This is a genomic window from Paenibacillus sp. LT-B23 (assembly GCF_059417685.1).
The window spans coordinates 519045-576715 of sequence record NZ_JBSQBM010000001.1; the positions used below are offsets into that span (position 1 = coordinate 519045).

A 57671-nucleotide genomic window follows, 5' to 3' on the forward strand; every position below is an offset into this window, starting at 1 on the left:
CGTCTTGTGTGCCTACATTGTACTGCATACAGAAGAAACACCAAGCTTAACCGTAATTCATGAGCATGCCGCCAAGTTGCTTCCGTATTACTCGGTACCGTCTCACTTTGTGTTTCTGGATCGTATACCGTTGACTCCGAATGGAAAAACCGACCGAAAAGCGTTGCCGGAGCCTGACGAGCTATTCCGACCGGATATTGCCTATGTAGCGCCACGAAATGATGTGGAAGAAGCTTTGGCCGCCGTATGGCAAGAAGTTTTGGGGCGCGATCTGGTGGGCATTCAGGATAACTTTTTCCTGCTCGGAGGCGACTCCATCAAAGCAGTTCAGGTCATCGCACGCTTACGTCTTTACGGGTATTCACTGGATATCCGACACGTACTGGAGCATCCGTCCATTGAAATCCTGAGCGGCTATGCGGAAACACTGTCCCGTCCGATTGAGCAAGGCCCGGTAGATGGAGAGGCACCACTGACCCCGATACAACGTCATCTAATCAATTGGATCGAACGGCATCCATCCGAGGCACTTCCTGCCGCAACATCGGTACTGTTGTTAGCAAAGTCGGGCTTTGATGAGCAGCCATTGCGAGCTACATTGAAGAAAATCGTGGAGCACCACGATGCTCTACGCCTTGGCTTATTACAACAGGATGACGGGTCGGTTACGCAAGCTCACAAAGGACTGAATGAGGAGCTAATCACTTTGGAGGTGCTGTCGCTTACGGGAACAGCAAGCGAAGCACGCAGCCAATTGGAAGCTGAGTGCCAACGTATTCAAAGCAGCCTGCGGCTGTTTGAAGGACCACGAGTTCGGGCAGGGCTTTTCCGTCTGGATAGCGGGGATCATCTTTTCCTTGCTATAGACCCGCTGGTGGTTGACTCCATTTCATGGAGTATTTTGCTCGAAGATCTGGCAACAGGCTACGGGCAAGCTCTGAACGGGGAAATGATTGTCTTACCGGACAAAACGAACGCTTACCAAACATGGGCCGAACATCTTGAGAATTATGCGAATAGCAAAGAGTTGCTCAAGGAGCAGGACTATTGGAAAAAGATAGAGTTGTCCGAATGGGGACTGCTTCCCAAAGATCATGAAGTCATTACGGACTCTGGAACGGAACGGCAAACGAATCAGCTCCATCTGCAATTATCAGCAGACAAAACCCAGGACCTGATGACACAGGTCAATCATGTCTACAACACAGTGCCGGATGAAGTGCTGCTGTCCGTGTTGGGTCAGACAGTATCCGAATGGTCAGGACAAGAACAGATTGCACTCTACTTGGAGAACTCTGGCCGAGAGCCAGGTGATACAAATTCGCTGGATATCTCCAGAACGGTAGGGCAGTTTACGTCCGTGTATCCGGTTGTGCTGGACATCAAATCTGCGGATGAACTATCGCTGTTGCTCAAGCGTGTGAAGGAAACGGTTCGACAGGTTCCAAATCAGGGATTGGGCTACGGTGTATTGAGATACCTGACCGAAGCCAGCAATCCAACGGATTCTAAACATTCTCGTCATCCAGAAATCGGTTTCCGTTATATAGACTCACTGGACCCAGAATCAATTTATTTTTCAACATCGCCGCTGGAAGCTGAGATTGCACCAGGTACCAAGGATGCGAATAGCGATTCACCTTATGCTCTCTATATGAATAGCCGCGTGGAAGGCGGGAAATTAAACATCCGTCTAATTTATGACCAGAATGCATATGAAGAACACACGATCAAACACCTTCTCTCTCGCTTCGAAACTCACCTGTTGAATGCCATCCGTCATTGTCTGGATCAGTCCGGTCAGGAACTGACACCAACAGACGTAGGAGCAGATGATCTGGACCTGGAAGAGTTCGAAGACATGAAGCAATTTTATGAAAGCTTATAATTATTCGCCCGAGGGGGAAATTCCATGAGTAAAAGTCTTGAAATCGAAAAGGTGGCTAATTTAACGCCTTTGCAGGAAGGAATGCTCTTTCATACGGTGATGGAGCCGGAATCACAGGCGTACTATGAGCAAGTGCGAATGACCCTCCGGGGGGAACTGAATTTGGAGGCTCTGCAAAAGAGCTTCCAAACCCTGGTACAGCGTCACGAAACACTCCGTTCGAATATTTATCATAAAAGTGCCTCCCGCTCGCGGCTCATTGTGTTTAAGGAACGAAATGTAACGCTTCATTATGAGAATTTGACGGATATTCCCGAGGCAAAGCAAGCTGAAGCGATTCGCAGCTACATAGATGCAGACCGGAACCATCGGTACGATCTGAGCAAGGACTTGCTCGTCCGTCTGGCTGTGCTTCAAACCCAAACGAACGCATATACGCTACTTTTAAGCTTTCATCATATCATTATAGATGGCTGGTGCCTTGGCATCGTCATGGACGAGCTGTTCGCGGCTTATGAAGCGCTGAAAGCGGGGAAGCCCGTAGAACTGCCAACACCGCAGCCCTATACTGGCTATGCCCGCTGGCTGGACAAGCAGGATAGGGAGGCGGCGAAGGAATACTGGCGGTCCATCCTGGAAGGCTATGATCAGCCCGCCGTGCTGCCAACCCTGCCTGTAACCCATCCGCTTCAGGCAGCTACCGGGTACTTGCTGCATGAGCATAAAATAACACTCACGGATGAAACCACCCGTCAATTGCGGATGGTGGCTGAACGCAACGGAACGACCCTGAGCAGTTTGTTTCTGGCTGCATGGGGAGTCGTGCTTGGAGGATACAACCAAAGTGAAGACGTCGTCTTCGGCACCGTTGTTTCCGGTCGACCGCCGGAGCTTGAAGGTGTGGAACAGATGTTGGGACTTTTCATTAACACCATACCGATACGAATCAAATTGGATGCAGATCAGCCATTCTCAGGTCTGCTTCGTGAAGTGCAGCGCAGCGCGGTTCAATCCCGGGCATATGACTATTTTTCACTCGCTGAAATCCAGTCCCAGTCAGCGCTCAAGCAGCAACTCATGGATCATTTTGTTGTATTTGAAAATTACCCGCTGGAGGATATGGTTGGCCGGCCTGATCTGAAGGAACGGCTTGGATTCGTCGTGGAGGACGCCCAGTTGTCCGAAGAAACACCTTACCCCTTCAATATCGAAGTGGAGGACGGAAAAGCGCTGAGCTTTATGCTGTCCTACAACAACTATGTCTACAGCGATGAAGCGATAACACGGTTAGCCGGACATGTGGAGCATACACTCGTTCAGATTGCACGTACACCAGAAATCCTGTTGCGGGACATTCGTCTGCTGACCGCTACAGAAGAGGCGGAGCTCACCCATGTATGGAGCGGACCGGTTGCCAACTATCCTGCCGGAACGTTTCATGGAATATTCGAAGCGCAGGCAGAACGTATCCCGGAACAGACGGCTGTCATCTACGAGGATACCGCACTGACCTATCATGAGTTGAATAAGCAGGCCAATCTGCTGGCTCAGGCTCTGCAAAGCCGTGGGGTTAAGCGTGAACATCTCGTCGCCGTAATGCTGGAGCGTTCAGCAGACATGATTATCGCTGTGTTAGGGATTATGAAGGCGGGAGCGGCCTATGTACCTGTCGATCCGACCTACCCGAAGGAAAGAATTGCTTACATGCTTCAAGACAGCGGGGCTACTATTCTGCTCACGCAGTCTTCCCTGACTGAACTACTGGCGGATGTGGATTTTGCAGGTGAAGTGCTGGACTTGCCTATACTGCTGACAGAAATTCCGATCCACTCTGGCGAACCAGAGCCCCTTTTCAAATCTACACATGACCCTGCGGCTTTGGCCTACGTTATTTATACATCAGGAACGACGGGCAATGCCAAGGGAGTCATGATTGAGCATCGTCACTATGTCAATACAACGCTGGGGTATAGAGATGCCTATCGGATGGATGAATTTAAGGTCAAACTGTTACAAATCGCCAGCCTGTCGTTTGATGTATTTGCTGGAGATCTGGCCCGGACATTTATCAACGGAGGTACTATGGTTATTTGTCCTCAGCATATACGCAGCGATCCAGCAGCTCTGGCGAAGACTCTCGAAGAACATCAAATCACCATATTTGATGCCCCACCAGCGCTAATGATGCTACTCATGGAGTATGTGTATGAACAAGGCATAGATATCAGTGCGATGAAGCTGGTTACGACGGGCTCAGACAGTTGTAGTGTGGACAACTACCGCACACTGCTTACACGCTTCGGTGACCGTATTCGCATTATGAATTGCTACGGTGTGACCGAAGCGACTATTGATTCCAGCTTTTATGAAGAAACGGCGGAACGCCTGCCTCCATCCGGTATCGTCCCGATTGGAAAGGCGTTGCCGAACCATAGAGTATATATCGTAGATGAGGCTTTGCGTCCGCTCCCCATCGGCGTAGCCGGGGAATTGTGTATTGGCGGCGCTTCTGTAGCTCGAGGTTATCTGAACCGTCCTGACCTGACTGCGGAAAAATTTGTACCGAATCCGTTTGTGAGTGGAGAGCGTCTATACCGCACCGGAGATCTGGCACGCTGGCTGCCGGATGGCAACATTGATTTCATTGGCCGGGTTGACTTTCAGGTGAAAATTCGTGGTTACCGGATCGAGCCGGGTGAAATCGAGTCGTCCCTACTCCAATTGGATGAGGTACGCCAAGCAGTGGTCACGGATAGAACGGACAAGACCGGACAAAAGTATTTGTGCGCCTACGTAGCAGGTACAACCGACAAATCCTTCCTGCGGACAGAGCTTGCCAAACAGTTGCCTAGCTATATGGTACCTGCGCATATTATCGTGCTGGATCAATTGCCTTTGACCCATAACGGTAAAATTGATCGACGTGCGCTTCCAGAACCCGAAGATTTTGTGTTGACGGACGTCGAGTATGAAGCTCCGCAGAGCGAGCTGGAGCAAACACTCGCTTCCATCTGGGAGGAAGTCATTGGCGTTAAGCCGATTGGCCTGCGCAACAACTTTTTTGAGCTTGGCGGGGATTCGATCAAAGCACTACAAATTGCGGCCCGGTTGAATGCGAAGGGCCTCAAAATGGACATGAAGGATTTATTCCGTTATCCGCAGATTGATCTGATCGCTCCTTATATTAAAGAAGTAACCCGGACCATCCCGCAGGGGCCAGTACAAGGTGCAGTGGAGCTGACACCGATCCAATGGGAGTTTTTTGAGCATCATCGAACAGAATGTCAACATTACAATCAGGCGGTCATGCTCCAGAACGCCGAAAGATGGAACGAAACCTGGCTGCGAAGCGCCGTGGATAAGCTGACCACGCACCATGATGCCTTGCGCATCATCTTTGATGAGCGTGAAAAAGAACCTGTCGCCTATAACAGAGGCACAGCCGAAGGTGAACGCTTCACATTGGAAAGCTACGATTTATCACATGCTGACCAGCCTGAGGAAGAAATCGCGCAGCTCGCTGACGCGTTGCAAAGCCGCTTTGATTTGCTCAACGGCCCGCTTGTGCGTTTGGCTTTATTCCGGCTACGGGAAGCCGATCATTTGTTAATCGTCATTCATCATCTTGTCGTAGATGGTGTGTCGTGGAGAATCCTGCTGGAGGACTTGGAAACAGCCTACCGGCAGGCAGCTAACGGTGAAAAGCTACAGCTACCCGCCAAAACCGATTCCTACAAGGAATGGGCAGCACGTCTGTCCAAGTATGCACAAAGCGCACTAGCGCGTCAGGAAATCAGCTATTGGAATGCGGTAGAAGCTCGTGAGATACACCCGCTGCCCAAAGATCATGAGGTTCCGGTTAGCCTGATCCGTGACGGACGCCAATTCGAAGTGACACTCAGCCGGGAAGAAACCGAAAACCTGCTGAAACACGCGCACTATGCTTACAATACCGAAATTAATGATATTTTACTGACGGCGCTAGGGATGGCTTTTCATGAATGGAGTGGACATGCTAAAATTGCGGTTCATTTGGAAGGACATGGTAGGGAGGAGTTCATCAAAGACATTGATGTTTCCCGCACAGTCGGCTGGTTTACGTCTGTGTATCCGTTTGTGGTAGACGTGAGCAAGCCGCAAGATTTGGCCCATCAGATCAAAATGGTTAAAGATAAGCTTCGGCGGGTGCCCAACAAGGGTGTAGGATACGGAATTTTACGCTATTTGTCTCCAAGATACCAACAGGATACTGCGGTACTTTTTTCAGCAAAGGTCCCTGAAATCAGCTTTAACTACTTGGGGCAATTTGATGGGAAGACCGGAGCAGATGCACCTTTGCGAACCTCGACGCTTTCTTCGTTTGCCGGTGCTGAAGTTAGCCCTCACGCCGAAAGAACACATACCGTTGATATCAACGGTATGGTGAGCGATGGAAAACTTTGCCTTGTATTCGACTATAACGGACGTGAATATGAGCCATCTACGGTGGAGCGGTTGACTGCGGGATATAAAAAGCATTTGCTGGAGCTCATTCGCCATTGTTGCGCAAAGGAAACAACCGAGCAAAGTCCGACCGATTTCACATACGGGCAATTATCCATTGGACAGTTTGAAAATATAGCAAGTCGTTTGAACGACAAACTGTTGAACAATCTCAAATAAAGATAAACAGACCAAGATACATCAAATTAAACATTTGCACCGTTAAGGAGAGGTGAATTTTTTGACTCAGGTGAAAATTAAAGACCTCTACCCACTTTCGCCAATGCAAGAGGGGATGTTGTTTCATTCCATATTGGATCAAAAGTCGGAAGCTTATTTTGAACAGACCATTATCACCAGTCAAGACATTTTGGACGCCAGCCTAATACAACAAAGCTTGCAAAAGCTGGTCGACCGATACGATATTTTCCGCACCGTCTTTATGTATAAGGAAACCGAACGGCCTCTTCAGGTCGTTCTGGAACAACGTGAGGCAGCTCCTATTAATGTTGAAAATTGGAGTAGACAGACGGATGAAGAAAAAAAAGCTCTTCTGGAGTCCTTTCTAAAAAACGATCGGCAAATGGGCTTTGATCTGGAAAAAGACGTTCCGATTCGGCTGGCTTTAATTCGGTGGACAGAGGAAGACTCCAAGCTCATTTGGAGCTTTCCTCATATCGTGATGGATGGCTGGTGCATGGGGACAGTGGCTCAGGATTTTTTCGACATCTACATCTCTCTTCGGGACAACACGCCTTTAAAACTAGGGCCAGTTTTTCCATTCAGCAGCTTTATCCAGTGGCTGGAGAGACAAGACAAGGAGGAAGCGGCCGCGTACTGGCAACGATATCTGCTTGAAGTTGAAAATGAAACCGTCGTTCCTGGCTATACCCGGTCGTTCGATTCATCCTATAGGGCAGAACAATTTACAAGCATATGGGAAGAACGTCTGACCCAAGGTTTAGAGCGTATTGCCAAGCAGTACCGTGTCACCGTTAGCACCGTATTTCAAACCCTTTGGGGCATTTTACTACAAACATACAATAACAGTAACGATGTTATTATGGGTTCGGTTGTATCTGGCAGACCGGATGAAGTGCCTGGTATAGAAAATATGGTCGGTTTGTTCATCAATACGATTCCGGTACGGATCATCAGCTCCCCAGAACAACGGTTTTCCGATTTACTGGCGTCTGTGCAGGTCTCCATGATGGAGTCCAATCGGTATTCTTATCTGTCACTAGCTGATATCCAGTCTCACACCTCATTAAAGCAAAATCTGATTCGTCATATCGTGGTATTTGAAAATTATCCGATTTCCGAGGATCTCATGAGCCTTGAGGAAGAATCAAAAGCGATTCGAATCACGGAAGTGGAAGAAATCGAGCAAACCAACTATGATTTGAACGTTGTCGTCGTGCCCGGGCGCAAGCTTGAAATCAGATTTAGCTATAACGAGCTAACCTATGACCAAAACATGATCCAACTCATCGCCAGCCATCTCAGCCAAGCCATGGAGCAGGTTCTTCTTAACCCGGATATACGCGTTAAGAACCTGGAATTTCTGACGACAGAGGAGAGACGGCGGCTCCTGTTCGATTTTAATGATACCCGGACATTGTACCCTGCTGAGCAAACGATCCATCACTGTTTTGAGGAACAAGCAGAAAAGACACCGGAAGCAGTAGCAGTTGTATTTGAAAATCGTGAGCTGACCTACAGAGAATTAAATATAAAGGCTAATCAGTTGGCCTCAAAGCTGCGGAAGCTGGGCGTTCAGCCGGATACCATTGTGGCTATCCTGACCGAACGGTCACCCGAAATGGTTATTGGTGTACTGGGTATTTTAAAAGCTGGAGCAGCTTATTTGCCGATAGATCCTTCCTATCCCCAAGACCGGATTACATTTATGCTTGAGGATAGCCGTAGCAATATTTTACTGACCTTATCAGGCAGAGGAAGCCAAACAACAGGACTCGAATTTTCTGGTACTGTGCTGGATTTGGGTGATATTGGATCTTATGATGCCGACGTCTTCACCAGTTTCAATCTATCGGCAACAACAGCAGATCATTTGGCGTATGTGATGTACACCTCTGGCTCCACGGGTCGTCCTAAGGGAGTCATGATTGAGCATCGAAATGTCATACGACTGGTCAAAAATACAAATTACGTACAATTCGCTGAGAACGACCGCATTTTAATGACCGGAGCTTTAGTATTTGATGCCTGTACCTTTGAAATTTGGGGAGCTTTGCTCAACGGTCTACGATTGTATATCGTACCGGAATCCATCATTTTAAACGCTGTGAAACTGGGTACTGCACTCGAACAGAACCACATTTCGACGATGTGGCTGACATCGCCTTTGTTCAATCAACTTGCTCTGCAAAAGCCCGAACTATTTTCCCCTCTCAAATACTTGCTAGTTGGGGGAGATGTGCTTTCACCTGCAATCATCGCCAACGTTAGAGAAAAATGTCCTGGCTTGACAATCATTAATGGCTATGGCCCGACAGAGAATACCACATTCTCGTGCTGTTTCCCGATCGAAAAAGAGTATAGCAACATTCCGATCGGACGGCCGATCGGAAATTCCACTGCCTATATATTAGATTCTTCAAACAGATTGCTGCCTATCGGGGCTCAAGGCGAAATTTGTGTGGGTGGCGATGGTCTTGCACGCGGATATCTGAACAGAGATGATCTGACTCAGGAAAAGTTTGTCCCTAATCCGTTCATTCCCGGGGAAAAGATGTACCGGACAGGTGATTTGGGCAGATGGCTGCCAGACGGGTATCTGGAGTATCTCGGACGAATCGACCAGCAGGTTAAAATCCGAGGCTACCGTATCGAACCTGGAGAAATAGAAACCAGGCTCATGGGGCATGAAGACATTCATGGAGTGTATGTTGCCCTAAGAACCACGAATGATGGTCAAAAAACGCTCTGTGCTTACATTGCGACCGATGCAGTTCTGACCATGAGCGACATGAAAGCCCATTTGGCCGGTCAACTGCCAGACTATATGATTCCTGCCCAGTATGTATTTCTGCCGGCGCTTCCTTTGAACACAAATGGAAAGATTGATCGGCAAGCGCTTCCTGAGCCGGAAACGATCAGTAGTCTGCAGGTAGAGTACACGGCCCCAAGAAATGAAGTGGAGCGGCAGCTGGCGAATCTGTGGCAAACGGTGCTTGGAGCCGAAAGAGTCGGTATTGACGACAGCTTTTTCGAGCTTGGAGGGCACTCTTTAAAAGCCATTCAACTGGTATCCAAAGCACAGGAATTGAACATCCCGTTGGAAATACATCAATTGCTTCAATATCAGACTATTCGTAGCTTGTACGATCTTTTGCAACGCGGGGAAGAAGGGGTAGAGAACACAAGCAAACTTATATCTGACTCTCAGGAGGCCGGACGGATTATTGGAGAAGCCTTTGGTGCTCATGCCTTGCTTCGAACCGTATCCAGTGCTCAACAAGACTATCTGTTCCTGCAACTAGAGCCTTTCCATGCGGAGCAGGTTCAAGACATTACAGAATTTATTCAATCCCATATACATCCCGAGCTGTACCCCCATTATATTATTCCATGGGGCACAGACGAGCCCTATCGGGTTTGCGGAATTCCCGTGACAGATGACTCCGAGCTAACAAGCCCTGAGCAAGAAGCCTGTACCCAACATCAGGCAGAAGAATGGGTAGCCAATATTGCTGACTTAAATACGGAGTGGAGTACCAACATACTGGCTCCGGATACGATCGGACAATACCCGCTTGCTCCTGTACAGCTCTATCATTTGCAACATCCTGTCGGGTCAGGCATGTCTATCCGGTTGGACAGCTATTTGAACATCCCACGATTGACCGCAGCTATTCTACGAATAATTCATCGTCATGAATTGCTGCGAAGTGTCATTGTGAAGTCAGATGAAACGTGGACCTGGGGGCTTAAACCAGCACCAGAACATATTAGCTTGCCTACTGTGGATCTTTCTGGATATCCGGTATATATACAGCAGAGGCTTCTTTCTTACATGGTGCCAAAGCTTTATGAGGAACTGTATGAGCAATATTCTTTACAATATCGTATTGTCCTGATTCGCTTAAACTTGCGGGAGCAACTGCTTCTGCTGCCATGCTCACATATCATTTTTGACGCTACAAGCGGTGGCATTTTGCGGAGACAGCTTCTTGATGAATACTATCATTCCCAGCCGGCACCACAGCCGGCAGAGGCAAATCAATATCGGGATTATGTGGAGCATATCTGTCAAGGCCCTCAAGGCATCAGTGATCAGCAAATTAACAAGCAATTCAGGCTTCAAATGTTTGGCGAAAATAATGATCGTATCCAGACTCTAACGCAAACTCGTAACCATGCAGTATCTACTAAATATCATTGGAGATTGGATTTAAGCGACACTCCAGAGCTGGGGCAATCTGCGAACATGTGGAGTCTTTCACTTCAGATGGCATTCCAATTTTTCAGCACCTATTTTCATATTTCGGAGGTTCCGCTATGGATGACGAATTACGGAAGACAGTATGGCGATCAGAACTATTTTGGAACGGTGGGCGAATGTATTGATCATATCCCTATTGTACTTCAGGAAGACGACATCGTAGCTCGTGAAAAGGGAATCCTTGCACAGTTGGATTCGGCTACACGCCATCATTTGAATTTTTTCAATCTAATGATCAGCGCAGATATGGAGGAGGCTTATCCCGATTCCAGCCGCATCTTGAAAAAGGGGCTTGAACAATTGCCTGTCGTTTTCAATTATTTGGGGGAAAGCAGAGAAGACTCAGCGCTTTTTGACCATATGGATGTAGATGGTCAAAAAGCGAGCGTCAATGAAGCCATTTTTTTCGAAACACAGCATGTCGGCCAAGTACTGGAGATTTCTCTGATCCTTCCGTATGAAGAGGACCGCCAGTATATCCATCAAATCTTCCAAGCTGCTAGTGACAGGCTCTTAAATGCTTTGACCATTTCGCAGTAAGGAGATGAAGATGTGAATCAATTGTTTAAGGATCATCGTTTTATCCGTTTCTTTGCTTCCCGTACTTCTGCCAACATCGCGGACAGCATTTATTCTATCGTCCTGCTGTATTTTGTACAGCAATCGACACAGTCGGTGGCGATGACCAGCTTCACGTATACGGCCGTATCTGCGGCGTCGATTTTCAGCTTTCTCGTGGGTCCTTTGGTGGATCGCTATTCACCGCCTTTGTTGGCCAGTATCGCCTTGTTTACGCAGGCTGTGCTCATTTTGGCTGTCCCGTTTCTCATTCAGGACGGGATGGTTAATCTGGTCGCTATCCTTGTTATTGTTTTTATTGCATCTTGCTTCTCTACACTGTTTTATCCGGCCAACAGTAAAATGCTGCCACAACTGGTAGGATCGCCGGATTTGATTGTCCGGGCGAATTCCATGATTTCGTCAACGGATCAGGTGATTAACATTGCCGGGTATCTGGCTGGAGCCTCGCTCATTATCGCCATGGGGATGAGAAACACGTTTTTTCTAGCCAGCGCAATGCTGTTTCTGGCAGGCTTTGTGTATATCAGGCTCAGCAAACAAATCGACGCTCCTGCGATAGAGGACACGAATGGTAAAGGTTCACTGAAGCTGGGATACTATCTGAGGGAGCTGAAAGAAGGATATCTTTTTGTAAAACGGCACACTTTCCTGAGAATTATGCTTCCATTCTTTGCCCTGACCAACTTTTCGATGGCGATCTTGGTGATTGCCATGCCTTCCATTGCGGTATCCTATGGTTCACCGATCTATTACAGCTTACTGTATGTGGCCTATTTTATCGGTATTTTTGTCGGTTCCTTTCTGGTCAGTGTATTGAAAAAGAACGGCATCACCATTGCGGTCTCCTGGGTAGCCATGGGGCTGGCGATCTACGTGTTTTCCCTTGTGCCGGAGATGTGGATGAAGCTGCTGGCCGCCCTGTTGCTAGGTATATTTACAGGCATCATCAATGTACTGCAAACGTCCTTGATTCAAATTATTACCCCGCTACCGTTAATGGGACGGGTTACATCCTTTCTAAACACCCTGTCGAGCGCAGCTCTGCCATTAGGAGCCTTGATTGGTGGTGCGTTAACTTTACGTTTTGCTCTGAGCGAGGTGCTGTTTTTCAGCGGACTGATTACCGCATTGTGCGGCTTGATTATGTTTCTGGTCAAGGATATTCGTCAGTTTGAGATTCCTTCAGAGGAAATTGGAAGAGTAAGCCCAACTCCCGTTACTGAGGACATAAGCTAGAGCTTGATCCAAATTCATAAGCCACGCATGCAAAATGTCAGGTCCTCATCACAGGGCCTGGCATTTTTAGTATTTCTAGCTCTGGAACGTAGGAGCTGATCGTTTTAGTGCTGGTGTTGGAGCGCTGTTTATGGTTATCATAGACGAAGGTATGAATCTATCGTTTACATTCGGATACAAAAGGAGATACAAGATGGCTGAACCTTTAAAAAATATATACACAGAGGATTTTCTTCGCCTTTTCGGTGAAAGAGTACAAACGGCGTATAGCTCGTTTGATACCCAGAGATTTATCCATCAAGTCATGGACGAATCGTGGAATGAGCTAGAGCTAAAAGCCCGGATGCGGCGGATTTCACTAACATTGGGGACGTTCTTGCCAAGTCGTTATGAAGAAGCCCTGGCTGTCCTTTTTGCTATAGACGAGCATTGCAGCGGTTTCCCGTACTTATTCTTTCCAGATTTTGTGGAGGTGTATGGGCAGGGGGAGGAGCATTGGACGCTTTCCATGGAAGCGCTGGAGCGTTTCACACAGAAGTCATCTGCGGAGTTTGCCGTCAGACCCTTCCTGCTGCGCGAACCGGAACGGATGATGCGCCAGATGACGATCTGGGCGGGGCATCCGAGCGAGCACGTCCGCCGTCTTGCCAGCGAAGGCTGTCGTCCACGACTGCCGTGGGGGCAGGCGTTGCCCATATTTAAGCGCGATCCCGCTCCGGTATTTGCCGTGCTGGAGCTGTTGAAAGCCGATCCCTCACTGTATGTACGTAAAAGTGTAGCCAACAACCTGAACGACATCGCCAAGGACCATCCCGAAGCAGTCATTGCAACAGCTCAACGATGGAAAGGTACGCATCCTGACACCGACTGGATCGTACGTCACGGCTGCAGAACCCTGATTCGCAAGTCCAGCCCCGAGGTGATGGCACTGTTCGGCTATGCCGAAGAAACGAATGGGTCCCCGTTAGTCACGGAAGCGTCCTTTAATGCCGATCCGGCTGTGTTAAAGCTCGGTGATAGCTGTGAGCTAAGCTATGCGCTTCAACTTCGGGAAGGTGACCCGGTGCGAGTTCGCATCGAATACGGCATCGACTTTGTGAAGGCAAGAGGACAAGTCTCGCGTAAATTATTTTTGCTTTCCGACAAAAACGTACCCGGAGGAACCCGTCTTACAGGTACGCGAACACACCGTTTCGCAGACCTGACGACCCGCCGCCATTATACAGGTGCACACCGTATTACACTGCTTGTGAACGGACAGGAAGCTGCATCTACGGAAGTGGAACTCCAGTTTTAAAAGCTTTATAGCAGCAGAGAGAAAGAGTCTGAAACCTGGCTCTTTCTTTTTGTCGTTCGCTTCTACGGACTTTATTTTTTTCAAAAAAATGAGTCTGGTATTAGAACCTGGTACTAAGACGTGTTATAATAAGATTAGATCGTGGCTCTCATCTTATGTATAAAGGGGAATGTACAATTTGACAAATCAACAGCAATGGCTTGCGCCTGAATATTACAATATGACTTCGGAAATGGAGCACCATGACGCTAGCAAAACAGCACTCAAGTGGTTAAGCAAAACAGGAGACTACGAGGAAATCACCTATGGGGAGCTGCTGAAAAAAGCTAATCGACTGGCTGGAGGACTCGCAGGACTGGGATTTAACAAAGGAGACAGGGTTCTGGTCGTAGTACCACGTCGCATTATTGCGTATGTGATTTACCTAGCATGCTTAAAGCTGGGACTTGCCGTTATTCCTTCTTCCGAAATGCTTCGGGCCAAGGATATTGCCTATCGACTTCGCCATTCGGAAGCGCGCGGAGTGATTGCCTGGACCGGAGTAACAGGTGAAGTGGACAAAGTAGACGGGGATTTGCCTTCTCTGGATTACCGTATCTCGGTTTCCAGCGACGACACCGTAGCTGAACCCGGCTGGCTGGAGCTGAATGAGCTGATGGTTGGACAGGAAGATACATTTGAAGCTGTGAAAACGCACCGGGATGACATGGCAATTCTGGCCTATACCTCCGGTACCACGGGAAATCCTAAAGGTGTCGTACATAGCCACGGCTGGGGATTTGCCCATCTTCGGATTACATCCCCTTGGCTGGATATCCAGGCCTCGGATACGGTATGGGCTACAGCTGCGCCAGGATGGCAAAAATGGATTTGGAGTCCGTTTCTATCCGTATTGGGAAATGGAGCCACCGGATTCGTATATAATGGTTCTTTTCGTCCGGGTCGCTATTTGCAGTTCTTACAGCAATACCGGATTCAAGTGTTATGCTGTACCCCAACGGAATACCGGATTATGGCGAAGACGGATGGTCTGGATCAATATGATCTGTCCCAATTGCGCAGCGCAGTTTCTGCGGGAGAGCCACTTAATCAGGAGGTCATTAACAAGTTTCAGGAGCAGTTCAACATTACGATTCGTGACGGTTACGGCCAGACAGAAAGCACTTTGATTATCGGTAATTTGAAGGACGCGCCATTGCGCACAGGTTCAATGGGGAAATCTATTGCGCCGGGACTGGTTGAGATCGTAGACGAGGACGGTGTTCCACTGGCTCCGGGCCAAGTGGGCGATATTGCAGTTCGTGCTGATCTGCCGGCATTATTCCATACGTATTACCTTGATCCAGAGCGCAAAGCAGTCAATGTTCATGGAGACTATTTTGTTACAGGAGACCGGGCGCGCAAGGACAAAGATGGATATTTCTGGTTTGAAGGACGCGGTGACGATATCATTATCAGCTCCGGTTATACCATCGGTCCCTTTGAAGTGGAAGAAGCGCTCATGAAGCATGACTCTGTACAGGAGTGTGCTGCCGTAGCCAGTCCTGACGAAATCCGGGGACATATCGTAAAAGCCTACGTTGTGCTTAAATCCGGAGTAGAAGGATCACCGGAGTTAGTGAAGGAACTGCAACATCATGTGAAAGCATCGACAGCGCCTTACAAATATCCACGAAAAATAGAGTTTATTCAAGAGCTTCCTAAAACCAGCTCGGGTAAAATACGAAGAGTGGAGCTGCGTGAATTGGAGAAGCAGTCTGTACTGTAATTGTAGATTGTAAATATCATGAAATTCGGAACAGGAGCGTGGAAAAATGAGTTCATTTGAAGCATTGCTGGAGCAATATGCAGAACTGGTCGTAAGAGTAGGTGTCAACATCCAGCCCGGACAGGTATTTTTGGTCACTGCACCACTGGAAACCGTCAAATTTACGCGCCTGATCGTTAACAAGGCCTATGAAGCAGGAGCCAAATATGTGCAGGTGGAGTTCGAGGACGATCAGATTACGCGTAGCCGTTTTGAACATGGTGACGAAGCGAGCTTTGATTACTACCCGGCCTGGAAAGCAGAAATGCTGGAAAAATTCGCCGAGGAGGGTGGAGCCACGCTAACCATTAAGGTGCCAAATCCGGACCTGTATCAAGGCATTGATCCGCAAAAGGTATCGTGTGCAATGAAGGCGGCAGTAACGGCGAGAGAGGGCTTTTCCCAATACACCCGAAATCATAAAATCAGCTGGTGTCTGATCAAAGCACCGACGAAGGCTTGGGCCGATAAAGTGTTTGCCGATGTGGCGGAAGAGGACCGAATTCGTGTCATGTGGGAAACTATTTTCCAGATGAATCGTGTAGATGGCTCCGATCCCGTCCTGAATTGGCAGAAACATCTGAAAAACCTCGAACAGCTGCAAAACAAGCTGAATCATAAAAAGTATAAAAGCCTGCACTACCGTGCACCCGGAACAGATTTGAAAATCGAACTGGCCGACGGACATATTTGGCGCAGCGGTGGTGGTGAAAACGAGCGTGGAGACTACTTTGTGGCAAATATGCCGACAGAAGAAGTGTTCACGATGCCTAAGCGTACAGGTGTGAATGGTCATGTCACAAGTACCATGCCACTCAATTTGAATGGGCAACTGGTGGATCGCATAACGTTTACCTTTAAGGACGGTAAAGTCACTGAATATACAGCAGAATCCGGCGAGCAGAATCTGACTCATTTGCTCGCTACGGATGAAGGGGCCAGCTATTTGGGTGAAGTCGCGCTGGTGCCGCACGATTCGCCGATTTCCAATCTCAATCGCATCTTTTACAATACAGGGATTGATGAAAATGCCTCCTGTCACTTGGCGCTCGGCAGTGCGTATCCGTTTAACCTCGAAAAAGGAACACAAATGAACCGGGAAGAGCTGCTCCAGAACGGTGCCAATGTCAGCCTGACCCATGTTGACTTTATGATCGGCTCCGCTGAGCTGGATATTGACGGCGAGCTGCAGGACGGAAGTTCAGAGGCTGTGTTCCGCAAAGGAAATTGGGCGATTTAATCCTTTTCTCAATCTCAAATTACAAAAACCCGCAAGCGATCTTATTCGTTTGCGGGTTTTTGTATATCCTAAATATCAATATCAAACTGCACTTGTATTACGAAATACAAAGTGCTAAACTGAGTTCAAACATAAATTTAAACAGTGTTTTAAATTTTGTTTAACTTATAGAATTCCGGTCTGTTCAATCCGCTCTGATTGGACCAGGTAAGAGGAGGAGAAGTATGAACCACGTAGATAAAAAACAGCAAACCAAAGAAAAAATATTACACGCTGCGCTTGAATTCATTAAAAAGGAAGGTTTCGAGGCGGTTACAATCAGGAAAATTGCCGACCTGTCGACCACTAATATTTCTCTAGTTAATTATTATTTTGGCTCTAAGGAAAATCTGCTCAGTGAAGCCATTGAAGTGATATTAAGTGGCTTTCAGCACACTTTTTCTATTTTGGACGATACAGCGATCCCACCCCAAGATCGACTGAAACAATTTTTGTTTGATTATTTACAAGTCATTCGGCAATACCCGGAGCTTCTCTCACGAGTCATTGTCATGGGCAGCACGCCCTTCACATCCCAACAGGAATATGGAAGGTTTTTAAACATGATGGGATTCCCCAAAGTGCAAAGTACGATCAAGGAGCTGACAGGTGAGCAACAGCCAGAACGATTGCTAGCGATGATGCTGCAAATATTTGGGGCTATTTTTCTTCCCGCATTGATGAGCCCGATTCTTGAATCCGGAGCGGCTGTGGAAATGCCTTCAATCGAGGAACAATTAAATCTGTTATTTGAAAGATATTTTGATAAATAAGGATTTTGCAAAATCCTGAAATAATAAATGACTGGAGTGAATACTATGAATTTTCTGAGAAAATACTGGCAGGACGCAGGGGCTATCATTGGTGTGATCGTATGTATTGGTTTACTTATGAACAGGGCCATCTTTTCGGATATAACGGGAATTTTATGGTTAAGCTTTGTAGCCATCCTTTTTCATCAATTTGAGGAGTATCGCTGGCCTGGATATTTTGCCGGTTTGTTTAACAACGTCATGTTTAAAAGTGAAACCCCGGATCGCTACCCCTTAAACACCCAATCAGCCATGATTATTAATGTGGTGATTGCCTATGTGTTTTATTTACTTCCGATATTATTTCCACGCGTGATATGGCTTGGACTCGCACCTGTTTTTATGGGCTTCTTCCAGGTAGTCTGGCATGGCATTGTTGTGAATATAAAAGCAAAAACCTTATATAATCCGGGCTTGTTTACAGCAGTCTTCCTCCATGTTCCGGTCGGAATCTGGTACATTCACGATATTGTCAAGTACAATGCACCGACCCTAACAGACTGGATCTGGGGGACAATCTACTTTGCTTTTGCTGTATATATCTTCATCATAAAAGGGAATATGTGGTTGAAAAATAGCAATTCTCCCTATCCTTTTTCTCAACAACAGTTAGGATCGTACTATCGTAAATAGTGTATGTTGGATGATCTTCAATGTCCTTGTTTACAAGTTGGAAACAAGTAGAGGTATTCTGGAAATGTGGTTCGGTTACATTTGGTTTGTACCTCATTGAAACAAGGAAAGAGTGATCTCATGATAAAACATTCACATCAACCACAAGAAGCAAAAAAGCTGCCCTATAAGCTAATAACGGCTACCGCTTTGATGGCTATAAGTTTCGCTGTCATCACCGGATGCGGCAATAGCGGAGATGCAAAATCAACTGCTCCAATTACGGAAGGCGCGGTTGCACCATCTACCGATTCTGCGGTTCAGCAAACGGACGATAATAGTAAGAGTGCAGATGCGAACAAGCAAGGTTCGGACACAGACCAGCAAAGTCCAAGTGCGGCAGATTCCAAAGATACCGAAAAGGTATCTGAGCAAGGCTCAACCTCGGCCCATCAGTCACCTGCCAGCAGTGCAGCGCCATCTAATCACACACACAGTTTCCCAGCAACCATACACAGCGCCGCCAAGCAGGGGACGCTTCCGAATTTGCCCAAAGGTCTTGGTTTGGGAACGGGCAGCGATCTTTTGTTCGAGCTGTGGGGAAAATCCGAGTCAGGCTCTACCGGTCATCTGCGGAGCTACGCCAAGCATCATACGGATATCGTACTGGATGGAAGCGATAAAGTTACAGAGATTTCATCATCCGATCCATCTTATAAAAAGCTGGTTATCAACCAAGTCATTAAGGAACTGGGTAAGCCGACCGAAAGGAACGACACCTCCAAAGACGTACCGGATACAGCAGAAGTCAGTTATACCATCAAAAATGCTTCCGGGCTTGACCAGTATTTAGTATTTTCCTATCAGACAAAAACACAAAAGGTCAACTATGTCAGATTGTATTTTAACTCCATGACTCCATAATCTGAGACACAATAAAAGAGTCGCTTCCGAAACCATCACGGAGGCGACTTATTTTTTTCTGAGCGATTACTATTGCATTTTCGTGCAGTGTCGTTTATATTGAATTTAGTAATTGATCAATCACTAATCTGAATCTGTGTTGAACAAAAGGATGGAGATTTCATGACCAAAGCTACGTCAACATCAATAAATCGTCAAAAGGAAATCATATCCGCCGCCATTGAAGTGTTTGCGGAGATGGGCTACTACCGTGCGACCACAGCCAAAGTGGCTGAACGGGCCAACATTTCTCAGCCATATGTTTTCCGTTTTTTCGCTACCAAGGAAGCCTTGCTGATTGAAGCGCTGAAGGTTTCATTTGCACGCATCATAGACTCTTTTCACCGAGTTATTCATTCGGTTTCGTCTGAACGGCTAGAGCAGGAGCTTATTGCAGCTTATTCGCAAATTATGATGGAATACCGCAATGAGATCCTTTTGCAAATGCAGGCGCAGACGATTCACGAGGACGTGGTTGTGAACGTGATGCAGCAGGGATTACGTGAAATTCATGCGACGGTATATGATGCTTTTCGCCAGGCAGGGATTGATCAGGCATTGGAAAGAACGATGCTTTTTCTGGCCAGAGGCATGCTTTGTAATATCTCAATGTCGCTGGATCTGCCGGAGCTGATGAAAATAAACGATTAACCTCGTTTATTTTCACGATATGTAATTGATCAATCACTAACTGTTATTTCATCACACTTTGTTATTGATTAGTCACTAAATAATTATTCTATTTAAGGAGTGTTCACAATGAAAAAAGCAATCGTATTAGGTGCAACCGGAGGAACTGGTTCGGCAATTCTACATGAACTTCTCAATAGAGGCATTGAAACCATCGCCTTTGGCCGTTCTTCAGATAAGCTCCAGCAATTACAAGCGTCATTGGGTCAGCCAAAGCATCTGTCAGTTTATAAAGGCGATGTATTCGATGCGAATCAGGTTAGTGACGCGGTTAAGGATGCAGATGTCATTTTCCAATGTGCGGCTGTTCCATATCACGAAATGGAGACACGCCAGCTTCCTTTGGGGGAATCCGTCATGGAGGCGGCCCATAGATTAGGCAAGAAAATAGTCATCATTGACGGAATTTATCCGTACGGCAAGGCATTGACCCCATTGGTGAATGAGGAACATCCCAAAAAACCACATACCCGCAAGGGAAAAGTCAAGCTGGAATTTGAAAAGCTTATATTCAGTTCCCGCTGGGATCATGCACGGCCTATGATTGCAAGATTGCCTGATTATTACGGACCTACCGCCAACAAATCCTCTTATTTAGGATTAACTATGGAGGCCGTGGCTGCTGGAAAACCGGCTATTTTCATAGGAGGCTTGAATGTCCCACGCGAATATGTGTATCTGCCCGATGCGGCAGTGATGATCGTGGAATTAGCCAGCCGGGAAGAAGCATACGGTCAAAATTGGAACATACCAGGAGCGGGTGTGATTTCCGGCAAAAAGCTTGTGCATATTGCACAAAAAGCAAGTGGTAAAACTAAACCTGTCTTTCCACTGCGAAAAACCGCACTCTGTCTAATCGGATTATTTGATCCGGTGATTCGTGAAATCGTAGAGATGCTATATCTGACTCAAACACCTGTTGTGCTGGATGGTAGCAAATACGAGCGTGTTGTAGGCCCTATACCCAAGACATCTTTTGAAACAGGTATAACGGATACAATACTGGCTTTGAAGAAACGTCAATAAAATCTATGATGGGGCTTCATCAGAAAATATACTTCCAAGCAATGAAAGTCGCGTTCTATGCGGCTTTTTTCTTTTTTTACTTTGACTATATCAGGTATACTCGTTCGTGCGCCTGTGAACACAAACAACCAAATAGGTTGACAAGGAGAGTATGCTTCGTTATTCTAATACCCATAGGGGTATATGTATAATGAAAATTTTAGATTACATTCCCCTCAAAAAAATAAGCGGAGGTATGTACAATGTCATCAACTAACATCCAAGCAGATCAAATTCTGAATTGCAAAGGACTTGCTTGCCCCATGCCCATTGTCAAAACGAAAAAAGCCATGAATGAGCTCAATGCCGGGCAGGTTATTGAAATTCAAGCCACGGACAAAGGCTCATTAGCCGATTTACAGAGCTGGGCCCAAAACACCGGACATCAATATTTAGGCACTCTTCAATCGGGAGATGTGATGCAGCATTATTTACGTAAATCTAATCCCGATGAAGTGAAGGAAGAACAAAGCTTTCCATGGACGATAAGCCATGAAGAATTACAGACGAAACTGTCCGCAAACGAGAAAATAATGTTGCTCGATGTCCGTGAGCCCGCAGAATTTGCTTTCAAACGCATCCCCGGCTCAAAATCTATTCCTCTCGGAGATCTGGAAAGCAGACTCGGTGAGCTAAATTTAGATGAAGAAATCGTAGTGATTTGCCGTACCGGAATCCGTAGTGACCTGGCCTGCCAGCAATTAGCAGCCAAAGGCGCCCAAAACGTCAAAAATGTGCTTTTAGGCATATCCGCCTGGACAGGTGCGACTGAAGGGAGCGAATCCATATGAATACCACAACAGAAATCAACACCATGACAGCGCAGGAATTGACCAAAATCATTTTGAATCAAGAACGTCTCTTTATTGTAGATGTCCGCAACGAGAGTGATTTTAACAATTGGAAGGTGGAAGGCGAACAGATTGAGATTATCAACCTTCCGTATTTTGATTTGCTGGATGGCGTTGACCATGTACTGGAGCAAATTCCGGAGAATAAACCAGTGCTAGTCATCTGCGCCAAGGAAGGGTCTTCTATATTTGTCGCGGAACAACTGGTTGAAGCCAGGCGCAGCCAACTATTTTACCTTCAAGGAGGAATGAAAAGCTGGAGTGAATATCTGGAGCCCGTCAAAGTCGCTGAACTACAGAATGGCGGTGAACTGTATCAATTCGTTCGAATCGGCAAAGGCTGTCTTTCCTACATGATCATTTCTGACGGAGAAGCGGCTGTCGTGGATACACTGCGGATGACGGATATTTACGAACAATTTGCCCGCGAAAAAGGAGCCCTAATCACACATACGATAGACACTCATCTACATGCAGATCATATTTCGGGAGGCAAAAAGCTGGCGGAGAGCGTAGGGGCAACCTATTGGCTGCCATCCAAAGACGCTGAAGAGCTGACCTTTGATTATGCCAAGCTGGAAGATGGTCATGCCATTACGGTTGGTAACACAACGATTAACATCCAGCCGATTTACTCTCCTGGTCACACCATCGGCAGCACATCCCTCATTGTGGATCAGCAATATCTGCTGACCGGAGACATTTTGTTCATTCAATCCATTGGCCGTCCAGATTTGGCGGGGAAAGCGGATGATTGGGTTGGCGACCTGCACACCACACTTTATACCCGTTACAAGGATTTGCCGGAAGATTTGATCGTACTTCCTGCGCATTTTGGCAGCATCACGGAGCTGGGTGAAGACGGTAACGTTCACGCACGATTAGCAGAGCTTTACCAGACGAATCCGGGTTTAAACCTGCAAAGTGAGACTGAATTCAGAAATAGAGTAACTGTTAACTTACCAGAACACCCTAACGCCTATCAAGAAATTCGGCAGATCAACATGGGAAAAATAACACCTACGGAAGAAGAACAGCGAGACATGGAAATGGGACCTAACCGCTGTGCCGTACATGACAACTAAAGTGGGTGCATGATGGATATTCTCCTGTATGGAGGCATGGTGCTTCTGGGTCTGATCGGATCATTCTTTTCGGGTTTGCTGGGTATCGGCGGAGCCATTATCAATTATCCGTTATTACTTTTTGTCCCGACTGGCTTGGGCATAGCACATTTTTCAGCACAAGAAGTGTCCACGATAAGCATGTTTCAGGTCTTCTTTGCTTCATTAGCGGGAGTATTAGCCTTTCGCAGTAAAAAAGGAGAACCTTCCCTTGTGCATAAGGACCTTGTCTTGTATATGGGCATAAGTATTCTGTTGGGAAGCCTGATCAGCGGATCAGTGTCTCATTTTCTGGACGAACAAGTGATCAATATCATTTATGGCGTGCTGGCGATGATCGCCGTTGTCCTGATGCTTTTACTAAATAAAGGGAAGCCTGAACAATCCACAAGCGAAATTACGTTTAACAAATGGATTGCGGTGAGTTTTGCCTTTTTGGTCGGTATCATATCAGGCGTTGTGGGCGCAGGAGGAGCATTCATTTTAATTCCTATTATGTTAACCGTGCTCAAGATTCCTACCCGTACGACCATCGCATCCTCCCTCGCTATTGTGTTCATTTCCGCCATTGGCGGTGTCATTGGCAAAATATCAACGGGGCATATTCCGGTTATCGTAACTGTTTTTACGGTATTGGGAAGTTTGATCGGCGCACCTCTAGGCTCCAAATGGAACTTGAAAATGAACCCGGTTATTTTGCGATACAGTTTAGTGGTGTTGATCCTTCTTACTGCCATTAAAATTTGGAGTTCCATATTAGGATTTTAAATAACAAAGTTGCAGTGAAAAAGGAGATTACAGGATGAATCTGGAACAGACTCAGCAAAAAACAACTATCGTTTTATTTAGCGGGGAGCTGGATAAGGCTATCGCCGCATTTATTATCGCGAATGGTGCGGCAGCTTACGACTATGAAGTGACCATCTTCTTTACGTTTTGGGGGCTAAACACGCTGCGTAAGGAAGAACTCGTACGCACGAATAAGGGGCTACTCGAAAAAGCCTTTGGCTGGATGATGCCGCGTGGACCCCAAAAGCTTGCATTGTCCAAAATGAATTTTGCAGGACTCGGCCCGCAGATGATCAAGCATGTCATGAAAAAGCATAATGCGCTTTCCCTTCCGCAGCTTATCGAGCTGGCGCAAGAACAGGGGATCAAGCTGGTGGCCTGTACCATGACCATGGATCTACTAGGACTACAACAGGAAGAGCTGATGGACGGTTTGGAATATGCCGGAGTAGCTGCCTATCTGGGGGATGCTTCGCAGGGTAAGGTAAATCTATTCATTTAGGATGTCCTTATTATTTTTTTGGTTTATAATATACCTATACATGTATATGATTAAATCAAAAAGGAGTGTATACCTGATGGATTACAATTATAGTGATGAACTGAAAACACGCCTGAGAAGAATTGAGGGTCAGGTGCGTGGGGTGCTTCGTTTAATGGATGAGGGACAATCCTGTAAGGACGTAGTAAGCCAGTTATCCGCCGTACGCAACGCATCCGATAAAGCGATTGCCCAGATCGTGGCAGAAAATCTGCAACGTTGTATATTGGAAGAACAAGAGGCTGGTGGAGATACAGATAAACTTGTTAAGGAAGCGATCCAGCTTCTCGTAAAAAGTCGTTAAGGAGCTGTAGTCCGACTTGAACCTCAGAATGGGTAGGGCAATATTATTTCCCGAAATTATTGCCCTCAATCCATAAGGGCTGCTGAACATAAGTCCCTAAAACTCGATTAAAATACACTCGATTATGAGAGGTTTCTTTCGTGACCTGAATACCAAAATCCCCATTTCCCTTGGATATGATTTCATTTAAATGAATACTAGATTGCTGAACATCACGTTAATATGGTTAGAAAGCTGATCCAGTTCAATGCCAAAAAAGCGGGTATCCCAAATCTTATTGTACATAATCTCTAATCCATGGTATCGACTGCCTAATGAAATTGGGTGCTCTAAATTACGTGAAACGCGAATCCCTGAATTGATTGAACGAAGGATGATGTTCCTTTCAATGCGGTTGTTGTAAGCGGGCAATGAATAAGAAATACCGGAGAGAGGAGAATCCTTAATGAGATTGCCCCATACTTCGGAATCACCCTGTATTTTTGTAGTATGGTTTTGGAACAATATAGTAGAAGAAACAATAGATGGGTCCAAAAGCAAACCTCCAAACGTTTTTTACATGATCAAAATATCTATTGATTTTTGTATGACGAACCCGTAACATTAGAAAAAAATATAACGGGAGCCTGTGGAAGCAAGCTGAGAGTACGACTAAGCCGTCGTAGACCGTGTGAACCTGTTGGATAATGCCAGCGTAGGGATATAAGTGTATACATATGTATAGGCCAACAGTCTTTCACAGGTTCCTGAAGAAAGAGGGTTGGTTTTTTTATGTTAGATCAAATGGCTTTGTTGCTACAAAATATGCGGGATACGAATCCGCTCGTTCACAATATAACCAATGTGGTCGTCACCAATTTTACGGCAAACGGACTGCTCGCGCTCGGCGCTTCACCAGTAATGGCATACGCCAAAGAGGAAGTCGCAGATATGGCCCGAATTGCGGGGGCGCTTGTACTTAACATTGGTACGTTAAATGAAGAACTTGTAGAGTCCATGATTATGGCTGGTTTATCGGCTAATGAACATGGGGTACCTGTGCTGTTAGATCCCGTGGGCGCGGGAGCGACCCCATTCCGCACAGCCTCCGCTCTCCGGATTCTGGATCGGGTCAAGGTGGATATTGTTCGCGGTAACGCTGCTGAAATTGCACAAATCATTGGCGAAGACATACAAATTAAAGGTGTCGATGCTGGAGAAACAGGCAATTTGAATATTTCACAACTTGCAGTCAAAGCAGCCCATCAACTGAATACGATTGTTGCAATCACCGGCAAAGAAGACGTCATTACCGACGGCCGTATAGGGTGGATCATTGAGAATGGCCATAGCATGCTTACCAAAGTTACGGGAGCTGGTTGCCTATTAACTTCGGTGCTGGGCGCTTTCGCTGCTGTCGAAAACGACAGACTTACTGCTGGCATGGCAGCACTTGCCGTATATGGCGTTGCTGCTGAAATGGCAGCAGAACGAAAAGGTGGGGAAGGACCAGGAAGCTTTCAGATCGAGCTACTTAATATGCTGTTCGCGGTAACGCCGGACGATGTGCTCCAGTACGGTAGGGTGCGCGCATTAGAGCGGATATTCTGAACACAAGAGTATAGAAGGTGAAATGAACCACTGTTTATATAGAAATGGACAGGTGTAATAACCCGTAAGGAGAAATAACTTCTTGCCGGGAGGTGTATGTATGGAGGTATTCGTCACGATTGGTGTCAAATTGATCATCAGCTTTTTTGGTTTGTGGATTATTGCTTTTATTACAGGGCGGAAAACCCTTAGTCAGTTAACACCGCTCGATTTTTTAACGTCATTGGTTTTAAGCGAAATTGTGGGGAATGCACTATACGACGATAAGGTGAGCATTAGGCAGCTTTTGTTTGCTTTGGCACTGTGGTGCGCGCTGTCCTACTTTTTTGAGAAGGCAACGACCCATTTTGTAAGATTTGGATATATGGCGGAGGGCCGGACTGTGCTGCTCATCGATAAAGGCAAGGTTAATCAAGAAATGCTAGAAAAATACGATATTGAGTATACACAGTTACTTTCCATGCTTCGGCAGCAAAATATTTTTTCTCTTCGTGAGGTCAGGTACGCCACGTTGGAAACGAACGGCTCACTATCAGTCATGCGCAAACCCGAATACGAGCCGCCAACCGCTCAGGATATGGGGATAGGTGTGCAGCCTGATTTCTTTTCCGTTACGGTCATTGATAAAGGAAAGCTGCTGAACGAATCCATGAGGGGCAAGAAAATCGATATGGAGCAGATTAAAGCAAAGGTCCGGGAGCAAGGATATGGTGATATCGACGAGATCGCCTATGCGGAGTATAGCGAGGATGGAACACTGTACATTGTTCCGATGGGAGAGAAAACCTAATTAGACCAGGTTGGACCAGACATAAATTATCTTTTAGTATCCGCGCTGAGCGCGGCTTTTTTTATGTATACAAGTCCAGTTCTTGGCTTGGGGCATGAGCTTGTACTATTAGCCTAAACATTTCCTTTAAATATTCCGATAACATTTAAATGAACGTCTATTGCTTATGCTAGGCTGACATGGCTGGATTACAATAGGAGGATTTTGTAATCTTACCAACTGGTTTGACAAATACATATTGTTATCAAGGAGTGCACAGATCATGAAAAAGAAGGGATTGCGCCAATGGATGGCTCCGTTCGCAACGGTTACTCTGATTTTGAATACGGGATATGGCATCTTGGGAGGAACGGATGTAGCGGCGAGTGCGTTGCCTGCCAAAGAGCATAGCTGGAATTTGAAAAATCCGGGTATAGAGCAGTCACATGCAAACATATTAGCAGGTCAAGGGCGCTATGCGAAGGTTGGTTCGGGTACAGGCGTGACTACGCTTACAGAAGTAGATGGTCAAAGAACCTATATTAACAGAATTATAAAAACGTTGGCGAACCAAACAGCTGCTGTGAGTATTGCACCTGGAGAAGTAAGCCATTTGACAGCGGTTCCGGCAGATACAACAAAGATGAACTTGTCTTGGACAAATCCGACGGACACCAATTTTGACCATGTAAAGGTCAGCGTCAGCACGGACGTATATGTAGATAACATCAAAAGTAATTCTTATATGATGAGCGGCTTACAGCCTGATACAACATATAACTTTCGCGTGCAGACGGTGGATAAGAGCGGAAATGAATCTCAAGGGACTTCAGTACAGGCCAAAACGGCTTCTGTTGTTCCTGTAGATAAGACACCTCCAGGAGAGGTGAGCGGGCTGACAGCGACGAATTTGGGTTACAACGCTTTTACTGTGAATTACATTTTGCCCAAGGATGCTGACCTGAGCCAAGCGATTATCTATCTAAATGATAGGGAAGTGCAGCGAACCTTAGGTACGTCCTACACGTTTAGTGGCTTGATCGCTTCCACTAACTATACCGTAACGGTCAAAACAGTGGATAAATCCGGAAACGTATCTGGGGGGGTTAGTATTCCAGTTACAACCCCAACAGTCTCCGTCGATACTTCGTCCGTGCCAGATGTGACTGGAGCGACAGTGACGTCCGTTGGTAATCAGAGTATATCCATTTCCTGGACGAGACCCAGCGGGATTAGTACAGTTAGTCTATATCTGGATGGGCAACTGATAACAGATTCATCAGGAACGACATATACGTTCACGAACCTGAAAGCAGCTCGGTCGTATGGAATTACGATTAGGTCCAAGCGGAGCACAGGTGCGTTGTCCTCTGGCGTGAAGCTGAGTGCGACGACTAATTCGAGCACCAGTACGTCGGAAGTAACCAATCTTGAGGTAGACAGCAAGGATGAAACCTGGATAAAAATCACCTACGATATTCCGAGTGAAGCGCAGAGGGTGAAAATATATGTTGATAATGACTATCGTGGGGCTACAACCTCTGAGTCCTACAATATTACGAATTTGCGTGCAGGACGCTGGTATGTGATTAAGGTAGTAGCAGTAAAAAGCAATGGAGGGGAATCTTCAGGTGTGAGTTTGTCGGAACGTACGGATACTTCCTATTCGTCTTCGTCATCTAGTTCATCAGACTATGAGGAAGCAAGAGATTTGATGAGGACTGCGGAGAATAACCTGAGTGCATCCAGTTGGCGTGCTGCCAGAGACGCAATTAGTGATCTGCCAAGCGGGTCGCGTAAAAGTGATCTGCTGGATCGACTGGAAGCTATTCGCAATCGTGTGTTTAATACCAGCGGTTCATCAACCACGACAAGTACAAATACAGGTACAACAACCTCTGGCTCAGCGTCGGTGTACTCCAACAATGCGGTTGCCCCATACGCAACTTCATTCACCCTCACACCAGGAGCTAAATATGCTTACGTGGATGGTCGCGCTATGTCGATAGATCAGGCCCCGCAGATCATAAATGGGGTGACGATGGTTCCGCTACGTTTTATCAGCGAACGGGTGGGCTACCAGGTGAATTATGAAAGAGGGACCAAGCGGATCCTTATGAATCGCCCTACTGAAGGCAAACAGGTGATACTTCAAATTAAGAATCCCAAGATGGTAGTATATGAGCTAAATATATCCCGGAATTCCTCAACTCCCATCACAGCCCCGATTATTGTTAAGGGCTACACGTTAGTTCCACTAAGAGCCATTAGTGAGCTTTCGGGCTACCAAGTGAATTATAGCACTGCATCCAAACAAATTACGATTACAAAATAAATGCTTTTGTAAAAATGGTTCCAAGTAAAGAATCTGGAACTCAACTTGTCGAGAAACCCGGTCATTTCCATAACGTTGGGTTTCTCTTTTTTTTGTATGTCACACGAAAAATGAAAAAGCGATGGATAGACAGGATCCTTTTCTCTGAAGAAGAACTGCTTTCTTTAAATGAGGTGAGCAAGCTTCCTGTGGAGTATCCTGGATGGATGCTGAAATCGTGGAGCCAAGCGAGAGTTAAACAGATAGAGGACTCACGAACCAGAGGAATCCTCTCTTGAAACTTAACACATTCCGAATCCACTCCAATCTGGATTAATCGTCAGCCCGCTCGCCCTCGGCAAGATGACTTTCAGCACTCCGCATTGGGGATCAACCAACGAAGTTCTGAGTCTATCTTCGATGCCTACATTGCACTGAATGCCAGCATTAGCAAGCAAGTGACGGGAATCTATTTAACTGCTCTTAAGAACATGCTTTAAGCAAGGGATAGTTATAGAGTTATGGAACTAAAGTAGCCAAAAACATTCTCAATTGATGAGAGTGTTTTTGGCTACTATCAATATATTCAGAAATAATAAGCAACCCCTAAAACTTATTGAGTATTCTTTAGATGAATATAATCTAAAGTCTTAGCTAAAAAGGAAAAAAAACCGCGATTTACGCGAGCTCTTTTTGAAGATAAGCATCAATTTTTGCAAGGGCTTCTTCTGTACCGCCGGATTGCTGGAAGCTGCTATTTATTTTTTGTATGCCCTCTTTATACACTGCGTTCGACATCACTTCATCTACGGCCTCTCTTAACGATTGTGCATTGATATGGTCCTTGGTTATTCGATAGCCCGCTTGAAGTTCCGTTAACCGCTGCGCGACCAGCGGCTGATCCTTGTCCTGGGGCAGTACAACCAAGGGTACATTGAAGTGAATCCCTTCATTCACGCTGTTCATCCCACCGTGAGTAATAAACACATCTGAATGACGTAATACCTCCAATTGAGGAACATAGTGCGAGATAATAAAGTGTTCGGGGACTGGATTGATTTTCGTAAAATCAGCTTTCTCGCCGGCTGCAATCACGACGATGCCTTCAAAATCGGCAAAAGCTTCAATACAGGTGTTAAAAAAGTCTTCAATATGATCTAAAACCGTTCCCATCGAAATATACAGAACCTTGTTATCTTGTAATGCATCCAGGGGAAATGAATTTTCTCCTTTGCGCTCTGGGAAGCTGGGACCAATAAAAAGATTCTCGTCACCAAAAAGTTCACCATTCGGTTGGAAATATCGACTGGTATATACCACATTCAGCGCCCCTGAATTGTTCATAAATTGCACCATATGCTCGGGAGTAACACCGAATCTTTCTTTCATATGCTGCAGCGAGGTTGTGGCATGTTCATCAAGCTGAAACGGTACTTTAGCATCAGTACGAAAGAGGTTGGTAGCCATCCGATTCTTCGAAATAAGAAAGGATGGAGAGGAAGCAATACCGGGAATATTCAAATAATCCCTAACTAATTCACCAGCTCCGAATCTATCATAGAACACAAAATCAAAATCAATGCTTTCGGACAACTTTTGGGTAATGGCCAATATGTCCAGCGAAGTCTGAATATGAATGTTCAAAAATGCGTTCAATCCGGCTGGAGAAGCGGTGTTGATGAAAGCAGTCCTGACCAGATCGGGATGTAGGTGAACCGTTGCTCCAACGGCTTCGAGTCTGTCCTTGTATTTTTCAGTTGTAATGTAATGTACTTGATCTCCCCGTGCCGCAAAAGCTTGCGTAATCCCGATCGTAGGATTCACATGTCCTTCTGCCGGAAAGTTAACCATTAATATGTGTAACATTCATCATCACTCCCTTTACGCTTCGTTGGAGATCACAGTTTTCACTGAAACTCTCTATCTATAATAACAATAATTTTTATATTTACAAATGATATCCTTTTTGCAACCATATCTTAAGATCTCTTCAAGCATATCTACTTGTCCTTTCAGAATTCCTAAAGGGAATTTTTTCGATTCCGTTACACCTTAAATTTACCGCAGATGAACATTCAATAAGTTCATTTTCCAAGGGATTGTTGAATGTTAAGCTGAACTTACAGTTATTTTTTTGTTATGCATTTTGAGATCTTAAGGGAGTGTGAAACATTGAAAACTAATTGCGCGGATTCGTACCCAAAACTTTCTTAATGAACTGGAGCTTGCACATCAAAAAGAAGAAGAGCTTACGTTAGCCAACGAGCAGCAACGCATGGCACGGGATTTGCATGATACACTGGCTCAAGGTCTTGCTGGCCTGATTATGCAGTTGGAAGCCGTAGATGCCCATCTGACAAAAGGCAGCTCACAGAGAGCCCATGAAATCGTTCAACGGTCCATGTCCCAGGCGCACAAGGCTTTGGCTGATTCACGACGTGCTATAGACAACCTGTTAAGGTTCTCCGGGAATCAGTAGTCATTCATACGAGATTAGAGGGAACCCGAAGAGACCGTGTGAAGAGGCTTATGACGCATTCTTATATTAAAGTGCGTCTTCGCCATTAACGGACGGGTAGATAACTAAAATATTGGAGTAATTATTAAACAAGGCAGACCGGAGAATCGGTCTGCCTTGTTTAAATTTTTATCGTCACTGACTGCATTCGTGATCAGCGGGGGATCGCCTTAATGCGGAAGGTAGAGCTGGCGAAATCCCCTGTTAGATCCGAGACCACAAGCCCAATTCTCATCAGGCGGTCACCTCCAAAGATTTCGCCATCGAACGCTACGCTGAAGGGGGAGCCGCCGTCTTCCGCCAAGGTATTAACCGCATGATCTGCAGTGTTGCCCGTTGCCCCGGTTTCGATTTTATACTTTTTCTCCGGGTCAAGTCCTTTTAGTGTTAATCGTCGGATTGGCCCATTCGGTTCAGCCAGTACGCGGAAGTAAGCGACAAACGCTTCCGACTGGTCCTCGCTAACGAACATCCAGGCCGTATCACCTCGGCCTTCAAATGGGCTAAGGAGCCGATACATATCCCCCTGCTGTACAAGGGAGCGAATTTCCTTGTACTGGGCGATTTGTTTGGCAGCGAACTCCTTTTCTTCCTTTGTAAATGCAGTAAGATCAAGCTCGTAGCCAAAGTTGCCACTCATTGCCACATCGCCGCGTATGGCGAGGGAGGTGATTCGTCCCACCTGGTGGTTCGGCACGCTTGATACGTGTGCCCCCATGGTGCTGGCGGGATACACGATGCTTGTTCCGTACTGGATAGCCAACCTTTCAATCGCATCGGTATCGTCGCTGGTCCATGTTTGCGGCATATAGTAGAGCATTCCTGGATCGAACCGTCCGCCACCTCCGGAACAGCTTTCGAACAAGATGTCCGGGAACCGGGAGGTCAGGCGTTCCAGCAGATCGTAAAGTCCGAGCATATAACGGTGTGCGGTTTCCTTTTGCCGTTCGCTAGGAGCTGTAGCCGAAGCAATCTCCGTCATATTACGGTTCATGTCCCACTTGACATAAGTAATCGGAGCGATTGAGAATACGGAGCTAAGCGTATCGTACAAGTAATCGCATACTTCTTTGCGGGAGAGATCAAGCACCAACTGGGATCGGCCTTCCGTCCGCCGCCGCCCCTCAGCATGCAGGCACCAGTCAGGATGGTCACGGTATAGTTCACTATCAGGAGATACCATTTCCGGCTCTACCCACAAGCCAAATTGTAATCCTTGTTCATTCACCCGTTTGGCTAGGTCGGCAAGACCGCCAGGCAGCTTGCGGCGGTTCTCAAACCAGTCCCCAAGCGAATTGTCGTCATTATCGCGTTTGCCAAACCAACCATCATCAAGAACAAAGAGCTCAATACCGAGGGGTCCCGCTTCCTTAGCAATCGCCTCGATTTTATCAGCATCGAAGTTGAAATAAGTGGCTTCCCAATTGTTTACGAGAATAGGGCGTTCTTTGTCACGATAATCCCCCCGGCACAGCCGTGTACGATAGAGTCGATGATAAGTGCGAGACATGCCCCCAAGACCTTCTCCGGAAAAGACCAGTACGGCTTCAGGGGTCTGGAATGACTGATCCGGTTCAAGTTGCCAGGAGAAGTCAAAGGGATTGATCCCGATACTTACACGGGTCTGGTCGAACTGCTCTACTTCTGCCTGTGCGACGAAGTTGCTGCTATAGACCAAGCTGAAGCCGTACACATCACCACGATCTTCAGTTGCATCAGGACGAAGCAGTGCCAGAAAGGGATTCATCTGGTGACTGCTGGAGCCCCGACGGCTCTCCAAGCGAATGGCACCGGGCCCGAGGTCACGGCGCTGGATATGCCGTTCCCGCACCCAGGCACCGGACAGGTAGAGAGCTTGGTAGTTGGAATCGGCGAAATCGACAGAGGCGCTCATGGCTTGCTCAATATTTAGGATAGCGCTTCCAGTATGCTCAAACAGGGTAGACCGGGCAATAACACTGTAATTCGCAAATACAGTATAGAGCAGTGTAGCCTTAAGACCTGAGCTTTTGTCCTCAAGGATCAGAAAGAGGGTTGCTGCTTCATCATCCGATTCGGTATAGACGGCAGGAAGTCCTTCAAGCTTTGGTTTACCCGGAACAATGCGGTAACCAGTATATTTCAGCTCCGTAATCCGGGTGCCGTCCGCAAGTGCAACCTGGTAGGCGGGCTGACGAAAGTCGCTTGTTCCATACTGGGGATATTCCTGGGGAAGCGTGTCCAGGGAAATCGTACGATTGGAAGGAACGGGAGTGGGAGAGAAAGAGCAGCGCTCCCTAAGTTCCAGTATACTTGCTAGACTTTTGTCATGGTGAAGTCGAGCTCCCCAATAGACATGTGCGGGATATCCTTCTACAAGCTGGATAATATAGCTGCAATCCTTGGACTGCAGGTGAAACAAACCAAGCGTCTCGTCTACATGAATGTTCATGGTATTCACTCCTTGGGGGTTCATAATTTGTGTTCACATAAGAATATTTATCAATGACGTTAAGACTTTCAAGTGCTGATTTTAGCTGTTTTGGCATGAGCTCTCCCGTATGACAAGCTTAGTCCCGATTACGCTGTGCGCAGGTGGTTCACGTCCCTCAAACCGTTCAGCAAGCAGTTGAACGGCAGCCTTTCCCATCTGTTCGGGATAGGCACGCACAGTGGTTAGCGGTGGCTGTACGAAGGCCGCCATCTCAATGTCGTCGAAGCCGACGACGGCCATATCCTCAGGTACCATGACTCCATCTCCATGAAGGGCACGGAGGGCACCGATAGCGAGCGGGTCGCTTGCAGCGAAGCAGGCCGTCGGTCTTTCCTGTTCGACAAGTAGCTCGTTCATCATCCGATAGCCATCCGCGGTAGTCCAAGCGCCTATACGGACGAATTCAGGATTGTACAATCCCCGTTCCCGCATGAACCGTTCAAAATAATGCGCCCGTCGCTCTCCGTCGCTTTTACCGCCGATAAACCCGATTTGTCTGTGACCAAGCTCCAGTAAATGTCCGAGTGCCTGATCAACAGCTTGCCGGAAATGGAGGCGTACGGAATCGTACTCCAACTGTTCATGGTACTGGTCGACAAGGACAATGGTATTCTTGTTGGGATGCAGCTTGATCACCTCTTCAGGATCGACGCCGCCCACGACAATCAGACCGTCCGTCTTCTGCAAGCTGACGATGGAAGAGCGGCCTCGCAGGGTCTGCCCCAACGTCAGGCCAAGCTCTTCACAGCGCAGTTCGATTCCACGGCGGATCGAGGCATAATACGGATCGTCCCGTTCCTCTTCAATGGAACACCACAGCAGAAGGGAGACTGTCTTCCCACCACGTTCCGTGTTCTGCTTTAATTGCCTCAGCCGGGAAGGCTTATACCCGAGCTGTTCAGCAATCGAAAAAATTCTGTTTTTGGTGTCAGGGCTCACGGACAGAGACAGATCGTTATTTAAAACCCTTGAAACTGTTGCAGCAGACACACCCGCTTCGCGGGCAATGTCTTTAATGGTTGCCAAAAAAGCTCACACCTTTTTTAGTTAATAAATTTACTAAAATTCGACTTCATCCTAACACATCCCATTAATACTTTCAAGATGCCGGCTGAATCTTTAAGATTACTTTTGATCTACTCTTGTACAGATTAGTTGTGTTAACATGATGAATATTCTCTTGATGACGGAGGGGTTTCAAATTGAATATTCTGTCACTATGCCTGCAATTGCGACTGAAAATAAATCGTCGTATAAGTGGGAGAGGATATAGTGAATACAGAGTTGGATCGGTTTGGAAAAGCTTCCCCCCTTTCATCGCAGCTCGAGTAGCCAAAGTAATAGCTTGATAGCTAGATTTTTTCGGTTTAGAAGTTCTCTTTTTTCGAGAGGAGCCCAATCATGATCTACAGCCGTGAACTGGTCCACAGACACCTGTCAGGAGAGCGCCTGAAGGAGCACGTCGTGTTTTCGTTCGATACTGAGAAACAAAAAGATCGATATTTTCCACCATATTAGATAATAATATCCCCTTTTTTTGGATTGTTTCTCTTTATAATGAAAGCGCACTCATAACAATTTAAGGAGCTGATATGTTTTGACACGTAACAAATGCTTAAGAAGATTGTCCACCGCTATGTTAACGGTGCCTATGCTCACGATGTTCGCTTCAGGTGCAATGGCCGAGCAGGCAATGAATGGACATAAGCCTCCGGTTTCTGCTGGAAGCGGTGTGTTTTATGAAATTTATATCAATTCTTTTTATGATTCGAATGGAGACGGACACGGTGATTTGAAAGGAATTACACAAAAGCTTGATTACTTAAACGACGGCAATCCCCGTTCGGGCAAGGATTTGCAGGTCAGCGGCCTCTGGCTCATGCCCCTGAATCCGTCTCCAAGCTACCATAAATATGATGTAACCGACTACTATCAGGTGGACCCGCAGTATGGGAGTCTGAATGATTTCCGCACCTTGATGAAAGAAGCAGACCGAAAGGGCGTCAAGGTGATCATGGACCTTGTTATCAATCATTCGAGCAGCGAGCACCCTTGGTTCAAGGAGGCCAGCGCCAACCCGCAAAGCAAATACCACGACTATTACGTATGGGCGGATGAGAACACAGATCTGGAAGAAAAGGGCTCGTGGGGCCAGCAGGTATGGCATAAGAATCCGAATGGGGAAGGGTATTTTTACGGTACGTTCTGGTCAGGAATGCCGGATCTGAACTTCGACAATCCCGAAGTCCGCAAAGAAATGATCAAAGTCGGCAAGTATTGGCTGCAGCAGGGTGCACAGGGGTTCCGGCTTGACGCGGCGATGCATATTTTTAAAGGGCAGACGAAGGATGGTGCCGATAAAAACATCGCGTGGTGGAATGAGTTCCGTTCCGAGATGGAGAAGGTAAATCCAAATGTATATCTGGCAGGAGAGGTATGGGACAAACCGGAAACAATAGCTCCTTATTACGGACCGCTCCACTCCCTGTTTAATTTTGACCTGGGCGGAACGATTTTGAACTCCGTGAAAAACGGTCGGGATCAGGGTATCGCGACATTCGCCGAGAAAACGCTGAAACTGTACAAATCGTACAATAAGGCGGCACTCGATGCTCCGTTCCTGAGCAACCATGACCAGACCCGTGTCATGAGCGAACTGGGCGGGGATGTGCGAAAATCCAAGCTGGCCGCTTCCATTCTTTTGACGCTTCCGGGTCAGCCGTTCCTCTATTACGGGGAAGAAATCGGCATGAAGGGGGAGAAGCCCGATGAGTATCTTCGGGAGCCTATGCGCTGGTACAAGGGAGATGGCCCTGGTCAACCAACGTGGGAGAAACCCAAATACAACACAGGCGAAGTGTCGGTCGAAGCGCAGTTGCGGGACGATGATTCCCTGCTGGAAAGCTACCGCACGCTAATCCGTCTGAGGGAAGAACATGAAGCTCTCCGCAGCAAAAGTCTGCAACCTATCCAAACAGGTTCTGCCAGCGTGGCCGCATTTACACGCACTTCAGGCAAAGAAACATTGTATGTATATCATAACCTGTCTAGAGAGCCGGTTACCCTGCAGATGAAAGATTTGGATAAAGGTAAGTGGAAAGTGGTCTTCTCCACCTCGAAGGATGTGAAGGTGAAGAAAGGAATGGTCACGATTCCGGCCTACAGTTCTCTGATTACTGAAGAAGACAGAAAGAGCTGAACATACGCAAACTTACCTCTCAAATGAAGCGTGATATAGATCAATGAATCTATGTTGGGGTGTTAAGAGCACCCCTTTTTTATATGAGTTTTGCTGCATACAAATAGAAGATATTGAAACCGGAAGGAGAGCAGTTATATATCAAAAGAAAGTTTTTACGACCGGCAAAGGAGCTTTGACCGACCAAGCACTAGATACTTTGTGTTTTTTGTCTGGTCGACTTTACCCAACTTTCGTTCCTGAGTCCGAAGCGGATCGGACAGGCTCCAATAAAAGAAAACTCGAAAATAATTGAGAAAACGACCGCATTTTCGTTGAAGTTTTTGTCGGAGGACAAGAACATGTATTCATAGCCGATTTGATGATTATCTAAATGAAAAGTGCTCTGTTTTTTTGGTGCAGGATGTTTAGCTACAAATAATTGCATTACTCCATATGATTGGTCAACGGCATTGCAAAAGTGAATTTACTGTTGTTATTCAATTTTTAAATTGCATGTTAGACAAGGATTGACCGATCTAAAACTAGTTACTTGACAAAAGTTTTATATAAAATTAAAATGATATCCATGAATGAAACATACATTTTGTCTTTGGTGGGACGAATACATCGTCATGGCAATCGGTTCATAGAAAGTGAGTTGCGCAATAGAAATATAAGGGATATTGCACCATCACACGGTGATATTCTGTTTCAACTTTATCGGCATGATAGTCTCACTATGCATGAGTTATCTAAGCTAATTGATAGAGATAAGTCAACAGTAACAGTTTTGGTCGATAAAATGGTGAAAAGGGGATACATTCAAAAAGAAAAGGATTTACAGGATACTCGCATATATCGGCTGACTCTTACAGAAAAAGGACATGATCTTCGAGAGGAATTTGAAGAAATATCGGATTGTTTGTTAGCGAAAATATACGATAAATTTACACATGAAGAAAAATCTCGTATCATGGAACTCCTTCAAAAGATCGAATTATAAATTAATTTTTTTTGCTAAAAAGGTTTTATATAAAACTAAAAATATACGATTCTATATACAATCTTAAGATCGGACAAACTAGTTTTTCGAACAGATTATTTTTTTGTTTTGGAGAAAGATCTCTGTTTTCTCTATTTCAGGATCAATTAAGAACGATTCTCCTAATCAGAAGGTGTCCTACTTGAATCAAAGATTATTTAAGAATAATTCTATATTTTTAAGAGAAGAGTAAGTTTATCCCTGCTTCTTCAACTTTGCAGCACAAAGCAAAAATAGTGAAATAGGAAAAGGTCATTCAGGCGAACTTATACCTTATATGGTTCTCATAAGAAGATAAGGGTTAGAGAGGAGGACACATTGAGCAGCAATTTGTGGATGCAGTTTTCAGATTATTTTATCAATTACATGAACAACTATTGGGTTTCTGTAAAAGAACATATAGAGATTAGTTTTCTAGCAATACTGATTTCATCAATAATTGGAATTGTTTGTGGGTACGTCTGTACAGAGTGTAAGAAATACGAAAAATGGATAGTGTCCATGTTTCAGGTCTTGCGTATTATTCCAAGTTTGGCTGTTCTTATATTACTGATTCCTATTATGGGCACAGGGATACAGCCGGCTATGACAGCCTTAATACTGCTAGCCATTCCGCCAATTATTATGAATACTGTTGCAGGACTAGAAGAAGTTCCTCCATTTGTGCTGGAAACAGCGCTTGGAGTTGGAATGTCAAAGAGGCAACTACTATGGAAAGTTAAGTTTCCATTAGCCGCGCCATTGATTCTAACCGGAGTGAAGACAGCTATGATTGAAGTTATTGCAAGTGCGACACTAGCCTCAAAGATCGGAGCAGGTGGACTCGGAGATATCATTTTTACAGGTTTGGGATTAAATCGAGTTGATTTACTTTTAATTGGGGGTATTTCGGTTGCGGTGTTTTCTATAGTGGCGGGGCTATGTCTTGATATGACGGATAGATTGTTGTTTGGATATAAATTTCTTAGAAAGTAGGCCAAGATCATGTTTAAAAAGAACTTACAAAGGTTTACTGCAATCCTAACAGTTATATTGTTAGTGGCAATGATTGCAGCATGTGGGAATAAGAGCACTAATCCAGAAAAAAATACTACGATTCGTGTCGGAACAAAAGACTTCACGGAGAACTTAATTGTTGGAGAACTGTATGCACTAGCTTTGGAAGATGCTGGATATAGGGTGGAAAGGGTTTTTAATATTGCGGGCTCAGTTATTCATACTTCCCTTATAAATAATGAAATTGATATATATCCCGAGTACACGGGTACGGCTTTATTGACCATTTTGAATATGAATCAAATGACCGATCACGAGAAGGTTTATAAGACAGTTAAAGAGGAATATAAAAAGCAATTTCAGGTTACTTGGCTTAATTACTCAAACGCAAATGACGGAGCTGGTCTTGTTATACGTACTGAGGTATCCAAAAAGCTTGGGATAACCACAATTTCAGACCTGCAAAAACATGCTAGTGAACTTCGTTTTGCCTCGCAAGGGGAAGTTGATCAACGAGAAGATGGAATACCGGCATTAGAAAAAGTGTACGGGAAATTTAATTGGCAATCATCAAAGGTGTATGATAACAGTCTGAAATATGAGGTGTTAAGTAACAATGAAGCCGATGTCGCACCCGCCTATACAACAGAGGGAAGGCTGGTTAATACAGATCAATTCACGCTGTTGGAAGATGACAAATATGTATGGCCGCCATATAATTTAGCGCCAGTTATTCGTGACAATATGTTAAACGCTAATCCCGAAATTGCAGAGATTATTAACAAGGTAAGTGCTACATTGGATACCAAAATAATCACTTCATTAAATGCTAAAGTAGACGTCGATAAAAAGGAATATGAAGATGTCGCCAAGGAATATTACGAATCCATTAAATAATGGACTTCACGGAGGAAAACAAGATGCCTCATACAGCGATAGAATTCAACAATGTAAGTAAAAAATATGCTCAATCGGAAAATAACGTGGTGGACCATGTAACTCTATCCATACAAGAAGGAGAGTTTATTACCATCCTAGGCTCATCCGGTTCCGGTAAAACAACTTTATTAAAAATGATAAACCGTCTATATGAACCAAGCGAAGGGAATATCACATTATTTGGTGAGGATATTGCAACAGTTGACCCTGTGAAAATAAGAAGACAAATTGGCTATGTTATTCAGCAGGTAGGGTTATTTCCTCACATGACAATAAGTAAGAACATTGCCATAGTGCCTAAACTTTTAAAATGGCCAAAAACAAAAATTGCTTCTAGAGTAGATGAGTTGCTATCTCTTGTTGGATTACAGCCACAGGAATATAAAAACCGTTATCCGGCGCAATTATCTGGTGGTCAACAACAGAGGGTTGGATTGGCAAGAGCCTTAGCTACTAACCCGGAAATTATGTTGCTGGATGAACCCTTTGGAGCTATTGATGCAATCACTCGAATGAATTTGCAGGATGAGCTTTTGCGTATTCATGGTGGATTAAAGAAAACATTTTTATTTGTTACACACGACATCAATGAAGCGTTTAAACTCGGAACTAGGGTCATACTCATGGATAGAGGAAGGGTTTGTCAGTTTGATACACCAAGAAATGTTGTGAAGAATCCTGCAAACGATTTTGTATCCTCACTCATTGCTTCTTCAAAGCAAGAACGGTTTTGGGAGGAGTTAGATTGATCGATTATGTCATAAAACACCCTGATAAGTTAGGAAACGCCCTCTGGGGACATTCGGTAATCGTATTTATTACACTGCTGTTCTCCCTTTTGCTGGCTTCTATTTTGACGATCTTGTCCATGTACTCTACCACATTGTCAAAGATACTGATTTATTTGTTTTCAGTTATTTATTCTATTCCCAGTTTGGCTCTTTTCACTATGATGATCCCATTAACCGGATTGGGTGATGTGACAGCCATAACTGTTTTTGTTGTCTACAATCAGTACTTATTGCTTCGTAATTTTGTGGCAGGTTTGAATGACGTAGACCCGTCCATTATAGAAGCGGCTACCGGGATTGGTATGAGTAGAATGCAGGTTCTATATAATGTTAGGCTACCATTATCCAAGAAAGCAATATTTATCGGAATACGACTTGTGGTAGTTTCGACAATAGGCATGGCAACGATCGCCGCTTTTATCAACGCTGGAGGACTAGGAAATATTTTATTTGAGGGATTACGGACAATGAATGTTTACAAAATTGTGTGGGGAAGTATGCTCTCTGCCGGAATGGCGATTGGTGTAAACGCGTTACTTCTGAAAATTGAGAGAAGTATGTAGGTTTTTAGATATTTTATGGAAGGAAAGTGCAGAATATGAAGGCTATTGTGTTGGAAAAATCGTGTTCAGCAAAGGATCTTGTGGTAAGGGAAGTACCGAAACCTGAAGTAAAACCAGGCTGGGTGTTAGTCAAAATTAAGGCTTTTGGTATTAACAGATCCGAAATATTCACCAGACAAGGTGATTCTCCTACAGTTAAACTCCCTCGAATTCTTGGTATTGAATGTGTGGGTGAAATCGAAGATCCATCAGATAGCAAATTTGTGAAAGGACAGCGAGTTGTTTCTTTGATGGGTGGTCTTGGACGTGAATTTGATGGTAGTTATGCGGAATATACTCTGATTCCTCATAGTCAAGTTTATGCTGTTGACAACGAAATGGATTGGGTGGAATTGGCGGCGATTCCCGAAATGTATTATACAGCTTACGCGTCATTATTTGATACTCTCAGGCTGAATGAAGGAGAAACGCTTCTCATTCGTGGAGGAACCAGTTCTGTGGGACTAGCCGCAATGCAGCTTGCCAAAAGTAGAGGCGCGGTTGTTATTTCAACAACCAGAAGCAAAAACAAATTGGATTATCTCAAGGGATACGGCGCGGATTATGTGTTGCTTGACAATCAGAACTTATCGAATCAGCTTTTTTCAATTGCTCCCAAAGGTGTAAATAAGGTACTGGAATTAGTGGGGACTGTCACATTGAAACAATCACTAGAATTTGTCGCTGAGCACGGTATTCTATGTATGACGGGAATTTTGGGTGGTGAGTGGGAAATGGACCGTTTTGAACCTATGGTAGATATACCATCGGGAATCTATCTTACATCTTTTACAAGTACGCCAGTCAAAGAACATTTACTTGTCGAACTGTTCAATCATATTGAGAAACATCAAATTAAAGTACCAGTAGCGCGAGTTTTCTCACTGGATCAAATCGAAGAGGCACATTTATTAATGGAAAGTAATGTCGCTAACGGAAAAATTGTTGTTAAGAATACGTGATCAGCGACTATGTCGAGGCTATGAACCAATACTGCCCTTGTATTTATTAATGGAGCATTTTGTTCATCCCATTTTATATGCTTACGGGAGAATCAATAAAAAAAGGAGGGTGGATATGAATAATTGGTATCTTATTTAAATTTATATTTCACTCTGTCAAGGAGGTGAGTGTGGCGACAAGAAGGATATCTTGACTTCGAAAGGTTAGAATAGGTGAAGCAACGGACATCCTTTGGGATTAGTGTATTTTTTGTGAATAAGAGATTGGAAAGGAGTTCCACTATGACAACAGAAACCAATAAACACCTGATGCTTCGTTTTACAGAATTCATCAACACCGCGAGTGAAACTCTCTCTCAAGAACTCATTTCTCCGGATGCGGTATTTTATGTCCCAGGCAGCTCCGAGCCGATGCGTGGGCCGTCTGGTTACCTTGCAATTATCGAAATGATGAGAGTTGGCTTCCCAGATATTCAATGGACGCTGGAGGAGATGGTTGCCGAGGGGGATAAGGTTGCTGCACGCTTCACAATGCGAGGCACACACCAAGGTACCTTTTTCGGCTTTCAGCCAACAACAAAGGCAATTGAAGTGCAGGCTATGAATCTCTATCGACTGTCCGGCGGGAAAATTATTGAAGAATATGGCCAACCCGATTTGCTTGGGTTGCTGCAACAGATCGGAGCAGTGCCGACACCTTAAACGAATGAATTATTGGTTTTAGGGAGACGCAGCTTTTTTAGGTGCACTTAAAAAAGCTGCGTCTCCCATAGATAGGCTTTTGCGTTAATGCTACGGGGCTCAATTACGTTAACTCTAGCAAGCGAAGCTAAAATTTTGATTGCTACCGAAAAACAGGTGTTGGCTTTTCTTTTTCATAAAGAATTTCATTTGCGAGGTGCAGATATACTCTTACTTATAATAGGTAATCTTTATGTCTTAAGCGGCAAAAATTACAATGAATAACTCAATATTTTTTCAATCCTGACTTTAAAAATCGGTGAGGGGAATCCGAGTGGTAATTGAGATAAAAGATATTATTTCAAAGAAAATTCTTAGCGAAGCCAGGGGTTACTTGGATATAGGATTTACACATTCATTGAATCCATATAGTGGATGTGCATTTTCTTGCAGGTACTGTTACGTAAGAGAAATGCCTATTCAAAAGTTCAGAGATATTCCTTGGGGAGAATGGGTGGACATCAAAACAAACGCCGCTGAAATGTACGGTAGTGAAATGATCAAACTCCGTCAAAAAAACAGGACGGTGAATATTTTTATGTCCTCTGCAACAGATCCCTACCAACCTATTGAACGCAAAGCAGCCATTACAAGTCGGATATTAGAGGAAATGATTAAATTTCCGCCCGATCTACTTCAAATCCAGACACGAAGCTCACTCATCACAAGAGACCTTAATTTGTTAGTAAAATTAAAAGAAAAGTGTAAACTCGTGGTATCCATGACTATTGAAACAGACCGAGAGGATATCAAGCAAATCTTTTCTCCAAATGCACCTGGGATCAAATTACGGATTAAAGCCTTAAAAGAATTACACGATGCGGGAATATTTACTCAGGCTTCCATTTCTCCTGTACTACCGTTCACTCCTGATTTTCCTAAAGCTTTGGAAGGAACTGTGGATCGTATTTGGATCGATACGCTAAATATTGGGGACGGTTCAATGGGTAAGCGGTCAATGCGTTTAGGAATGCCTCAAATATTCAAAGTTCATAATCAATTAAAGTGGTATCATAAGGATATTCATATCAAAGTTGAAAAATATTTTTAAAAATTTTTCCCTAGTGAAACGATACGCGTTTCAAAAAATGAAGCTTACCCGGATAGTATGATGTGAATTTTGATTTCAGATGTCCCCGCTGAAACGGATTGTCATTTTAATTTAATGCAATCTACTATTAAACTCCTTTAGATATTAAAACTTTTCCACTTAATTTTTGTGTGTGAAATTGTTCCTGATTGGATCAGGTATACCTAAAACACTCTTGGGTAAATATTTATTTTATGAATTTATCAGTCTTGGGGTGAAGTCTACTTGCCGGACAAAATATAACCGCTATTATTGCTGAGGTGATCATGAAGATAGGGAGAACCTGCATGCGACCTTGGCATCAAGATCTTAAGCATAGTTGCTTCAGGTTAATGGTTAATTGTTGAGTACATCTGCTAAAAACCACACATCGTATTTTTAAAAAATGATCTCGAAAACCCTCTGGATTAAACATTTATGAGAAGCGTAGCTACTGATACACTTTAAATTGCGAGTCTACTTTAAGATCATGGGGAGATGATGAGCCAAGAGGAGAAAGCTTTTGAAGCAATGGACACGCGGAGGAATGAACCGAGGACGCATTCGATTTAACCAGGCCAATTCAATGTAAAGCACGCCCGTTAGAGTACACACAGGGCAGAATAAATGACATTCTCCAGTGTGTAGTCCAAGGGGCGTTATTTAATGCCCTCATCCATATTAAAGATCGGGCGCTTCCATATGATTATAAAGGGGGTATGCCTTCTGGTACATTTCAATTTTTGGTCTTGGCAGGCAGCTACTCCTCGAACGGCAGGCTCTCTTTAATTACCCACAGGTCGTCATAGCTGAGAATCCGGCGATCGGCTCTGGACAGGTCCTGCCGGCCCGAGCCGGGGTTGTGGAAGCCGATGCAGCGCATACCCGCACTCTTGGCTGCCTGGACACCGTTCCGTGAATCCTCAATAACGATGCAATGGGCCGGGGCAATGCCAAGCTGCTCGGCGGCGTATAGGAAGATGTCCGGTGCCGGCTTACCCTGCGATACTTCTTCTCCAGTGATTCGAATATCGAAGTAACGGCCAAGCCCTGTCTTTTCCATGATGAGATCAATCAGCTCCTGTGGAGAGGAAGAGGCCACCGCGATTGGAATCCTTCTTTCTTGCAGCCAGTCCAGCCACCGCTCCAACCCGTCAATTGCCACAAGGCTCTCGTGTGCAATCATCGTCTGCATCACATTTTTCCGGTGATAGGACAGAGCCTCTTCCACTGTATTGGTGAGCTGATGTCTGTCCAGCACCTGGCGCCACATGGATTCGAGTGTCACTCCAACATAGGTGTGGTGCTCTTTTTCCGTCATGGACGCACCGAAATGGGCAAAGGAGCTGCGTTCGATTTCAAAATAAATCGGTTCGCTGTCTACCAGTACTCCGTCCATGTCGAAGATGACCGCCTTGACTGGAACGGACGCTGTTGGGCCTCCCGTGCATTCATTATTCGGCTGCGTATCATGATAAATGGTTGTCATGTCCATCCCCCCTTGTTAATATCCGGATTTAGTTACCGGAGCCGTTCGATTGCAGCACAACCTTGATCGCCTGTGAAGAAGGCTGAAGTGTCCGCTCGCTGATATTGCATCCCAGGGTCAGAAAGGCCTCTCGGTAGTCTTCCAGCGGATAGGAGTGGGTAATGATTTTTTTGGCGGGAACGATCTGCTGCTCAATCAGGTAATGAGCCGTGGAGAACGTGCCCAGGGAATCAATCGAGCCGATGATTTTGAGGCTACGGTCAACTACCTCCTTCGGATTGAACGAGCTTGTCCCGTCCCTCAGCCCCACCAGCATCAGATACCCGCCGCTCGTAAGCCGGGATAGTACCTGGGTGCCAACCACGCCTGTAGTATCCACAATCATGTCAACCTGATTCTTTAGCGGTGCCAGCTCATGAATGGCCGACTCTAGTGTAGCGTGCACGGACCACCGCTTGGGGGCAACGGAATGCGCTATGGCAAGCCGTTCCTCCGAGATGTCGACGAGACAGCCGGTCACGCCTTTGGAAGCAAGAGCATAACTGTACAGAATCCCGATTGGTCCTGCGCCCAGAATGACGGTTGTAAAGTTCGGTAGCAGGTGAATCTGGTTGATTCCGGTTAGCATACAGCTCAGCGGTTCGGTCAGTGTCGCTTCTTCGTAGCTGATATGATCCTTCAGCTTGTACAGAAAACGATCCTCGGTCACATAATAATCAGTGAACGTGCCGTCGGCACTGACTCCAGTCTCCGTTACGGATTTATGTGTGCAATGATTCTGTCTTCCTGTCCGACACATATCACATTGACCGCAGTAGTACGTCGGATCAATCACAACCCGGTCCCCGGGCTGCATTGAACTGACGGCTGATCCTACAGCGATCACTTCCCCCGCTGATTCGTGGCCCAGGATAGTGGAAGGCACGGCATGATATTTGCCGCTGCTGATGCCTAGATCCGTACCGCATACGCCTGTCGCCCGAATCCGGACGAGAACGTGGTTATCTTTGGTAATTTCGGGGACGGGTCTTTCCTCAAGAGCCACATCCCAAGCTGATTTGTATACCAGTGCAAGCATGAATAGTCCTCCTTTTGCCTGTTCGGCAGATAGTTAGTGAAGGGTGGCCAGAACGGCGTCAAGCCGCTTGACAATTTCGACAATCTCGTCTTCCGTAACCGTGAGAGAAGGTCTTACTTTGACCACATTGCCGTAACCGTAACGGGAACCTCTGAGAATCAGCTGCTGTTCGGCAAAAGCACGGTCGATAATCACATTGCTCTTGGCTGCGTCAGGGGCATCATCTTCGTCCACAATTTCCAATCCCCACATCAGTCCGACGCCGCGAGCCTCCCCGATGCAATCATGCTTGTCAGCCATCTCTGTCAGCAGGGTCCCAAGCAGGCTTCCTTTCGACCGTACGGCTTCCAAAAAACCGGGCTCGGACACAACCTCTAGCGTGGATTTGGCTGCCGTGACCGAGATCAGATTGCTGCCCGAGGTGAAGGAATGCTCATGTTTCTCCAGAACATTGAGACGAGACTGCATCAATACCGCTGCAACAGGAACACCGATGCCGCCCAGTCCCTTGGCAAGGGTAATGATATCCGGCTGGATATCAAACAGCTCACTTGCAAACATGTATCCTGTCCGCCCAATCCCTGTCTGAACCTCGTCAGCGATTAGAATCAGACCGTACTCGTTGCACAGCTGACGGAGCCGCTTAAAATATCCTGCAGGTGGGATGATATTGCCTCCGTTGCCCAGGATGGGTTCAATAATTATGCAGGCCACAGAGCCTGAGCTTGCATACGCAATGGCATCCGATATTGCTTCGACGCATTGATAGCCACACTTGTCAGGCGAAGAATTAAACGGGCATCGATAGCAGTAGGGAGCAGGTACATGCAGGAAATTTGCTGCAGCCGAATTGGGAAATTTCCGCCGCCGGAAGGCGTTACCGGATATGCCTGTTGCGAACTGGGTCTGCCCATGATGGGACAGATACAGGCTGATTATATCGAGTTCTCCGGTATATTTCTGGGCTAGCTTCACAGCACATTCATTCGCCGTGGAGCCGGTAATATCTCTCATCCATCCCGCGTCGATTCCATTTGGCGTATACTGGATCAAATGATCCAGGACTTCCTCGACGTAAGGCTCGGTAAAGGATGAGGACATGTGGGTAAGATTGGCGACTTGTTCCTGTACTTTGGTGACGACATGAGGGTGATTATAACCAAGCGACAGATTGAAGGTGCCGGATACGCCATCCAAATACTCCGTACCCGAATCGTCAATCAGAGTAATGCCTTTTCCGTATCTGAAGCGTTCTTTGGTTAAGGTATGCACAATGCTTCCCCTCCATATCAGAATATACATTCTCATCAAGTACATCCTTATAATGTACAGCCCCTGTTACAGCATAAGGCGGTAGGCCTCACCTCCTTCAAAAATAAGGCGATTTCATCCTTCCTTGCCCTGATGGACAAGGGAGCTAACTACCCGGCTGCTCCTGTCATTCCACAGATACGAGAGAATAACAGCCAGTAGCAGAAGCAGGCTGAAAGCAGCCAGAATCCAGAGGGTAGGCGTCACCGACCATTCGCTCATGCTCCAGCCTATTACATATTGAAGCACCGAGCCGCCAACTCCGCCCGATGCAATCAGAATGCTAGTCGTTCGCTCGGTCATTCCCGGAATCAGCACGTTCGCATAGACGAGAGCGATACAGAAGAGTCCGGACATGAATAACCCTGCTCCGAAAATCAAAAGGAATGTAGCCCACTGGCTGGATATAAACACCATTGCAACCAGGAAGCAGAAAGTCCCGATTGCGCTCCACAGAAGGAAAGGAATATATCCTGATGACTCTGCAATCCTTCCTGAGAACATACGGCCGATGATCATCGCAATCCAGAGCATACTGACACCCAGCGAGGCTACGGATTCCCGAAGCTGCAGCGTCTCGATCAGAATAGAGGGCAGGAAGTTCATGAGCCCCAGTTCAAGACCCATATAAACAAAGAAGAAGACAATAAATATCCCCAGCAAAACACGATGCTGTCCGGAGTACTGGGCTTTTTCAACCGAACGTTCAGAGGTTTGGAGGTCTGCCTGGGTCAGGTGTGAGGAGGTGGAAGCAGGCATGGTAAGCCAGAACAGCCCCAGGATAAACGTTAAAAGGGAGATGGTGTAGAAGGTCAGATGCCACATTCCAAGCCAGATATACAGGCTTACTACCGCCGGAATGAGCAGTGCACCAAGTGCAAAATAGACATCCAGCTTGGACATGGCTACGGCTTTCTGCTCCTCGGTGAATTCTATCGTGAATGCTCCGATGGACGATTCAATGATGCCTGAGCCGAAGCCAACCCAGATGGTCATCACGATGACCCAGCTCCAGGATGGCAGTACACCCAGAATGGTACACGCTGCCATGATACTGCCCAGGGCAATGGATAACATCCACTTCCGACCGATATGTAGAGCCATGAAGGGGGAGAGCAGAACGCCGACAAGAAATCCGGAAAACTGCAGGAACAGCAGTAACCCGCCATCACTGTACCCCCGTCCATAGTGAGGCAGCAGAATCGGTAGTAATGCCCCAAGAACCACGCTGGTAACGCCGATTAGCAGATAGAAAGCACAACTTAAAGCGAATAGTCTCTTCAAGGCCTGTCCCTCCATAAGGATATTTTTTTATATGAATATTTTTTCTTTACTAGGTTATACCATTTTTATGGAAATTTATATATAGAATTATATAAAAAATGTTAAAAAAATCAACAATCTTACACGTATTCAACATAATTAAATAGGTTATGGTCTTACGGATATTCGTTATGTTCCATATCAACTGTGATACGCACCCAGCTGTGGATACACATCACAGCCTCCAGATCGGCTAAGGTTAAGAAAATATACTGCTGCTTCCCCAATGCACGCCTCCTCTTTTCTACTCGAACTAGGTAACAATTGTTTTTTCTTGATAGCAACTGTAACTTTTATGATAGGAAAAATATTATTAAACGCTTACAATTCAAAGAGAAGAAGATATTTTATTCAAAAGTTGAGAAGGCGCACATTTAATTCCGTATGCTATTCGCATGATCCGTGTTTCATAGCAAAAAGCAGCTCATGATGCAATAAACTGAAACTGCCAATATATCGTTACGCACTCTTATCAGACGATTTCGGGAGCGATGCTATCTTTGTTTTTTCGTTTGCTAAAGTAGTACCTTAATAAGGTAAATGTTGCGATATTCCATCTGTACGAAAAGGCAACATGATTATGAATAGTTATGTGTGCGTTTTTTTGAAATTTACAACAAAAGGAGTCTACCAAAATGAATTTGTATTTAGAGATCCCGGAGCTTGATAGACATTTTCCTTTCCGGAGTTTTATTAATAAAGGCGACGTACTTTGCTATCCCCACTGGCATAAAGAAATTGAAATTATCTATGTTACTCAGGGAACCTTGGATCTGGGAATTAACGATAGTTCGATACGCATGAAACAAGGTGAAGTTCAATTTATAAATGGTGGTGATGTTCATTATTTCTTGGCTTCTCCCGACAGCGAACGGGTGGTTATTCAATTTGATTTGAGCTTTTTTCAAGAGATATCCACATTAAGCGATCAGAAGCGTCCTCTAAGAGATATATTTACAGAGATGGAGCAATCAAGCTGGAACTGGCCAGAAGAAACAGCAGCTAAAATGCTCCCGCTAATTCAAAGCATTTATGATGAGAACGCCAGCTGCAAAGAAGGTTGTGCCTATATGATCAAAGCCAAACTGTTTGAGATGTTGACTCTTATTTTGCGGGAAGTGCCGAGAAGTACGAAGCCTAGACTTCGCGAAATCTCTGAAAGTACCTTAATACAATCCAAGGACATGCTTTGTAAACTGGAACGTATTTTTGAATATGTGGAATGCCATTATCATGAAACCATTTCGCTGAAGAATGTAGCTGAATATATGGGTTTCAGTCCCTATTATTTCGCCAGACTATTTAAGAAGAATACGGGGATGACCTTTGTAGCCTTTTTGCATGAATACAGACTGAATAAGGCCAAATGGATTTTGCTGAATGAAGACAATCCAATCACTGAGGTCGCAGAGGCTGCAGGTTTCAGGAGCGTGAAGACGTTTCATCATTTCTTTAAGGAAGCGACAGGAACATCACCATTGAAATACCGCAGGGCAATATTCGGGAATAAAACGGCAAGAAATGAGGAAGAAAGTTTTTCATGAGAAATGTATGATAGAGCTATCCAATTAAAATTTTATCGTGCAGTAACCCATCTGCAATCGATTTTGATCCGTGAGCAACCGCTTTTTATGTGGTGCGCTTAAATCAGGAGTGAAAGGAAAATGAAAATGGATAATCGGATGTATAATGTAGTCATTATCGGTTATGGAGGCATGGGAAGCTACCATGTTCAATTGATCGAACCTATTCAGCAGCTTGCTGTTGGCGGTGTATATGATATTGTTGATTACCGGATGGAACTCGCTGCGGCTGCTGGCTATAAAACCTACGCCAGTCTGGATGCCGTTCTCGCCGATCAGGCCGTCGATATTGTTCTGATAGCAACGCCTAATGATGTTCATAAAGAAATTGCGATTCAGGCACTGCAAGCTGGAAAACATGTGATTTGCGAAAAGCCGGTTACGATAACGAGCGCGGATTTCTTGGATATTGTCGAGGTAGCGAAGAAAGAAAACCGCTTGTTTACGGTACATCAGAACCGACGATGGGATGAAGACTTTCGGATTATCAAAGATATGATTGGCAAGAAGACCGTGGGCGAGCTTTTCCAGCTAGAATCGCGGGTTCAGGGGGCTAACGGCATTCCAGGTGACTGGCGGCAACTGAAGGCGTACGGTGGAGGAATGCTGCTGGATTGGGGAGTCCATCTGTTGGACCAGTTGCTTCAGATTACGGACAGCCAAATCGAAAGCGTAACTGCTACCCTCAGCTATATTTTGGGAACTGAAGTGGATGACGGCTTTACCAGCTTTATTGAGTTCAAGGACGGCCTGACAGCAGTTATTGAAGTGGGTACAACCAATTACGTAAAACTGCCGCGTTGGTATATTAAAGGAACCGAAGGAACTGCAGTGATCAGGGATTGGGACTTGAGCGGAGAGATCGTTACCCGGAATCCGGATGTTGCTCATGTGGAACCAAAACCAATTCAAGCAGGTCAAGGACTGACAAAAACGATGGCGCCGCCGTCGGAGGAATCCACCCTTAAGTTCCCGATTGAGAAAATACCTGTTGCAGCGGAAAGCTTTTACGAAAATTTTGTCTCCACCATCGAAGGAAAAGCGGAGCTTGCGATCAAGAGTGAAGAAGTGCATCGTGTGCTGGTGCTGATTGAGACGATTTTTGAGGCGGCTGCAACTAAAAGCGTGATTCGAAGAACTATTTAAATCAGCTCTATTTTTCGACTCGCCTAAGACAGATTTTTAATAGAATCTTATATTTTGAGAACCTTTGAAAAACATTGAATCTTAAAGTTTCTCATAGGTTCTAGAATCAAATGAAATAATGATTGGACTCAACCCCCTTTTTCCTCAAATTGAGGGCAAAGGGGGTTATTTTCTTAATTTTTCTATCTGCCCCACATATAGTCGGCAGGGATTAAACATGCTACATAATTTTACGCCTTGAACAAGATCTTAGTGTTATAAAGGATAACATTGCTACTGCGAAGAAAGCGGAAGAAAAGGGCAGTTTAGCTTGATTAGTAATATAACGTCGTTCTAATATAAAGAAACATTTATATTTTTCATCATCCAAAAACTATTTGAGATTTCATCTTAGACAGATTAGAAAATGGCTGGACTGGAGAAAACATTATAAATTTCCAAGACGGACTCGAGATTATTAGTAAGATGGGATATGACGTTTCATGGCTTAAACCATAGAACAGACAGGGAAAATTCTATAAAGTAACGTTACACTAACGGAAAACGATAGTTCAAAAATCTGCTGCAGTCGTCTTGGTCCAACTCTTTTAAGCATTCAACAATCGTTATCAAACAAGATTACAGCCAATAGAGTAACTGAATCCATTAAGTGTTCATCCGTTAGGCGACAGCTTCTAGAATGATTAACGAATAACGAGAGATGACATAACACATGTCCTCTCTGGAGAGGAAAAAGCTTGTCTGTCTTTGGGGCACGCTGTTTGGGATTGACAGAGGTATGGCTACATGAGAAAATGTACGCGCGTACATAAAATGATCGGAGGTGGGCAATATCGTTTCGCGCAAGGAAGTAGCAGAACTCGCCGGCGTGTCTGAAGCGACGGTGTCTCGGGTATTGAACGCGGCTGGTCCCATCAAAGAAGATACGCGGAGAAGGGTCCTCGACGCCGCCAATCAGCTTGGATATGTTCCCAGTGCGCTGGCCCGCAACTTTGCTCGAAGCAAGAGCGGCCATCTTGGTGTGGTTATGCCTTATGTACCGAAGGCGCACCTGTTCTCAGCCTATTTTTTCTCCGAGATGCTGAGCGGCATTGGAAGTAAGGCCAGGGACAGCGGGCTCGATCTGCTACTATTGTTCCGAAAGCTGGGGGAAAGGATGGATTACAGCGGTCTTTTCCGGCAGCAAAAGGTCGATAGCTGTATCATCCTGGGAGCCAGGGATGACCACAATGAGTTGGAAGCTCTGAAGAGACTTCAGGAAGAAGGGCGTCCGTTCTGCGTCATGAATCATCATTTTGAAGGACAGTCGTTCTGTGAAGTGGATGCAGACCATGTAGAAGGAAGCCGGGCGGCTGTAAGTCACCTCATTGAGCAGGGGTGCAAGCGGATTGCCTTTCTCAATGGCCCGGATATCTATTCCAACAGTACTGAACGATTGAAGGGGTACCACACCGCGCTTCAGGAGGCCCGTATTGAATATGATCACGAGCTGCTTCTGGAGGGTAATTACAGTCGTCGAAGCGGGCTCGAAGCGTCGGCTACAATCGCAGGCAGGCTGAATGATATTGATGCGGTATTTGCAGCGAACGACCGGATGGCCATCGGGGTGATGCAGGGTCTGCGCGAGCGCGGACTGGGAGTTGACCAGTTCCCGGCGTTTGTGGGCTATGACGATTCGGATGCGGCCGAGATGGCCGTTCCGCCGCTAAGCAGTGTCCGCGTTCCTTTTTATGAGATGGGGGAGCTTGCGGCCTCGAAGCTTATACCGGATTCTCTGGACCTCATTCCAGCTCTGGAACTGACCGGTTGCGCCTCGATAAGACAGCTTCTGTCCACGGAGCTGATTATCAGGGGGTCTTCCATTCGTCAATAACCGCATTCGTCAACAATCTGTTGGAACTCAGACCCATAAGGAGGATAACGACATGTCTAATCGTCTTCGTATCGGAATGGTTGGCTACAAATTTATGGGCAAGGCTCACAGCAACGCTTACCGTAGTCTACCCATGTTCTTCCCAGATGCCCCGCTGCAGCCGGAGATGTCCGTCATCTGTGGACGCAACGAACAGGCAGTCCAGGCGGCTGCCCGCCAGTTCGGCTGGACCGAGAGTGTTACCGATTGGCGTGATCTGGTGAAACGTAACGATATTGATCTCATTGACATCAACGCCCCGAGTAATGCCCATAAGGAAATTGTCGTTGAGGCTGCCCTCCATGGCAAGCATCTGTTCTGTGAGAAACCGCTTGCACTCTCGCTGGCGGATTCCCGTGACATGCTGCAGGCAGCAGAGGAAGCAGGTGTCAGACATATGATCGGCTTCAACTACCGCTTTTCTCCGGCTGTCCAACTGACGAAGCAGCTAGTCGAGAGCGGTCGCCTGGGCAAAATCTATCATTTCCGTGCCTTTTTCCTTCAGGACTGGATCATGGACCCGTCCTTCCCGCTGGTGTGGCGTCTGCAAAAAGAAGTGGCCGGTTCTGGCTCTCATGGTGATCTTGGCGCCCATCTGATTGATCTCGCCCGGTTCTTGGTCGGCGAGTTCCATGAAGTGGTCGGTATGAGCGAGACGTTCATCAAGCAGCGCCCGCTGGCTTCGGAGATGACCGGATTGAGCGCCAAGGGCAGCGCCGGGACGAATGTGCCGATGGGAGAAGTGACGGTTGATGATGCCACGCTGTTCCTGGCACGATTCGCAGGAGGTGCGGTGGGCAGCTTCGAGGCCACACGGTTTGCGGCCGGACACCGGAGCACCAATTCATTCGAGATCAACGGTAGTCTGGGCAGTGTGCGGTTTGACTTTGAACGGATGAACGAACTGGAAGTGTATTTCACGCAAGATGAGGAGGACGTTCAGGGCTTCCGCCGCGTGCTCGCCACCGATCCGGCACACAAGTACTCCGAGGCCTGGTGGCCTGCGGGACATACGATCGGATTCGAGCATACCTTCACACACGAGATGCTTGAGCTGGTGAGTGCCATCTCCGAGGGACGGCAGCCTGTGCCGAACTTCCACGATGGGGTCGCTTGTCAGGCCGTGCTTGAAGCGGTGGAACGATCCATAGAGGAACGCCGCTGGGTTTCCATTGAAGAAATGTAATATAACATCACATTCCGAAAGGTGAGTGGATTACAGATGAGCAAAGCACTGATTGTATGGGGCGGATGGAACGGACATGAGCCGGAGCAGGTGGCGGCCATTTTTGAACGCATTCTGAAGGAAGAGCGGTTCGAGGTGGAGGTGTCTAATACCCTTGAAGCCTATCAGGATGCGGAGAAACTGCTTGGCCTGGACCTGATCGTTCCGCTGTGGACTATGGGACAGATTGAGCAGGAACTGGTCAATAATGTCTCAGCAGCAGTTCAGAGCGGCGTAGGCCTGGCAGGCTGCCATGGCGGCATGTGTGATGCCTTCCGGAACAATGTGGACTGGCAGTTCATGACAGGCGGGCAATGGGTTGCACATCCCGGCAATGACGGGGTGGAGTATATGGTGAACATGAAGCGCGGCTCCAGCCCGCTGCTGGAGCATATTGAGGATTTTCAGATCAAAAGCGAGCAGTACTACCTCCACGTTGACCCGGCAGTTGAAGTGCTGGCAACCACACGCTTCCCGGTCATACCGGGACCGCATTCAGCCAATGGACCGGTGGATATGCCCATTGTATGGACGAAGCGCTGGGGGGACGGCCGCGTCTTCTACAATTCGCTGGGACATCACGCGGATATCATAGATATGCCTCAAGTGACCGAGATGATGCGCAGCGGATTCCTGTGGGCTGCGGGAGGCAAACAGGCGGCCGCCGCCCGGTGTAGCTCCCTGGGAGAGGCTTATACGGGCATGGCAGATAGCCAGCAGCAGTAGCGTGGACAGGATGAAGCGGCAGAGATTTTGATGACCTGTAACCTCGTGGTTGGAAAGAGACTGAGTGCAGAAAGGCAACGGCAAGACGGACGCAGAAGCTCGTTAAGTCGTATATACTCGTGCAACGATGTCCTGATTGACATCGAATTGCAGGTTCTCTTTAGATTAATATATTGGTGATTTGTTAATTTCTTGAATTGAGCAATCTGAATGAAATTCAATGAAGTGGTGCTTGTTCACAAGCCCCATTTAGGCGACAGGATGGTAACGGATGCAGAAGGAAATGCCATAATCCATTTATTCTGAAGGTGAAGGGAGTCCAGGCATGAACAAAATGAAAATAGGCATTATCGGATGTGGTAAAATCAGCGGAATTTATATGGAAAATTGCCATCGCTTCGACATTCTGGAGCTGTCCGCAGTAGCGGATCTGGACCAAGGCCGGGCAGAGGAGCAGGCTGTAGCATACAACGTTCCAAACGTATATTCGGTAGATGAGATTCTGGCTGACCCAGAGATCGAACTTATCATTAATTTGACCATTCCCGCCGTTCACGCCGACGTATGTCTCAGAGCCCTTGAGGCAGGCAAGCATGTCTATGTGGAGAAGCCACTTGCGGTCACCCGTGAGCAGGGCCAGGCTGTCTTGGAGCTTGCTCATCAAAAGGGACTGCTTGTCGGCTGCGCACCGGAGACCTTCTTCGGCTCCGGCATACAGACGTCATTGAAGCTGATTGAGGACGGGGTCATTGGCAGTCCGGTAGCAGCTACGGCCTTCATGATGAGCCGTGGACATGAACATTGGCATCCCGATCCTGAATTTTATTATGCGATCGGCGGCGGCCCAATGTTTGATATGGGGCCCTATTATTTGACGGCTCTGGTGCAATTGCTGGGTCCGATTGCCACCATCTCCGGCATGACAAGCAAGGCGATGGACCAGCGAACTATTACGAGCGAGAAAAAGAGAGGCCAGACCATCCCGGTTGACATTCCGACCCATGTAGCCGGATTGCTGCGCTTCGAGCAGGGGGCTGTCGGCACGTTGATTACCAGCTTTGACATCTTTGGTGGAAGCACTCTGCCACCGATCGAGGTATA

43 protein-coding genes, 1 pseudogene and 1 riboswitch (2 of these 45 cut by a window edge) are annotated in these 57671 nt (G+C 46.1%); of the genes and pseudogenes, 36 read left to right on the forward strand and 8 right to left on the reverse strand.

Annotated elements, in window-relative coordinates; all coding sequences use genetic code 11:
- The 17 genes from ACWXW9_RS02305 to ACWXW9_RS02385 form a co-directional block, all read left to right on the forward strand.
- A protein-coding gene (locus tag ACWXW9_RS02305) for a non-ribosomal peptide synthetase/type I polyketide synthase (RefSeq protein WP_494928087.1) crosses the window boundary here: on the forward strand, positions 1-1888 show its 3' portion. 10781 nt of this gene lie to the left of the window's left edge; 1888 of the gene's 12669 nt are visible here — the last part of the coding sequence; its start codon lies beyond the left edge, outside the window; the stop codon is at positions 1886-1888.
- A gap of 24 nt (positions 1889-1912) precedes the next feature.
- Positions 1913-6550: an amino acid adenylation domain-containing protein gene (locus ACWXW9_RS02310; RefSeq protein ID WP_494928088.1), complete on the forward strand. Its 4638-nt coding sequence runs from the start codon at positions 1913-1915 to the stop codon at positions 6548-6550.
- A gap of 61 nt (positions 6551-6611) precedes the next feature.
- Positions 6612-11378 (forward strand): amino acid adenylation domain-containing protein, encoded by a 4767-nt coding sequence (locus tag ACWXW9_RS02315; RefSeq protein ID WP_494928089.1) that lies wholly within the window; start codon positions 6612-6614, stop codon positions 11376-11378.
- Positions 11379-11390: 12 nt separating this feature from the next.
- Entirely contained in the window at positions 11391-12656 is a 1266-nt protein-coding gene (locus ACWXW9_RS02320; RefSeq protein ID WP_494928090.1) for an MFS transporter, read from the forward strand.
- Positions 12657-12849: 193 nt separating this feature from the next.
- Entirely contained in the window at positions 12850-13953 is a 1104-nt protein-coding gene (locus ACWXW9_RS02325; RefSeq protein WP_494928091.1) for a DNA alkylation repair protein, read from the forward strand.
- A gap of 178 nt (positions 13954-14131) precedes the next feature.
- Positions 14132-15721, forward strand: coding sequence for an acetate--CoA ligase (locus tag ACWXW9_RS02330; RefSeq protein WP_494928092.1), 1590 nt, complete (start codon positions 14132-14134; stop codon positions 15719-15721).
- 46 nt (positions 15722-15767) lie between these two features.
- Positions 15768-17000: an aminopeptidase gene (locus tag ACWXW9_RS02335; RefSeq protein ID WP_494928093.1), complete on the forward strand. Its 1233-nt coding sequence runs from the start codon at positions 15768-15770 to the stop codon at positions 16998-17000.
- A 224-nt stretch (positions 17001-17224) separates the two neighbouring features.
- Positions 17225-17812, forward strand: a complete 588-nt coding sequence (locus tag ACWXW9_RS02340; RefSeq protein ID WP_149096364.1) for a TetR/AcrR family transcriptional regulator — start codon at positions 17225-17227, stop codon at positions 17810-17812.
- Between the two features lie 45 nt (positions 17813-17857).
- Complete coding sequence (locus tag ACWXW9_RS02345; protein ID WP_494928162.1) at positions 17858-18484, forward strand: HXXEE domain-containing protein; 627 nt, start codon at positions 17858-17860, stop codon at positions 18482-18484.
- A gap of 120 nt (positions 18485-18604) precedes the next feature.
- Complete coding sequence (locus tag ACWXW9_RS02350; protein ID WP_494928094.1) at positions 18605-19387, forward strand: DUF4309 domain-containing protein; 783 nt, start codon at positions 18605-18607, stop codon at positions 19385-19387.
- A 162-nt stretch (positions 19388-19549) separates the two neighbouring features.
- Complete coding sequence (locus ACWXW9_RS02355) at positions 19550-20077, forward strand: TetR/AcrR family transcriptional regulator (protein WP_134914031.1); 528 nt, start codon at positions 19550-19552, stop codon at positions 20075-20077.
- A gap of 108 nt (positions 20078-20185) precedes the next feature.
- A complete protein-coding gene (locus ACWXW9_RS02360; RefSeq protein WP_494928095.1) occupies positions 20186-21142 on the forward strand; it encodes an SDR family NAD(P)-dependent oxidoreductase in 957 nt (318 codons plus the stop codon).
- A 242-nt stretch (positions 21143-21384) separates the two neighbouring features.
- Positions 21385-21972, forward strand: a complete 588-nt coding sequence (locus tag ACWXW9_RS02365) for a sulfurtransferase TusA family protein (RefSeq protein ID WP_494928096.1) — start codon at positions 21385-21387, stop codon at positions 21970-21972.
- Positions 21969-23117, forward strand: coding sequence for an MBL fold metallo-hydrolase (locus ACWXW9_RS02370; RefSeq protein WP_494928097.1), 1149 nt, complete (start codon positions 21969-21971; stop codon positions 23115-23117). The genes ACWXW9_RS02365 and ACWXW9_RS02370 overlap by 4 nt, the downstream gene beginning before the upstream one ends.
- A 12-nt stretch (positions 23118-23129) precedes the next feature.
- Entirely contained in the window at positions 23130-23924 is a 795-nt protein-coding gene (locus ACWXW9_RS02375) for a sulfite exporter TauE/SafE family protein (protein WP_494928163.1), read from the forward strand.
- Positions 23925-23958: 34 nt separating this feature from the next.
- Entirely contained in the window at positions 23959-24447 is a 489-nt protein-coding gene (locus ACWXW9_RS02380) for a DsrE/DsrF/DrsH-like family protein (RefSeq protein ID WP_494928098.1), read from the forward strand.
- A gap of 76 nt (positions 24448-24523) precedes the next feature.
- Positions 24524-24790, forward strand: coding sequence for a metal-sensitive transcriptional regulator (locus tag ACWXW9_RS02385; protein ID WP_044645886.1), 267 nt, complete (start codon positions 24524-24526; stop codon positions 24788-24790).
- Between the two features lie 186 nt (positions 24791-24976).
- Here ACWXW9_RS02385 and ACWXW9_RS02390 read toward each other — a convergent pair whose 3' ends face one another.
- On the reverse strand, positions 24977-25324 hold the full coding sequence (locus ACWXW9_RS02390) for a hypothetical protein (protein WP_494928099.1): 348 nt from the start codon (positions 25322-25324) through the stop codon (positions 24977-24979).
- A 74-nt stretch (positions 25325-25398) separates the two neighbouring features.
- Positions 25399-25508: riboswitch (TPP riboswitch) on the forward strand.
- Between the two features lie 53 nt (positions 25509-25561).
- Between ACWXW9_RS02390 and thiM the strand changes: the two genes are divergently transcribed.
- The 3 genes from thiM (at position 25562) to ACWXW9_RS02405 (ending at position 29484) form a co-directional block, all read left to right on the forward strand.
- On the forward strand, positions 25562-26380 hold the full coding sequence (thiM, locus tag ACWXW9_RS02395) for a hydroxyethylthiazole kinase (RefSeq protein WP_494928100.1): 819 nt from the start codon (positions 25562-25564) through the stop codon (positions 26378-26380).
- 100 nt (positions 26381-26480) lie between these two features.
- Positions 26481-27170, forward strand: a complete 690-nt coding sequence (locus tag ACWXW9_RS02400) for a YetF domain-containing protein (RefSeq protein ID WP_494928101.1) — start codon at positions 26481-26483, stop codon at positions 27168-27170.
- Positions 27171-27432: 262 nt separating this feature from the next.
- Positions 27433-29484, forward strand: coding sequence for a fibronectin type III domain-containing protein (locus ACWXW9_RS02405; RefSeq protein ID WP_494928102.1), 2052 nt, complete (start codon positions 27433-27435; stop codon positions 29482-29484).
- A 657-nt stretch (positions 29485-30141) separates the two neighbouring features.
- Here the strand turns inward: ACWXW9_RS02405 and ACWXW9_RS02410 are convergent.
- Complete coding sequence (locus tag ACWXW9_RS02410) at positions 30142-31329, reverse strand: macrolide family glycosyltransferase (protein WP_494928103.1); 1188 nt, start codon at positions 31327-31329, stop codon at positions 30142-30144.
- 319 nt (positions 31330-31648) lie between these two features.
- On the opposite strand from ACWXW9_RS02410, the pseudogene ACWXW9_RS02415 reads away from it, so the two are divergent.
- Positions 31649-31918, forward strand: a pseudogene (locus ACWXW9_RS02415) (histidine kinase); the annotation flags it as partial.
- A 217-nt stretch (positions 31919-32135) separates the two neighbouring features.
- Here ACWXW9_RS02415 and ACWXW9_RS02420 read toward each other — a convergent pair.
- Together ACWXW9_RS02420 and ACWXW9_RS02425 are read right to left on the reverse strand one after the other, a co-directional pair.
- The gene (locus tag ACWXW9_RS02420) at positions 32136-34412 is read right to left on the reverse strand and encodes an alpha-galactosidase (RefSeq protein WP_494928104.1); all 2277 of its coding nucleotides are present in this window, start codon (positions 34410-34412) and stop codon (positions 32136-32138) included.
- Positions 34413-34493: 81 nt separating this feature from the next.
- Positions 34494-35480: a LacI family DNA-binding transcriptional regulator gene (locus tag ACWXW9_RS02425; protein ID WP_494928105.1), complete on the reverse strand. Its 987-nt coding sequence runs from the start codon at positions 35478-35480 to the stop codon at positions 34494-34496.
- A gap of 571 nt (positions 35481-36051) precedes the next feature.
- On the opposite strand from ACWXW9_RS02425, the gene ACWXW9_RS02430 reads away from it, so the two are divergent.
- The 9 genes from ACWXW9_RS02430 to ACWXW9_RS02470 all read left to right on the forward strand — a co-directional run bounded on the left by ACWXW9_RS02430 (position 36052) and on the right by ACWXW9_RS02470 (position 44759).
- Positions 36052-37653 (forward strand): alpha-amylase family glycosyl hydrolase, encoded by a 1602-nt coding sequence (locus ACWXW9_RS02430; RefSeq protein ID WP_494928106.1) that lies wholly within the window; start codon positions 36052-36054, stop codon positions 37651-37653.
- A 568-nt stretch (positions 37654-38221) separates the two neighbouring features.
- Complete coding sequence (locus ACWXW9_RS02435; protein WP_494928107.1) at positions 38222-38638, forward strand: MarR family winged helix-turn-helix transcriptional regulator; 417 nt, start codon at positions 38222-38224, stop codon at positions 38636-38638.
- A 357-nt stretch (positions 38639-38995) separates the two neighbouring features.
- Positions 38996-39652, forward strand: a complete 657-nt coding sequence (locus tag ACWXW9_RS02440) for an ABC transporter permease (protein WP_494928108.1) — start codon at positions 38996-38998, stop codon at positions 39650-39652.
- Between the two features lie 9 nt (positions 39653-39661).
- Positions 39662-40570 (forward strand): glycine betaine ABC transporter substrate-binding protein, encoded by a 909-nt coding sequence (locus ACWXW9_RS02445; RefSeq protein ID WP_494928109.1) that lies wholly within the window; start codon positions 39662-39664, stop codon positions 40568-40570.
- 23 nt (positions 40571-40593) lie between these two features.
- Positions 40594-41361: an ABC transporter ATP-binding protein gene (locus ACWXW9_RS02450; protein ID WP_494928110.1), complete on the forward strand. Its 768-nt coding sequence runs from the start codon at positions 40594-40596 to the stop codon at positions 41359-41361.
- Complete coding sequence (locus tag ACWXW9_RS02455) at positions 41358-41966, forward strand: ABC transporter permease (RefSeq protein WP_494928111.1); 609 nt, start codon at positions 41358-41360, stop codon at positions 41964-41966. Before ACWXW9_RS02450 ends, ACWXW9_RS02455 begins: the two co-directional genes overlap by 4 nt.
- A gap of 35 nt (positions 41967-42001) precedes the next feature.
- On the forward strand, positions 42002-42967 hold the full coding sequence (locus ACWXW9_RS02460) for a zinc-binding alcohol dehydrogenase family protein (protein WP_494928112.1): 966 nt from the start codon (positions 42002-42004) through the stop codon (positions 42965-42967).
- A gap of 282 nt (positions 42968-43249) precedes the next feature.
- Entirely contained in the window at positions 43250-43669 is a 420-nt protein-coding gene (locus ACWXW9_RS02465; protein WP_494928113.1) for an ester cyclase, read from the forward strand.
- Between the two features lie 313 nt (positions 43670-43982).
- Positions 43983-44759 (forward strand): SPL family radical SAM protein, encoded by a 777-nt coding sequence (locus ACWXW9_RS02470; RefSeq protein ID WP_494928114.1) that lies wholly within the window; start codon positions 43983-43985, stop codon positions 44757-44759.
- A gap of 778 nt (positions 44760-45537) precedes the next feature.
- Here ACWXW9_RS02470 and ACWXW9_RS02475 read toward each other — a convergent pair.
- From ACWXW9_RS02475 to ACWXW9_RS02490, 4 genes are all read right to left on the reverse strand, one after another.
- Positions 45538-46266 (reverse strand): HAD family hydrolase, encoded by a 729-nt coding sequence (locus ACWXW9_RS02475; RefSeq protein WP_494928115.1) that lies wholly within the window; start codon positions 46264-46266, stop codon positions 45538-45540.
- 28 nt (positions 46267-46294) lie between these two features.
- Positions 46295-47344, reverse strand: coding sequence for a zinc-dependent alcohol dehydrogenase (locus ACWXW9_RS02480; protein ID WP_494928116.1), 1050 nt, complete (start codon positions 47342-47344; stop codon positions 46295-46297).
- A gap of 33 nt (positions 47345-47377) precedes the next feature.
- A complete protein-coding gene (locus ACWXW9_RS02485; protein WP_494928164.1) occupies positions 47378-48646 on the reverse strand; it encodes an aspartate aminotransferase family protein in 1269 nt (422 codons plus the stop codon).
- A gap of 84 nt (positions 48647-48730) precedes the next feature.
- Positions 48731-49939, reverse strand: a complete 1209-nt coding sequence (locus tag ACWXW9_RS02490) for an MFS transporter (RefSeq protein ID WP_494928117.1) — start codon at positions 49937-49939, stop codon at positions 48731-48733.
- Between the two features lie 674 nt (positions 49940-50613).
- On the opposite strand from ACWXW9_RS02490, the gene ACWXW9_RS02495 reads away from it, so the two are divergent.
- The 6 genes from ACWXW9_RS02495 to ACWXW9_RS02520 all read left to right on the forward strand — a co-directional run.
- The gene (locus ACWXW9_RS02495; protein WP_494928118.1) at positions 50614-51522 is read left to right on the forward strand and encodes an AraC family transcriptional regulator; all 909 of its coding nucleotides are present in this window, start codon (positions 50614-50616) and stop codon (positions 51520-51522) included.
- A 120-nt stretch (positions 51523-51642) separates the two neighbouring features.
- Positions 51643-52707, forward strand: a complete 1065-nt coding sequence (locus ACWXW9_RS02500) for a Gfo/Idh/MocA family protein (RefSeq protein WP_494928119.1) — start codon at positions 51643-51645, stop codon at positions 52705-52707.
- Between the two features lie 823 nt (positions 52708-53530).
- Positions 53531-54580, forward strand: coding sequence for a LacI family DNA-binding transcriptional regulator (locus ACWXW9_RS02505; RefSeq protein ID WP_494928120.1), 1050 nt, complete (start codon positions 53531-53533; stop codon positions 54578-54580).
- A gap of 52 nt (positions 54581-54632) precedes the next feature.
- Positions 54633-55805: a Gfo/Idh/MocA family protein gene (locus ACWXW9_RS02510; protein WP_494928121.1), complete on the forward strand. Its 1173-nt coding sequence runs from the start codon at positions 54633-54635 to the stop codon at positions 55803-55805.
- Between the two features lie 36 nt (positions 55806-55841).
- Positions 55842-56570: a ThuA domain-containing protein gene (locus ACWXW9_RS02515; protein WP_494928122.1), complete on the forward strand. Its 729-nt coding sequence runs from the start codon at positions 55842-55844 to the stop codon at positions 56568-56570.
- Positions 56571-56895: 325 nt separating this feature from the next.
- Positions 56896-57671, forward strand: the 5' portion of a protein-coding gene (locus ACWXW9_RS02520; protein WP_494928123.1) for a Gfo/Idh/MocA family protein. 331 nt of this gene lie beyond the right edge of the window; the window shows 776 of its 1107 coding nt (coding positions 1-776); it begins with the start codon at positions 56896-56898; the stop codon falls past the right edge of the window.

Excerpts from the sequence above, each read along its gene's own strand:
- ACWXW9_RS02310 (WP_494928088.1), top strand. The coding sequence starts at position 1,913 with ATGAGTAAAAGTCTTGAAATCGAAAAGGTGGCTAATTTAACGCCTTTG.
- ACWXW9_RS02325 (WP_494928091.1), top strand. The coding sequence starts at position 12,850 with ATGGCTGAACCTTTAAAAAATATATACACAGAGGATTTTCTTCGCCTT.
- ACWXW9_RS02335 (WP_494928093.1), top strand. The coding sequence starts at position 15,768 with ATGAGTTCATTTGAAGCATTGCTGGAGCAATATGCAGAACTGGTCGTA.
- ACWXW9_RS02340 (WP_149096364.1), top strand. The coding sequence starts at position 17,225 with ATGAACCACGTAGATAAAAAACAGCAAACCAAAGAAAAAATATTACAC.
- ACWXW9_RS02345 (WP_494928162.1), top strand. The coding sequence starts at position 17,858 with ATGAATTTTCTGAGAAAATACTGGCAGGACGCAGGGGCTATCATTGGT.
- ACWXW9_RS02350 (WP_494928094.1), top strand. The coding sequence starts at position 18,605 with ATGATAAAACATTCACATCAACCACAAGAAGCAAAAAAGCTGCCCTAT.
- ACWXW9_RS02355 (WP_134914031.1), top strand. The coding sequence starts at position 19,550 with ATGACCAAAGCTACGTCAACATCAATAAATCGTCAAAAGGAAATCATA.
- ACWXW9_RS02360 (WP_494928095.1), top strand. The coding sequence starts at position 20,186 with ATGAAAAAAGCAATCGTATTAGGTGCAACCGGAGGAACTGGTTCGGCA.
- ACWXW9_RS02365 (WP_494928096.1), top strand. The coding sequence starts at position 21,385 with ATGTCATCAACTAACATCCAAGCAGATCAAATTCTGAATTGCAAAGGA.
- ACWXW9_RS02370 (WP_494928097.1), top strand. The coding sequence starts at position 21,969 with ATGAATACCACAACAGAAATCAACACCATGACAGCGCAGGAATTGACC.
- ACWXW9_RS02375 (WP_494928163.1), top strand. The coding sequence starts at position 23,130 with ATGGATATTCTCCTGTATGGAGGCATGGTGCTTCTGGGTCTGATCGGA.
- ACWXW9_RS02380 (WP_494928098.1), top strand. The coding sequence starts at position 23,959 with ATGAATCTGGAACAGACTCAGCAAAAAACAACTATCGTTTTATTTAGC.
- ACWXW9_RS02385 (WP_044645886.1), top strand. The coding sequence starts at position 24,524 with ATGGATTACAATTATAGTGATGAACTGAAAACACGCCTGAGAAGAATT.
- thiM (WP_494928100.1), top strand. The coding sequence starts at position 25,562 with ATGTTAGATCAAATGGCTTTGTTGCTACAAAATATGCGGGATACGAAT.
- ACWXW9_RS02400 (WP_494928101.1), top strand. The coding sequence starts at position 26,481 with ATGGAGGTATTCGTCACGATTGGTGTCAAATTGATCATCAGCTTTTTT.
- ACWXW9_RS02405 (WP_494928102.1), top strand. The coding sequence starts at position 27,433 with ATGAAAAAGAAGGGATTGCGCCAATGGATGGCTCCGTTCGCAACGGTT.
- ACWXW9_RS02410 (WP_494928103.1), bottom strand. The coding sequence starts at position 31,329 with ATGTTACACATATTAATGGTTAACTTTCCGGCAGAAGGACATGTGAAT.
- ACWXW9_RS02420 (WP_494928104.1), bottom strand. The coding sequence starts at position 34,412 with ATGAACATTCATGTAGACGAGACGCTTGGTTTGTTTCACCTGCAGTCC.
- ACWXW9_RS02435 (WP_494928107.1), top strand. The coding sequence starts at position 38,222 with ATGAATGAAACATACATTTTGTCTTTGGTGGGACGAATACATCGTCAT.
- ACWXW9_RS02445 (WP_494928109.1), top strand. The coding sequence starts at position 39,662 with ATGTTTAAAAAGAACTTACAAAGGTTTACTGCAATCCTAACAGTTATA.
- ACWXW9_RS02450 (WP_494928110.1), top strand. The coding sequence starts at position 40,594 with ATGCCTCATACAGCGATAGAATTCAACAATGTAAGTAAAAAATATGCT.
- ACWXW9_RS02460 (WP_494928112.1), top strand. The coding sequence starts at position 42,002 with ATGAAGGCTATTGTGTTGGAAAAATCGTGTTCAGCAAAGGATCTTGTG.
- ACWXW9_RS02465 (WP_494928113.1), top strand. The coding sequence starts at position 43,250 with ATGACAACAGAAACCAATAAACACCTGATGCTTCGTTTTACAGAATTC.
- ACWXW9_RS02475 (WP_494928115.1), bottom strand. The coding sequence starts at position 46,266 with ATGACAACCATTTATCATGATACGCAGCCGAATAATGAATGCACGGGA.
- ACWXW9_RS02480 (WP_494928116.1), bottom strand. The coding sequence starts at position 47,344 with ATGCTTGCACTGGTATACAAATCAGCTTGGGATGTGGCTCTTGAGGAA.
- ACWXW9_RS02485 (WP_494928164.1), bottom strand. The coding sequence starts at position 48,646 with ATGTATATTCTGATATGGAGGGGAAGCATTGTGCATACCTTAACCAAA.
- ACWXW9_RS02495 (WP_494928118.1), top strand. The coding sequence starts at position 50,614 with ATGAATTTGTATTTAGAGATCCCGGAGCTTGATAGACATTTTCCTTTC.
- ACWXW9_RS02500 (WP_494928119.1), top strand. The coding sequence starts at position 51,643 with ATGAAAATGGATAATCGGATGTATAATGTAGTCATTATCGGTTATGGA.
- ACWXW9_RS02510 (WP_494928121.1), top strand. The coding sequence starts at position 54,633 with ATGTCTAATCGTCTTCGTATCGGAATGGTTGGCTACAAATTTATGGGC.
- ACWXW9_RS02515 (WP_494928122.1), top strand. The coding sequence starts at position 55,842 with ATGAGCAAAGCACTGATTGTATGGGGCGGATGGAACGGACATGAGCCG.